This window comes from Streptomyces sp. NPDC046308 (assembly GCF_055588065.1).
This window is the reverse complement of record NZ_JBVJFB010000007.1, coordinates 260095-316671: the sequence shown is the minus strand read 5'-3', so window position 1 is coordinate 316671 and position 56577 is coordinate 260095. Positions and strand designations below refer to the sequence as shown.

The 56577-nt window shown below is 71.0% G+C and carries 51 protein-coding genes (1 of these 51 only partly in view); 35 read left to right on the top strand and 16 right to left on the bottom strand.

The window, feature by feature from the left end; all coding sequences use genetic code 11:
* From glpK to ACZ6JT_RS27430, 3 genes are all read right to left on the bottom strand, one after another.
* A protein-coding gene (gene glpK, locus ACZ6JT_RS27440; RefSeq protein ID WP_469213720.1) for a glycerol kinase GlpK crosses the window boundary here: on the bottom strand, positions 1-104 show its beginning. 1423 nt of this gene lie to the left of the window's left edge; the window shows 104 of its 1527 coding nt (coding positions 1-104); it begins with the start codon at positions 102-104; its stop codon lies off the left edge, out of view.
* Positions 105-181: 77 nt separating this feature from the next.
* Positions 182-964 carry an MIP/aquaporin family protein gene (locus ACZ6JT_RS27435; RefSeq protein ID WP_329103754.1) on the bottom strand — a complete coding sequence of 261 codons (783 nt, stop codon included), beginning with the start codon at positions 962-964 and terminating at the stop codon, positions 182-184.
* Positions 965-1291: 327 nt separating this feature from the next.
* Positions 1292-2059, bottom strand: a complete 768-nt coding sequence (locus ACZ6JT_RS27430) for an IclR family transcriptional regulator (RefSeq protein ID WP_469213718.1) — start codon at positions 2057-2059, stop codon at positions 1292-1294.
* A 276-nt stretch (positions 2060-2335) separates the two neighbouring features.
* Between ACZ6JT_RS27430 and metH the strand changes: the two genes are divergently transcribed.
* The 4 genes from metH (at position 2336) to ACZ6JT_RS27410 (ending at position 10537) form a co-directional block, all read left to right on the top strand.
* A complete protein-coding gene (metH, locus tag ACZ6JT_RS27425; protein ID WP_469213717.1) occupies positions 2336-5848 on the top strand; it encodes a methionine synthase in 3513 nt (1170 codons plus the stop codon).
* Positions 5849-5959: 111 nt separating this feature from the next.
* Positions 5960-6661 carry an HAD family hydrolase gene (locus tag ACZ6JT_RS27420; RefSeq protein WP_469213716.1) on the top strand — a complete coding sequence of 234 codons (702 nt, stop codon included), beginning with the start codon at positions 5960-5962 and terminating at the stop codon, positions 6659-6661.
* A gap of 617 nt (positions 6662-7278) precedes the next feature.
* Positions 7279-8883: an ABC transporter substrate-binding protein gene (locus ACZ6JT_RS27415; protein ID WP_469213714.1), complete on the top strand. Its 1605-nt coding sequence runs from the start codon at positions 7279-7281 to the stop codon at positions 8881-8883.
* A 70-nt stretch (positions 8884-8953) separates the two neighbouring features.
* The gene (locus tag ACZ6JT_RS27410) at positions 8954-10537 is read left to right on the top strand and encodes an ABC transporter substrate-binding protein (RefSeq protein ID WP_469213713.1); all 1584 of its coding nucleotides are present in this window, start codon (positions 8954-8956) and stop codon (positions 10535-10537) included.
* A gap of 74 nt (positions 10538-10611) precedes the next feature.
* Here the strand turns inward: ACZ6JT_RS27410 and ACZ6JT_RS27405 are convergent, their stop codons facing one another.
* Both ACZ6JT_RS27405 and ACZ6JT_RS27400 read right to left on the bottom strand, forming a co-directional pair.
* On the bottom strand, positions 10612-11283 hold the full coding sequence (locus tag ACZ6JT_RS27405; RefSeq protein WP_469213711.1) for a response regulator: 672 nt from the start codon (positions 11281-11283) through the stop codon (positions 10612-10614).
* 64 nt (positions 11284-11347) lie between these two features.
* A complete protein-coding gene (locus tag ACZ6JT_RS27400) occupies positions 11348-12241 on the bottom strand; it encodes a RecB family exonuclease (protein ID WP_469213709.1) in 894 nt (297 codons plus the stop codon).
* A 235-nt stretch (positions 12242-12476) separates the two neighbouring features.
* Here ACZ6JT_RS27400 and ACZ6JT_RS27395 point away from each other — a divergent pair, with 235 nt between their 5' ends.
* From ACZ6JT_RS27395 to ACZ6JT_RS27385, 3 genes are all read left to right on the top strand, one after another.
* Positions 12477-13610: a site-2 protease family protein gene (locus ACZ6JT_RS27395; protein ID WP_469213922.1), complete on the top strand. Its 1134-nt coding sequence runs from the start codon at positions 12477-12479 to the stop codon at positions 13608-13610.
* An 18-nt stretch (positions 13611-13628) separates the two neighbouring features.
* Positions 13629-14525 carry a tRNA (adenine-N1)-methyltransferase gene (locus ACZ6JT_RS27390; RefSeq protein WP_053785960.1) on the top strand — a complete coding sequence of 299 codons (897 nt, stop codon included), beginning with the start codon at positions 13629-13631 and terminating at the stop codon, positions 14523-14525.
* Positions 14526-14795: 270 nt separating this feature from the next.
* On the top strand, positions 14796-15338 hold the full coding sequence (locus ACZ6JT_RS27385) for a hypothetical protein (protein ID WP_469213920.1): 543 nt from the start codon (positions 14796-14798) through the stop codon (positions 15336-15338).
* A gap of 4 nt (positions 15339-15342) precedes the next feature.
* On the opposite strand, the gene ACZ6JT_RS27380 is transcribed toward ACZ6JT_RS27385, so the two are convergent.
* Positions 15343-15663: a ferredoxin gene (locus tag ACZ6JT_RS27380; protein ID WP_469213707.1), complete on the bottom strand. Its 321-nt coding sequence runs from the start codon at positions 15661-15663 to the stop codon at positions 15343-15345.
* A 264-nt stretch (positions 15664-15927) separates the two neighbouring features.
* Here ACZ6JT_RS27380 and arc point away from each other — a divergent pair, with 264 nt between their 5' ends.
* The 6 genes from arc (at position 15928) to prcA (ending at position 22109) form a co-directional block, all read left to right on the top strand.
* Positions 15928-17694 (top strand): proteasome ATPase, encoded by a 1767-nt coding sequence (arc, locus tag ACZ6JT_RS27375; protein WP_319730019.1) that lies wholly within the window; start codon positions 15928-15930, stop codon positions 17692-17694.
* Positions 17695-17968: 274 nt separating this feature from the next.
* Positions 17969-19480: a depupylase/deamidase Dop gene (gene dop, locus ACZ6JT_RS27370; RefSeq protein ID WP_469213704.1), complete on the top strand. Its 1512-nt coding sequence runs from the start codon at positions 17969-17971 to the stop codon at positions 19478-19480.
* Positions 19481-19652: 172 nt separating this feature from the next.
* A complete protein-coding gene (locus ACZ6JT_RS27365) occupies positions 19653-19865 on the top strand; it encodes a ubiquitin-like protein Pup (protein ID WP_030016348.1) in 213 nt (70 codons plus the stop codon).
* Between the two features lie 71 nt (positions 19866-19936).
* Positions 19937-20512, top strand: coding sequence for an endonuclease VII domain-containing protein (locus ACZ6JT_RS27360; protein ID WP_469213918.1), 576 nt, complete (start codon positions 19937-19939; stop codon positions 20510-20512).
* The gene (prcB, locus tag ACZ6JT_RS27355) at positions 20464-21303 is read left to right on the top strand and encodes a proteasome subunit beta (RefSeq protein ID WP_030233611.1); all 840 of its coding nucleotides are present in this window, start codon (positions 20464-20466) and stop codon (positions 21301-21303) included. Before ACZ6JT_RS27360 ends, prcB begins: the two co-directional genes overlap by 49 nt.
* A gap of 41 nt (positions 21304-21344) precedes the next feature.
* Positions 21345-22109, top strand: coding sequence for a proteasome subunit alpha (prcA, locus tag ACZ6JT_RS27350; RefSeq protein WP_469213700.1), 765 nt, complete (start codon positions 21345-21347; stop codon positions 22107-22109).
* A 72-nt stretch (positions 22110-22181) separates the two neighbouring features.
* On the opposite strand, the gene ACZ6JT_RS27345 is transcribed toward prcA, so the two are convergent.
* Positions 22182-23180, bottom strand: a complete 999-nt coding sequence (locus tag ACZ6JT_RS27345; protein WP_469213698.1) for a LacI family DNA-binding transcriptional regulator — start codon at positions 23178-23180, stop codon at positions 22182-22184.
* Between the two features lie 146 nt (positions 23181-23326).
* Between ACZ6JT_RS27345 and ACZ6JT_RS27340 the strand changes: the two genes are divergently transcribed.
* The 12 genes from ACZ6JT_RS27340 to ACZ6JT_RS27285 all read left to right on the top strand — a co-directional run bounded on the left by ACZ6JT_RS27340 (position 23327) and on the right by ACZ6JT_RS27285 (position 35386).
* On the top strand, positions 23327-24589 hold the full coding sequence (locus tag ACZ6JT_RS27340) for an MFS transporter (protein ID WP_469213696.1): 1263 nt from the start codon (positions 23327-23329) through the stop codon (positions 24587-24589).
* Positions 24590-24717: 128 nt separating this feature from the next.
* Complete coding sequence (gene pafA, locus ACZ6JT_RS27335) at positions 24718-26079, top strand: Pup--protein ligase (RefSeq protein WP_030016332.1); 1362 nt, start codon at positions 24718-24720, stop codon at positions 26077-26079.
* A gap of 115 nt (positions 26080-26194) precedes the next feature.
* Complete coding sequence (locus ACZ6JT_RS27330) at positions 26195-27136, top strand: FKBP-type peptidyl-prolyl cis-trans isomerase (RefSeq protein ID WP_469213694.1); 942 nt, start codon at positions 26195-26197, stop codon at positions 27134-27136.
* A 28-nt stretch (positions 27137-27164) separates the two neighbouring features.
* On the top strand, positions 27165-27557 hold the full coding sequence (locus ACZ6JT_RS27325; protein ID WP_469213692.1) for an FKBP-type peptidyl-prolyl cis-trans isomerase: 393 nt from the start codon (positions 27165-27167) through the stop codon (positions 27555-27557).
* 120 nt (positions 27558-27677) lie between these two features.
* A complete protein-coding gene (locus tag ACZ6JT_RS27320; RefSeq protein ID WP_469213690.1) occupies positions 27678-28634 on the top strand; it encodes a helix-turn-helix transcriptional regulator in 957 nt (318 codons plus the stop codon).
* Between the two features lie 111 nt (positions 28635-28745).
* Complete coding sequence (locus ACZ6JT_RS27315; protein WP_469213688.1) at positions 28746-29714, top strand: helix-turn-helix transcriptional regulator; 969 nt, start codon at positions 28746-28748, stop codon at positions 29712-29714.
* A 14-nt stretch (positions 29715-29728) separates the two neighbouring features.
* A complete protein-coding gene (locus ACZ6JT_RS27310; protein WP_469213686.1) occupies positions 29729-29956 on the top strand; it encodes a hypothetical protein in 228 nt (75 codons plus the stop codon).
* A gap of 26 nt (positions 29957-29982) precedes the next feature.
* Complete coding sequence (locus ACZ6JT_RS27305) at positions 29983-30183, top strand: hypothetical protein (RefSeq protein WP_469213684.1); 201 nt, start codon at positions 29983-29985, stop codon at positions 30181-30183.
* Between the two features lie 169 nt (positions 30184-30352).
* Complete coding sequence (gene tatA, locus ACZ6JT_RS27300) at positions 30353-30634, top strand: Sec-independent protein translocase subunit TatA (protein WP_469213682.1); 282 nt, start codon at positions 30353-30355, stop codon at positions 30632-30634.
* Positions 30635-30679: 45 nt separating this feature from the next.
* Positions 30680-31636: a twin-arginine translocase subunit TatC gene (gene tatC, locus ACZ6JT_RS27295; protein WP_469213680.1), complete on the top strand. Its 957-nt coding sequence runs from the start codon at positions 30680-30682 to the stop codon at positions 31634-31636.
* Positions 31637-31800: 164 nt separating this feature from the next.
* Positions 31801-34641, top strand: coding sequence for a DEAD/DEAH box helicase (locus tag ACZ6JT_RS27290; RefSeq protein ID WP_469213677.1), 2841 nt, complete (start codon positions 31801-31803; stop codon positions 34639-34641).
* 91 nt (positions 34642-34732) lie between these two features.
* Positions 34733-35386: a helix-turn-helix domain-containing protein gene (locus ACZ6JT_RS27285; protein WP_469213675.1), complete on the top strand. Its 654-nt coding sequence runs from the start codon at positions 34733-34735 to the stop codon at positions 35384-35386.
* Here ACZ6JT_RS27285 and ACZ6JT_RS27280 read toward each other — a convergent pair.
* From ACZ6JT_RS27280 to ACZ6JT_RS27265, 4 genes are all read right to left on the bottom strand, one after another.
* Complete coding sequence (locus tag ACZ6JT_RS27280; RefSeq protein ID WP_469213674.1) at positions 35383-36357, bottom strand: pseudouridine synthase; 975 nt, start codon at positions 36355-36357, stop codon at positions 35383-35385. The genes ACZ6JT_RS27285 and ACZ6JT_RS27280 overlap by 4 nt on opposite strands.
* 19 nt (positions 36358-36376) lie before the next feature.
* A complete protein-coding gene (locus ACZ6JT_RS27275) occupies positions 36377-37918 on the bottom strand; it encodes a serine hydrolase (RefSeq protein WP_469213672.1) in 1542 nt (513 codons plus the stop codon).
* A gap of 334 nt (positions 37919-38252) precedes the next feature.
* Complete coding sequence (locus ACZ6JT_RS27270; RefSeq protein WP_469213670.1) at positions 38253-39092, bottom strand: siderophore-interacting protein; 840 nt, start codon at positions 39090-39092, stop codon at positions 38253-38255.
* Positions 39093-39141: 49 nt separating this feature from the next.
* Entirely contained in the window at positions 39142-40047 is a 906-nt protein-coding gene (locus ACZ6JT_RS27265; RefSeq protein ID WP_469213917.1) for a 5'-3' exonuclease, read from the bottom strand.
* Between the two features lie 282 nt (positions 40048-40329).
* On the opposite strand from ACZ6JT_RS27265, the gene ACZ6JT_RS27260 reads away from it, so the two are divergent.
* Positions 40330-40878 (top strand): helix-turn-helix domain-containing protein, encoded by a 549-nt coding sequence (locus tag ACZ6JT_RS27260; protein ID WP_030706107.1) that lies wholly within the window; start codon positions 40330-40332, stop codon positions 40876-40878.
* A 4-nt stretch (positions 40879-40882) separates the two neighbouring features.
* Positions 40883-41599, top strand: coding sequence for a helical backbone metal receptor (locus tag ACZ6JT_RS27255; protein ID WP_469213668.1), 717 nt, complete (start codon positions 40883-40885; stop codon positions 41597-41599).
* 115 nt (positions 41600-41714) lie between these two features.
* On the opposite strand, the gene ACZ6JT_RS27250 is transcribed toward ACZ6JT_RS27255, so the two are convergent.
* A complete protein-coding gene (locus tag ACZ6JT_RS27250) occupies positions 41715-42833 on the bottom strand; it encodes a TDT family transporter (RefSeq protein ID WP_469213667.1) in 1119 nt (372 codons plus the stop codon).
* A 70-nt stretch (positions 42834-42903) separates the two neighbouring features.
* Here ACZ6JT_RS27250 and ACZ6JT_RS27245 point away from each other — a divergent pair, with 70 nt between their 5' ends.
* On the top strand, positions 42904-43827 hold the full coding sequence (locus tag ACZ6JT_RS27245) for a LysR family transcriptional regulator (protein WP_376619701.1): 924 nt from the start codon (positions 42904-42906) through the stop codon (positions 43825-43827).
* A 135-nt stretch (positions 43828-43962) separates the two neighbouring features.
* Here ACZ6JT_RS27245 and ACZ6JT_RS27240 read toward each other — a convergent pair whose 3' ends face one another.
* The 3 genes from ACZ6JT_RS27240 to ACZ6JT_RS27230 form a co-directional block, all read right to left on the bottom strand.
* On the bottom strand, positions 43963-44670 hold the full coding sequence (locus ACZ6JT_RS27240) for a gamma-glutamyl-gamma-aminobutyrate hydrolase family protein (RefSeq protein ID WP_469213665.1): 708 nt from the start codon (positions 44668-44670) through the stop codon (positions 43963-43965).
* 45 nt (positions 44671-44715) lie between these two features.
* A complete protein-coding gene (gene eat, locus ACZ6JT_RS27235) occupies positions 44716-46197 on the bottom strand; it encodes an ethanolamine permease (protein WP_469213663.1) in 1482 nt (493 codons plus the stop codon).
* A gap of 124 nt (positions 46198-46321) precedes the next feature.
* Positions 46322-47068 carry a FadR/GntR family transcriptional regulator gene (locus tag ACZ6JT_RS27230; protein WP_469213661.1) on the bottom strand — a complete coding sequence of 249 codons (747 nt, stop codon included), beginning with the start codon at positions 47066-47068 and terminating at the stop codon, positions 46322-46324.
* A gap of 77 nt (positions 47069-47145) precedes the next feature.
* On the opposite strand from ACZ6JT_RS27230, the gene ACZ6JT_RS27225 reads away from it, so the two are divergent.
* The 4 genes from ACZ6JT_RS27225 (at position 47146) to ACZ6JT_RS27210 (ending at position 52334) form a co-directional block, all read left to right on the top strand.
* Positions 47146-48510 carry a glutamine synthetase family protein gene (locus ACZ6JT_RS27225; RefSeq protein WP_365483730.1) on the top strand — a complete coding sequence of 455 codons (1365 nt, stop codon included), beginning with the start codon at positions 47146-47148 and terminating at the stop codon, positions 48508-48510.
* Positions 48511-48712: 202 nt separating this feature from the next.
* Positions 48713-50104: an aldehyde dehydrogenase family protein gene (locus ACZ6JT_RS27220; protein ID WP_469213659.1), complete on the top strand. Its 1392-nt coding sequence runs from the start codon at positions 48713-48715 to the stop codon at positions 50102-50104.
* Positions 50105-50109: 5 nt separating this feature from the next.
* Positions 50110-50904, top strand: coding sequence for a 3-oxoacyl-ACP reductase (locus ACZ6JT_RS27215; RefSeq protein ID WP_469213657.1), 795 nt, complete (start codon positions 50110-50112; stop codon positions 50902-50904).
* A gap of 89 nt (positions 50905-50993) precedes the next feature.
* On the top strand, positions 50994-52334 hold the full coding sequence (locus ACZ6JT_RS27210) for a haloacid dehalogenase-like hydrolase (RefSeq protein WP_469213655.1): 1341 nt from the start codon (positions 50994-50996) through the stop codon (positions 52332-52334).
* Here ACZ6JT_RS27210 and ACZ6JT_RS27205 read toward each other — a convergent pair.
* Positions 52331-53533, bottom strand: a complete 1203-nt coding sequence (locus ACZ6JT_RS27205; RefSeq protein ID WP_469213653.1) for an amino acid deaminase/aldolase — start codon at positions 53531-53533, stop codon at positions 52331-52333. The genes ACZ6JT_RS27210 and ACZ6JT_RS27205 overlap by 4 nt on opposite strands.
* Positions 53534-53676: 143 nt before the next feature.
* On the opposite strand from ACZ6JT_RS27205, the gene ACZ6JT_RS27200 reads away from it, so the two are divergent.
* Genes ACZ6JT_RS27200 through ACZ6JT_RS27190 form a run of 3 tightly spaced genes read left to right on the top strand, consistent with a single transcriptional unit; the run spans position 53677 to position 56462 of the window.
* A complete protein-coding gene (locus tag ACZ6JT_RS27200; protein WP_469213652.1) occupies positions 53677-54480 on the top strand; it encodes a hypothetical protein in 804 nt (267 codons plus the stop codon).
* Entirely contained in the window at positions 54477-55700 is a 1224-nt protein-coding gene (gene mycP / locus ACZ6JT_RS27195; RefSeq protein ID WP_469213649.1) for a type VII secretion-associated serine protease mycosin, read from the top strand. Before ACZ6JT_RS27200 ends, mycP begins: the two co-directional genes overlap by 4 nt.
* A 21-nt stretch (positions 55701-55721) precedes the next feature.
* Positions 55722-56462 (top strand): SseB family protein, encoded by a 741-nt coding sequence (locus ACZ6JT_RS27190; RefSeq protein ID WP_469213647.1) that lies wholly within the window; start codon positions 55722-55724, stop codon positions 56460-56462.
* The last annotated feature ends 115 nt before the right edge of the window (positions 56463-56577 follow it).

Below are 56577 nucleotides of genomic sequence, written 5' to 3'. Positions count from 1 at the left end.
TGGTCGACGGCGACGATGCGGCCGTCACGGTCGAAGACGATGCAGCGGGAGGAGGTGGTGCCCTGGTCGATCGCGGCGATGAAGGGGCCGGTGCTGCTGGTCATGTGGCTGCTCCTGGCAGGTCTGGTCAGTAGGCGGAATCAGGAGGGCGGTGCGGATCTTACGAACGCGGCCGTGCTGATCAGGCGAACGCGATGTTGTAAAGACCACCGGCGAGTGCGGCACCGACGAGCGGGCCGACCACCGGGATCCAGGAGTATCCCCAGTCGGAGCCGCCCTTGTTGGGCAGCGGGAGCAGGGCGTGCACGATGCGCGGACCGAGGTCGCGCACCGGGTTGATGGCGTAGCCGGTCGGGCCGCCGAGCGAGAGGCCGATGCCGACGACCACGAACGAGGTGATCAGGACGCCGATGACACCGAGGCCCTTGCCGCCGTCCTGGAGGCCCTGGGTCAGGATCGCCAGGACCAGGACGGCGGTGCCTATGATCTCGGTCGCGAGGTTCTGCACGACGTTACGGATCTCGGGGCCCGTGGAGAAGATGCCGAGCACGGGACCGGCCACGTCGTGCGGGTGCGGGTCCTCCGGGCCGAGCTTGGCGTCGCGGATGTGCTCCGGGTCCGCCAGGTGCACGCGGAACTGCCCGTAGTAGGTGATCCACATCAGGACCGCGCCCAGCATGGCGCCGAGCAGCTGGCCGGCGAAGTAGACGGGGGTGTCGCCCCACTCGCCGGTCTTGACCGCGAGGCCGACGGTGACCGCCGGGTTGAGGTGCGCACCCGAGAGCGGCGCGGAGACGTAGGCGGCGATCAGTACGGCGAATCCCCAGCCGAACGTGATGGCGAGCCAGCCCGCGTTGCGGGCCTTGGAGCTCTTGAGGGTCACTGCGGCGCAGACGCCACCGCCGAGCAGTGTGAGCAGGGCGGTACCGATGGTCTCGCCGATGAAGATGTCGGAGCTGGACACCCGCGACTCCTTACGTACGTCCAGGGGTGGGCGGACACCGGGTCCCTCCGGTGGTTCCGCGCACTCGGTGAGTGCTGCACCGGTCCTTGGCCTTGTCGCATCCTAGCGCGTATTGCCGGTAGCTGTTCGACAATGCCGACCGATGAACGGCAGTTTTCCGCCCAGGTGAAGAATGCGTCAAGGGCTGGCCAGGCCAAAGTGTCGGATCGTTACCACTAGGTGCGATCAACCAAATCCAGCCATTCGAAGGTCAGGATGTGGCGAAAAATGGGCAGAGTGCGGCCAGGGTCTGGCCGCATCGTGCTAAAGCATCGTGCTAAAGGGGGCTCAGAACCGGCCTGCGCCGAGATCGCGTGAAACCGCGCGCGCACAGTCCCGCACCGAGGCTACGAGGGCCGCACGGGGCTCCCCGGACTCCCCGCAGACCCGCTCCACGGCGCCCGCCACCGCCACGGCACCGACAGGCATCCGGCGCCGGTCGTGGATCGGAGCCGCCACCGAGGCAAGGCCCTCCCACGTCTCCTCGACGTCGGAGGCCCACCCCCGCGCCCGCGTCAGGCTCAGGACCTCTTCGAAACCGACGCCGTCCGTGACCGTCCGGGGGGTGAACGCCTCGCGCTCCGCCTCCGTCACCTGGGTGTGCGCCACCGGGTCGTACGCGGACAGCACCTTGCCCAGCGCGGTGGAGTGCAGCGGCTGCATGGCCCCCACCTCCAGCACCTGACGGCTGTCGTCGGGCCGGAAGACGTGGTGCATGATCAGCACCCCGCTCTGGTGCAGCACCCCCACGTACACGCTCTCGCCGCTGGCCCGGGCCAGGTCGTCCGTCCAGACCAGGGCGCGGGCGCGCAGCTCGTGCACGTCCAGGTAGCTGTTGCCCAGGCGCAGCAGCTCGGCGCCCAGCTGGTAGCGGCCGGAGGCCGGGTCCTGCTCCACGAAGCCCTCGGCCTGCAGCGTGCGCAGGATGCCGTGGGCCGTGCCCTTGGCCAGGCCCAGCGAAGAGGCCACGTCGGAGAGCCCCAGCCGGCGCTCTCCGCCCGCCAGGAGCCGCAGCATCGCAGCGGCTCGTTCGAGCGACTGGATGTTCCGTGCCATTGCGCAGCCTCCTGCTGACCTTGCTGTCCATACTGACCATCTTGATGCGGTTCGACAATGCTGAACAGTATCGGTCGATGCCGACCTTGCGCAGCGAGGGGCAACTGTTCGCCGTACCGTCGCCGGGACACCCTTGGCAACCCCCGCCACAGAATGCAGTCCGCCACGTGGGACACCCGCACCGGGGCAGGTGCCTCGCGGTTACGCTGACGACGTGCACCCTTGACACAGAGGGGGTGCAAAGCCGACAGCCGTCGCATTCCAGGGAGCACAACCATGGCTTCGTTGCCCAACCCGTCCGCTGACACCCAGACCCGGGCCGATGCCCTCCGAGAGGCGCTGGCGACCCGTGTGGTCGTCGCCGACGGGGCCATGGGGACGATGCTCCAGGCGCAGGACCCCACGATGGAGGACTTCCAGCAGCTGGAGGGCTGCAACGAGGTCTTGAACGTGACCCGTCCCGACATCGTGCGTTCGGTGCACGAGGCGTACTTCTCGGTGGGTGTGGACTGCGTCGAGACGAACACGTTCGGCACGAACTACGCGGCGCTGGCCGAGTACGACATCGCCGAGCGCAACTTCGAGCTGTCCGAGGCGGGTGCGCGGATCGCCCGCGAGGTCGCCGACACGTTCACGCAGTCGACGGGGCAGCAGCGCTGGGTGCTCGGCTCCATGGGCCCCGGCACCAAGCTGCCCACCCTGGGCCACATCGGCTACGGCCAGATCCGTGACGCCTACCAGATCAACGCCGAGGGCCTGCTCACCGGCGGCGCGGACGCGCTGCTGGTGGAGACGACGCAGGACCTCCTGCAGACGAAGTCCTCGATCATCGGTGCCCGGCGGGCGATGGAGGCCCTGGGTGTCACCGTTCCGCTGATCTGCTCGGTGACCGTGGAGACGACCGGCACGATGCTGCTGGGCTCGGAGATCGGCGCCGCGCTCACGGCGCTGGAGCCGCTGGGCATCGACATGATCGGCCTGAACTGCGCCACCGGTCCCGCCGAGATGAGCGAGCACCTGCGCTATCTGGCGCGCAACGCCCGCATCCCGCTGTCCTGCATGCCCAACGCCGGCCTGCCCGTCCTGACCAAGCAGGGCGCGCACTACCCGCTGACCGCCCCCGAGCTGGCGGACGCCCAGGAGACCTTCGTCCGCGAGTACGGCCTCTCGCTGGTGGGTGGCTGCTGTGGCACGACGCCGGAGCACCTGCGGCAGGTGGTGGAGCGGGTGCGTGGTACGGCGGTCGTGCCGCGCGACCCGCAGCCGGAGCCGGGCGCCGCCTCGCTGTATCAGACGGTGCCGTTCCGGCAGGACACCTCGTACATGGCGATCGGTGAGCGGACGAACGCCAACGGGTCGAAGAAGTTCCGTGAGGCGATGTTGGAGGGCCGCTGGGACGACTGTGTGGAGATGGCGCGGGACCAGATCCGTGAGGGCGCGCACATGCTCGACCTGTGCGTCGACTACGTCGGCCGGGACGGTGTCGCCGACATGGAGGAACTCGCGGGCCGTTTCGCGACCGCCTCCACGCTGCCGATCGTGCTGGACTCGACCGAGGTTCCCGTGATCCGGGCGGGTCTGGAGAAGCTGGGCGGGCGCGCCGTCATCAACTCGGTGAACTACGAGGACGGTGACGGGCCCGAGTCGCGGTTCGCGAAGGTCACCCGGCTGGCCCAGGAGCACGGTGCGGCTTTGATCGCGCTGACCATCGACGAGGAGGGCCAGGCCCGCACGGTCGAGCACAAGGTCGCCATCGCCGAACGCCTCATCGCGGACCTCACGGACAACTGGGGGATCCGCGAGTCGGACATCCTCATCGACACCCTCACGTTCACGATCTGCACGGGCCAGGAGGAGTCCCGGGGCGACGGCATCGCCACGATCGAGGCGATCCGCGAGCTCAAGCGCCGCCACCCGGACGTGCAGACCACCCTGGGCCTGTCCAACATCTCCTTCGGCCTCAACCCGGCCGCCCGCGTCCTGCTGAACTCCGTCTTCCTCGACGAGTGCGTCAAGGCCGGCCTGGACTCGGCGATCGTCCACGCGTCGAAGATCCTTCCGATCGCCCGGTTCGACGAGGAACAGGTCACCACCGCCCTCGACCTGATCTACGACCGGCGCGAGGGCGACTACGACCCGCTGCAGAAGCTGATGGCCCTCTTCGAGGGCGTCAACACCAAGTCGCTGAAGGCCGGCCGCGCCGAGGAGCTCCTGGCCCTGCCGTTGGACGAGCGACTGCAGCGCCGCATCATCGACGGGGAGAAGAACGGCCTGGAGGCCGACCTCGACGAGGCCCTGCAGACCCGGCCGGCGCTGGACATCGTCAACGACACCCTGCTGGAGGGCATGAAGGTCGTCGGTGAGCTGTTCGGCTCCGGGCAGATGCAGCTCCCCTTCGTCCTGCAGTCGGCCGAGGTGATGAAGACGGCGGTGGCCTATCTGGAGCCGCACATGGAGAAGACCGACGACGAGGGCAAGGGCACCATCGTCCTGGCCACCGTCCGCGGCGACGTCCACGACATCGGCAAGAACCTCGTCGACATCATCCTCACCAACAACGGCTACAACGTCGTCAACATCGGCATCAAGCAGCCGGTCTCCGCGATCCTGGAAGCCGCCCAGGAGCACAAGGCCGACGTCATCGGCATGTCCGGCCTCCTCGTGAAGTCGACCGTGATCATGAAGGAGAACCTGGAGGAGCTCAACCAGCGCAAGCTGGCCGCCGACTACCCGGTGATCCTCGGCGGCGCCGCCCTCACCCGCGCCTACGTCGAACAGGACCTCCACGAGATCTACGAGGGCGAGGTCCGCTACGCCCGCGACGCCTTCGAAGGCCTGCGCCTCATGGACGCCCTCATCGCCGTCAAGCGCGGCGTCCCCGGCGCGACCCTGCCCGAGCTCAAGCAGCGCCGCGTCGCCAAGCGCGACACGCCCGCCCTCCAGGTGGAGGAGCCCGAGGAGCCGGGCGGTCGCTCGGACGTGTCCGTCGACAACCCGGTGCCCACCCCGCCCTTCTGGGGCACCCGCGTGGTCAAGGGCATCCCGCTCAAGGACTACGCCTCCTGGCTGGACGAGGGAGCCCTCTTCAAGGGCCAGTGGGGCCTCAAGCAGGCCCGCGCGGGCGGAGCCACGTACGAGGAGCTCGTCGAGAGCGAGGGCCGTCCGCGCCTGCGCGGCCTGCTGGAGAAGCTGCACACCGAAAACCTGCTGGAGGCGGCCGTCGTCTACGGCTACTTCCCCTGCGTCTCCAAGGGCGACGACCTGATCATCCTCGACGACGACGGCAACGAGCGGACCCGCTTCACCTTCCCGCGCCAGCGCCGCGGCCGCCGGCTGTGCCTCGCCGACTTCTTCCGCCCGGAGGAGTCCGGCGAGACCGACGTCGTCGGCCTCCAGGTGGTCACCGTCGGCTCCAGGATCGGCGAGGCCACGGCCAAGCTCTTCGAGTCCGACTCCTACCGCGAGTACCTGGAGCTGCACGGTCTCTCCGTCCAGCTCGCCGAGGCCATGGCCGAGTACTGGCACGCCCGCGTCCGCGCCGAGCTCGGTTTCGGCGGCGAGGACCCGGCCCAGGTCGAGGACATGTTCGACCTCAAGTACCGCGGCGCCCGCTTCTCCCTCGGCTACGGAGCCTGCCCCGACCTGGAGGACCGCGCCAAGATCGCCGACCTCCTCCAGCCGGAGCGGATCGGCGTCCACCTCTCGGAGGAGTTCCAGCTCCACCCCGAGCAGTCCACGGACGCGATCGTGATCCACCACCCCGAAGCGAAGTATTTCAACGCACGCTGAGGTCGACCGACGTACACTTGTCGGTCCCATACAGGCCGGTCGCCTGTTCCCAGGGGAATGCCCCGCGGGAAGAGGTGACCGGCCTTCTCGTCCCTTCAGAGAGGTACGCGCATGACGAGCACCATTCCCGCCCCCGTCACCCGCACGGCCGACGGCTCGGCACTGCAGGCGGTGCTGCTCGACATGGACGGCACCCTGGTCGACACCGAGGGCTTCTGGTGGGAGATCGAGGCGGAGATCTTCCAGGAGCTCGGCCACCGGCTGGAGGACTCCTGGCGGGACGTGGTCGTCGGCGGTCCGATGAGCCGCAGCGCGACCTTCCTGATCGAGGCGACCGGCGCCGCCATCGGCCTCGCCGAGCTGAGCGTCCTGCTCAACGAACGTTTCGAGGCCCGCATCGCAGACCGGGTGCCGCTGATGCCCGGCGCCGAGCGGCTGCTCGCCGAGCTGGCCCGGCACAACGTGCCCACCGCCCTCGTCTCCGCCTCGCACCGCCGGGTCATCGACCGGGTCCTGCTCACCCTGGGCCGCGACCGCTTCACCATGACGGTCGCCGGGGACGAGGTCGCCCGTACCAAGCCGCACCCCGACCCGTACCTGCTCGCGGCGCGGACGCTGGGCGCCCACCCCTCGCGCTGCGCGGTCATCGAGGACACCCACACCGGGGTGGCGGCCGCCGAGGCCGCCGGCTGCCGGGTCGTGGCGATCCCCTCGGTGGGCGTGATCGAGCCGGCTCCGGGGCGTACGGTCGTGCGCTCGCTGGAGGAAGTGGACCTGGCGTTCCTGCGCTCCCTCATCGCGCCGATGAACTGAGCGGGTGGACTGTGGACTGAGCGGGTGGACTGAGCGGCTGAACGGAACGGCACCCGCCTCTCCCCGCGACACCCCCCCTTGTTACCCACGGCAACATCGGCACGCACGGCAGCGCGCCGATACGGACCGGCACGCCGTGAGCACGCTCCGTACCGAACGGAACGTCGGTGGGATCCAGGTCCAGCGGAAGGATCTTCCGTCACGGGCCCCGGAGGCTGAAATTCCATCCTCTCCCGGGCGGTTGCTCAGAGTGAGCTTGGTCACCCGTCAAACCCCTCATGCGCCTGTCCGAGGGCCCCTGCGCCTTCCCTTGTGTCCGGATTGATCAGTCCCTGACCGAATCTGCGCCCCCCTGCGCATGAACAGGCAGTTCGCTCCCATCACGGTGCGATTACACCCCAAGTCCGGCCAGTTCCAGCCATCCCGTCCCGGCCCACTAGTGTCAGCGCGGGCACTACGCCGCACCTCTGCCGTCCCGGACGCACACCCCTGTGCCGGGACCGCGTGGACCGATCGTCACTACACCGGCCCGATCGTTCCGCCCTGAACGGGCGACCGCCGCGAAGTGCCCTTTACGCCGCTTTGAGCAAGTGCCGGTTACAGGGAGTACTTCCAGCATGAACCGCAAGACCTTGGTGCTGACGGCCGCGGCCGGACTGCTCACCCCCGTGCTCGCCGCATGCGGCAGCGCGAGCGGCGGAGGAGCAGGATCCGGAGCGATCGTCGTCGGCACCACCGACCGGTTCGAGGCCGCAGACTTCGCTCCCGCCCCCTTCGACCCGGCCTACGCCTACGACGCCGGCGCCTGGAACGTCCTGCGCCAGACCGTCCAGACGCTGATGCACACCCCGCGCGGCGGCGGCCAGCCCGTCCCCGAAGCAGCCACCGCCTGCCGCTTCACCGACGCCGGCAACGAGGTCTACCGCTGCACCCTGCGCCCCGGGCTGAAGTTCGCCGACGGCGAGCCGCTCACCGCCAAGGACGTCAAGTTCTCCATCGACCGCGTCCTCGCCATCAAGGACGAGAACGGCCCGTCCTCGCTGCTCTCCACCCTCGACAACGTCGAGGTCAAGGGCGCCGACACCGTCGTCTTCCACCTGAAGACCCCGGACGCGACCTTCCCGTTCAAGCTCTCCACCCCCGCCGCCGGCATCGTCAGCGAGAAGAACTACGACGCCAAGAAGCTCCGCGAGGGCTTCGCCGTGGACGGCTCCGGCCCGTACACGATGAAGGCCGAGGTCAAGGGCAACCAGCTGGTCCGCGCCGTCTTCACCAAGAACCCGCACTACAAGGGCGACCTCAAGCTGCAGAACGACAAGGTCGAACTGCGCACGTTCGCCGACTCCCCGGCCATGGGCAAGGCACTCACCGACGGGAAGATCCACATGGTCTCCCGCACCCTCTCGCCCGCCCAGATCACCCAGTTCTCCGCGCAGCCGCCCAAGGGCGTCAAGCTCGTCCCGATGCCCGGCCTGGAGATCCGCTACATCGGCTTCAACACCGAGGCGCCCGTCGTCAAGGACAAGGCCGTACGCCAGGCGCTCGCCGCCGCCGTCGACCGCGGCGCACTGATCTCCAAGGTCTACGGCAAGTCCGCACAGCCGCTCTACTCGCTGGTCCCCACCACCGTGCCCGGCCACGTCAACTCCTTCTACAACAAGTACGGCGAGGCCAACACGGCCAAGGCCGCCGCGCTGCTGAAGGAAGCCGGGATCAAGACCCCGGTCAAGCTGACGCTGCACTACACCAACGACCACTACGGCGACGGCACGGCCGCCGAGTTCGAGGCCCTCAAGGCCCAGCTCAACTCCACCCAGCTCTTCGACATCACCGTCCAGGGCAGCGAGTGGGCCGACTTCCGCCCCGCACAGAAGAAGGGCGACCACGCCGCCTACGGGCTCGGCTGGTTCCCCGACTACGCGGACGCCGACAACTTCCTCGCCCCGTTCCTGGAGCAGGACAACTTCCTGGGCACGCCGTACGCCAACAACACGGTGCGCACCAGGCTCATCCCCGAATCGCGGCGCGCGGCCGACCGAGGCGTCGCCGTCCCCGCGATCACGGAGATGCAGGACATCGTCGCCGAGGACGTGCCCGTCCTGCCCCTGTGGCAGGGCAAGCAGTACGTCGCCGCACGCGACGGGATCACCGGAGTGGAGTGGTCGGTCAACGCCATCTCCGACCTCCAGCTGTGGGAGCTCGGCCGCGGCGTAAGCGGCTGAGCAAGGCAACGACCGGCAGCGGGTGTCGCGGGCCGGGCAACGAAACAGTTCGACTGTGAAGGACGTTCGCGTGAATCGACGTAACCAGTGGCTGGCGGCTCCGCTCGGCGCAGCCACCGCCGCCGCGCTGCTCAGCGGTTGCGGTTCGACCGATGGCTCCAATGCCGGCAGCGGCAAGGGCGTGGTCATGGGCATATCCGACAAGGTGAAGTCCACCGACCCGGCCTCCGGCTACGACCCGGGCTCCTGGCTGCTCTTCAACAACGTCTTCCAGTCGCTGCTGAGCTTCCCCAAGGGCGGTACCACCCCCGAGCCCGACGCCGCGCAGTCCTGCGCCTTCGAGGGCGGCGACAGCAAGCTCTACAAGTGCACCCTGCGCGAAGGCCTGAAGTTCAGCAACGGCCACAGCCTCACCGCGAAGGACGTCAAGTTCTCCTTCGAGCGCACGCTGAAGATCAACGACGAGAACGGCCCGGCCGTGATGCTCGCGTCGATCGCCGGCATCGACGCCCCCGACGACAAGACCGTCGTCTTCCGCCTCAAGACCCCCGACGCGACCTTCCCCAGCAAGATCGCCTCCGGTGCGGGCTCCATCGTCGACCACAGCGAGTACCCGGCGGACAAGCTGCGTACGGACAACAAGGCGATCGGCTCCGGCGTCTACAAGCTCGACTCGTTCAACGACAAGAGCGCCACCTTCTCCGTCAACGAGTCCTACACCGGCAAGGCCAAGGCCAAGAACACCGGCGTCACGCTGAAGTTCTTCAACGGCGACCAGAGCGGCCTCAAGAAGGTCCTCGAGAGCGGCGACGTCGACTTCGCGTTCCGCGGCCTCGCCGCCAAGGACATCGCCGCCCTCGCCTCGACCAAGACCGGCGACAACAAGGTCGACGTCGTCCAGGGCACCGGCGCCGAGGTCGAGCACATGGTCTTCAACGTCAACGACCCCGTCGCCGGCAAGCTGCCCGTCCGCAAGGCCATCGCCTACCTCGTGGACCGCGAGGCCCTCGTCCGCGACGTGTACGCGGGCACCGCCACCGCGCTCTACTCCATCGTCCCCACCGGCATCGCCGGACACACCACCCCGTTCTTCGACCGCTACGGCGGCACCCCGCAGCCCGAGAAGGCCAAGGCCGTCCTCAAGGCCGCCGGCATCAACGGCAAGGTCAAGATCACCCTGTACTCCACCCCGTCCCGCTACGGCCCCTCCACGGACCAGCAGTTCGAGGTCATCGCCAAGCAGCTCAACGAGAGCGGCCTGTTCGACGCCGACGTCAAGTCCGTCGAGTTCGAGCAGTACGAGAAGGACATCCAGGACGGCAAGTACGGCGTCTACGTGAAGGGCTGGGTCCCCGACTACCCGGACGCCGACAACTTCACGCAGCCGTTCTTCGGCCCGGACAACGTCCTGCGCAACAACTACGAGAACAAGGAGATCACCGGGACGATCATCCCGTCGACCTCCGCGAAGTCCGACCGCACCGCGGCCAACATCGACTACAACCGGCTCCAGGACATCGTCGCCGACGAGCTCCCGATCCTCCCGCTCTGGCAGGGCAAGCAGTACGCCGTCACCCGCCAGAACGTGAACGGCCTCCAGTGGTCCCTCGACGCCTCGACCGTCTTCCGCTTCTGGGAGATCAGCAAGGGCTGACCCTACCGGGCCACGCACAACGGGCCGGGAGCCGCACCAAGCGGCCGCCGGCCCGTTCCGCTACCCCCGGGCTCCTACTGGGCGCCGGGACGCACCAGACCGCTCTCGTACGCGTACACGGCCGCCTGCACCCGATCCCGCAGCCCCAGCTTCGTCAGAACGTGCCCCACATGCGTCTTGACCGTCGTCTCGCTCACGAACAGGTCCGCCGCGATCTCCGCGTTCGACAACCCCCGGGCCACCAGCTTCAGCACCTCGACCTCGCGCTCCGTCAGCGTCCCCAGCGTGTCCGGCACGCTCTCCTCACCCGACGGCAGATGCCCCGCGTACTTGTCCAGCAGCCGCCGCGTGATGCTCGGCGCGAGCATCGCCTCACCGCCCGCCACCACCCGGATCGCCTGCACCAACTCCACCGCCGGCGCGTCCTTCAGCAAGAACCCGCTCGCCCCCGCCCGCAGCGCCTCCACCACGTACTCGTCCAGATCGAACGTGGTCAGCACCAGCACCTTCGCCGGACCGTCCCGGCCCGGACCGGTGATCTGCCGGGTCGCCTCCACCCCGTCCATCCGCGGCATCCGGATGTCCATCAGCACCACGTCGGGCTGCAACGCCCGCACCTGGTCCAGCGCCTGCAGACCGTCCCCGGCCTCACCGACCACCGCCAGGTCCTCCTCCGCCTCCAGGATCATCCGGAAGCCGGTGCGCAGAAGTGGCTGGTCGTCGACCAGCAGGACGCGGATGGCCACGGGGTCTACCTCGTATTCGTCGGACGGCTACGGCGGGCCCGTCCATTCTGCCCTGATCCGACGATCATGATTGCGCCGGGCGCCCCGACCCCGGCCGGCCCACGATGACCAGCGGATACGGCGGGGGAGTCCCCCCGAACTCCGGACACACCGCCTGATGATCACACCAGCCGCACAGCTTCGTCGGCCGCGGCCGCCACTCACCCGACTCCGTCGCCTCCCGGATCGCCTCCCACAGCGCGAGCAGCTTGCGCTCCACGCGCTCCAGATCCGCCACCACCGGGTCGTACGTCAACACGTCACCACTGCCCAGATACACCAGCTGCAGCCGCCGCGGCACCACCTGCTTCAGCCGCCACACCACCAGCGCGTAGAACTTCATCTGGAAGAGCGCACCCTCGGCGTACTCCGGCCGCGGCGCCTTGCCCGTCTTGTAGTCGACGATCCGCACCTCACCCGTCGGAGCCACATCCACCCGGTCGATGATCCCCCGCAGCCGAAGCCCCGACTCCAGCTCCGTCTCCACGAAGAACTCCCGCTCCACCGGCTCCAGCCGCGTCGGGTCCTCCAACGTGAACCAGCGCTCGACCAGCGCCTCCGCCTCCGTCAGCCACCGCGCCAGCCCCGCCCCCTCATCACCCTCCGGGAACAGCTCCGTCAGCTCCGGCTTCGCCTCCAACAACCGGTCCCACTGCGCCGGGACCAGCGCCTTCGCCCGCGGAGCCGTCCGCTCCGGCGCCGGATGATCAAACAACCGCTCCAGCACCGCATGCACCAGCGTCCCGCGGGTAGCAGCAGCACTGGGCCTCTCCGGCAGCTTGTCGATCACCCGGAACCGGTACAGCAGGGGGCACTGCATGAAATCGCTCGCCCGCGAAGGGGAGAGCGAAGCGGGCGCCACGGCGCTCGGCGTCACGGCATCGGCTGGGCCTGGCACGGCACCGGGGCTCGTCGTCATGGACAAAACCCTACGACCCGCCACCGACAGCACGCGCATACCATCGACGCCGGACCCCCTCGCACTGCATGATCGGAGCATCACAGCCCGCTTACACCCTGCGGACCACACTGGAAACACCGATCCCCGGGCCCGCGTCCCGGGGAACCCCGAGGAACGAAGGACAGTCGTGCCAGACACCGACGAAACCGGCGAGCGCGCGGGCCGGCGCTCAGGACCGGGCGGCGGACTCCTCATGGGCCGCCCCTTCGGCGTACCCGTCTACGTCTCGCCCAGCTGGTTCCTCGTCGCCGCCCTCATCACCTGGGTCTTCGGCGACCAGCTCGACCGCATCCTGCCCGACCTCGGACCCGTCCGCTACCTCGTCTCCCTCTTCTTCGCCGTCGCCTTCTACGCCTCCGTCCTCGTCCACGAACTCGCGCACACCGTCGCCGCCCTCCGCTTCCAACTCCCCGTGCGCCGCATCCAGCTCCAGTTCTTCGGCGGAGTCTCCGAGATCGAGAAGGAATCCGAGACCCCCGGCCGCGAATTTGTCCTCGCCTTCGTCGGCCCCCTCCTCTCCCTCCTCCTCGCCGGCGCCTTCCACCTCGGCATGAAAGCCGTCGAACCCGCCAGCGTCCCCGGCGTCCTCCTCGCCGGCCTGATGATCTCCAACCTCCTCGTCGCCGCCTTCAACCTGCTCCCCGGCCTCCCCCTCGACGGCGGCCGCATGCTCCGCGCCGTCATCTGGGGCATCACCGGCAAACCCATGGCCGGCACCATCGCCGCCGCCTGGGTCGGCCGCGGCCTCGCCATCGCCGTCCTCCTCGGCCTGCCCCTGCTCACCCACACCGAACTCCTCGGCAACCGCACCCAGGAGATCGGCGGCATGAACACCGTCATGGACGCCCTGCTCGCCGCCATCCTCGCCGCCATCATCTGGACCGGAGCCGGCAACAGCCTGCGCTTGGCCCGCCTGCGCGCACACCTCCCCGAACTGCGCGCCCGCACCCTCACCCGGCGCGCCATCCCCGTCGAGAACGCCACCCCCCTCTCCGAAGCCCTCCGCCGCGCCAACGAAGCCGGCGCCCGCGCCCTCGTCGTCGTCGACGGCCACGGCGACCCCACCGCCATCGTCCGCGAGAGCGCCATCGCCTCCGTCCCCGAACACCGCCGCCCCTGGGTCGCCGTCAGCACCCTCGCCCAGGACCTCACCGACGGCATGAAGGTTTCCGCGGAACTCACCGGCGAAGAACTCCTCGACCACCTCCGCGCCACCCCCGCCACCGAGTACCTCGTCCTCGAGCCGGGCGGCACCATCTACGGCGTCCTCTCCACCCTCGACGTCGAAAAGGCCTTCGTGAAGGCCATGGCACGGCCCCAGTCCTGAAGCCAATACACTGGTCACATGTCCGAACCGACCGGTGCCGCCCGCCGACGCGGGCCCTTCGAGGTCGGGGACCAGGTTCAGCTCACCGACCCCAAGGGCCGCCACTACACGTTCACGCTCGAAGCCGGGAAGAATTTCCACACCCACAAGGGTTCCTTCCCCCACGACGAGCTGATCGGTGCCCCCGAGGGCAGTGTTGTCCGTACCACGGGCAACGTCGCCTACCTCGCGCTGCGTCCCCTGCTCCCCGACTATGTCCTGTCCATGCCCCGCGGCGCCGCCGTGGTCTACCCCAAGGACGCCGGCCAGATCCTGGCCTTCGCCGACATCTTCCCCGGCGCCCGCGTCGTGGAAGCAGGTGTCGGCTCCGGCTCCCTGAGCAGCTTCCTGCTGCGCGCCATCGGCGACCAGGGCATGCTCCACAGCTACGAGCGCCGCGCGGACTTCGCCGAGATCGCCACCGCCAACGTCGAGCGCTACTTCGGCGGCCCCCACCCCGCGTGGAAGCTGACCGTGGGCGACCTCCAGGACAACCTGGACGAGACCGACGTCGACCGCGTCATCCTCGACATGCTCGCCCCCTGGGAATGCCTGGACGCGGTCAAGAAGGCCCTCGTCCCCGGCGGCATCCTCTGCTGCTACGTGGCCACCACCACCCAGCTGTCCAAGACCGTCGAGTCCATCCGCGAGATCGGCTGCTTCGCCGAGCCGCAGCCCTGGGAATCGATGATCCGCAACTGGCACGTCGAAGGCCTCGCCGTCCGCCCGGACCACCGCATGATCGGCCACACCGGCTTCCTCGTCACCGCCCGCCGCCTCGCGGACGGCGTCGAGCCCCCCATGCGCCGCCGCCGCCCCGCCAAGGGCGCCTACGGCGAGGACTACGACGGCCCCGGCAGCGACCGCTCCGCGTAACCGCACCGCCTCGCCGCACCGCCGACCCAACACGAAGGCGCTGTGGCGCAGTTCCCCGGACCCACCGGGAACTGCGCCACAGCGCCTTTTCGTTGTCCGCGTGCCGACCCCGGTCCCACCCGGGAACCAACAGGACCGGACCCAGCCGTTCCACCTCCGTGTGAGGTATGGCACGATGCTGGCTCCCCGTCACCCTTCGCACAGGAGACACCCCGCGTGCTGCACAGCCCCGCCGAGCTGACGCCGACCCCGGACACCCTGGCGCACAGCATGGCCAGGCCCCTCCACTGGCTCGCCACGGCCACCGCCATGGCCGCCGTCATAGCCACAGCGGGACTCGTACAGCCGGCCACCGGCACCCCCGCCACGACGCCGGAACCCACCGCGAACGGCCCCCAGGCCACCGCTCCCGACGCCGCAGCCGTCACCTACCCCCTCGACTGCAACGGCGCCCCCCAGACCGTCACAGCCACCGCCCAGGGCGACCTCGACGGCGACCAGCGCCCCGAGACCGTCGCCGCCGTCCGCTGCGACGCCGGCTCCGGCACACCGCCCCACGCGATCTACGTCCTCACGCAGGACCACACCGAAGGCGCCCGCCCCCGCGTCGTCGCCACCCTCCTCGACACCGGAAAAAGACAGACCGCCACGGAACTCACCGTCCGCGACCGCGCCGTCACCGCCACCCTCCTCGGCTACTCCGCACCCGGCGTACCACGCTGCTGCCCCGACACCAAGCAGCTCGCCAAGTGGCGCTGGAGCGACGGAAAATTCCGCCAAGAGCTGACGGACTCAGCCGCCAGGAGTGTTTGAAACGTCACTCGGCGTCAGGGCCGAAGACTTCCACCCTGTCCGAAACGCGCCTTACGTGAATACAGTCCCCCGGGCATTCCTTCGCCGAGTCGACCACGTCCTGGAGCAGCGTCAGCGGAACCGGAGTGGTCGCCCCCACCTCCTGCAGCAGCTCGTCCTCAGGGCTCTTCACATACGCCAGACCATCGATGTCCAGCTCGAACACCTCCGGCGCGTACTGCGCACAGATGCCGTCCCCGGTGCAGAGGTCCTGATCGATCCAGACCTCAAGCGGCTCGCCGGCCTCACCGGCCGCGCCCGTCGGAGCCTCGTGCTGCACGGTCATATCTCCTGCCGTTCCCTGCGCTGAGTGATCCATCCCGGTCACAACCCGCAGCAAGTCGCGCGAGCCCTGACGGGTGTTGAACACTTCGACCTTACAACCGGCCGCTTCCCGAGTTTGATGGGTGGGTATTTCCTTGGCGTGAGGGAGTACGCAAGGGTGAAGATCGGACACACCTCTACCGTCTTTGTGATCTAGGGGTTTCAATCACCACCAGCCCAGGTAGGGTCAGGAAGCGTCCAGCTCCCCTTGGAGGAGGTGAGGACCGTGGCAGCCCACGACGACGACATCAACCGCGGCATCCGGCCCGGGCGAGGGTCTGAGGACCCCGCCGGCCAGGTTGCCTATCTCGAGCAGGAAATCGCCGTCCTGCGACGTAAGCTCGCCGACTCTCCGCGACACACGAGGATTCTCGAAGAGCGGATCGTCGAGCTGCAGACAAATCTTGCCGGCGTATCCGCACAGAACGAACGACTCGCGAATACCCTCCGTGAGGCCCGCGACCAGATCGTGGCCCTCAAGGAAGAAGTCGACCGGCTCGCCCAGCCGCCGGCCGGCTTCGGTGTCTTCCTGCAGGCCAACGAGGACGGCACCGTCGACATCTTCACCGGAGGCCGAAAGCTCCGCGTGAACGTCAGCCCCAGCGTCGACCCGGAAGACCTCCGGCGCGGCCAGGAGGTCATGCTCAACGAGGCCCTCAACGTGGTCGAGGCCATGGAATTCGAGCGGGCCGGGGACATCGTCACCCTCAAGGAGATCCTCGAGGACGGCGAGCGCGCCCTGGTCGTCGGGCACACCGACGAGGAAAGGGTGGTGAGGCTCGCCGAGCCGCTCCTGGACATCACCATCCGCCCCGGCGACGCCCTCCTGCTCGAACCCCGCTCCGGCTACGTCTACGAGGTCGTCCCCAAGAGCGAGGTCGAGGAACTCGTCCTCGAAGAGGTCCCCGACATCGACTACGACAAGATCGGCGGCCTGGGCGACCAGATCGAACTGATCCGCGACGCGGTCGAGCTCCCGTACCTCTACCCCGACCTGTTCAAGGAACACGAACTGCGGCCCCCGAAGGGCATCCTGCTCTACGGCCCGCCCGGCTGCGGCAAGACGCTCATCGCCAAGGCCGTCGCCAACTCCCTTGCCAAGAAGGTCGCCGAGGTCACCGGCCAGCCCGCCGGGAAGTCCTACTTCCTGAACATCAAGGGCCCCGAACTCCTCAACAAGTACGTCGGCGAGACCGAGCGGCACATCCGCCTCGTCTTCCAGCGTGCCCGGGAGAAGGCGAGCGAGGGCACCCCCGTCATCGTCTTCTTCGACGAGATGGAATCCCTCTTCCGCACCCGCGGATCCGGAGTCAGCTCGGACGTGGAGAACACCATCGTCCCCCAGCTGCTCGCCGAGATCGACGGCGTGGAAGGCCTGGAGAACGTCATCGTCATCGGCGCCTCCAACCGCGAGGACATGATCGACCCCGCCATCCTGCGCCCCGGCCGACTCGACGTGAAGATCAAGATCGAGCGCCCGGACGCCGAGGCCGCGAAGGACATCTTCGCGAAGTACCTCAAGGCCTCGCTGCCCCTGCACACGGACGACCTGTCCGAGCACCAGGGCTCCAAGGACGGCACCGTCCACAGCATGATCCAGACCGTCGTCGAGCAGATGTACGCCGAAACCGAGGAGAACCGCTTCCTCGAGGTCACGTACGCCAACGGCGACAAGGAAGTCCTCTACTTCAAGGACTTCAACTCCGGCGCCATGATCCAGAACATCGTGGACCGTGCGAAGAAGATGGCGATCAAGGCCTTCCTCGAGCACAACCAGAAGGGCCTCCGGGTCTCCCACCTCCTCCAGGCGTGCGTGGACGAGTTCAAGGAGAACGAGGACCTGCCCAACACCACCAACCCGGACGACTGGGCCCGAATCTCCGGAAAGAAGGGAGAGCGGATCGTATTCATCCGCACCCTCGTCACCGGAAAGCAAGGCGCGGACACCGGACGCTCCATCGACACGGTGGCGAACACCGGTCAGTACCTCTGAAGCGGAGCGGCTGCGGATGCCCTCCCCGGGCATCCGCAGCCGACTGCTTTACCCGACTGCTCACCCGACCGCTTTACCGGCCGCTTTTCAGCCGGTGAAAGGGCGGATTCAATGACGGAAATGATCTCCCCACGAGCGCGCAGTGGTTCTAGGCTCTTCCGTACCGCCGGACGCGCAGTGCGGGGACGGGCACCGCACAGGCACACGCACCGGAGCACCAGCGGTACTTGAGCGCCGCTCCCGAAGGGGAGCGCCGCCGGGCAAGGAGGGCCGCATGACCGTACGGCGAGTAATGGGGATCGAGACGGAGTACGGGATCTCCGTCCCCGGTCACCCGAACGCCAATGCCATGCTCACCTCGTCCCAGATCGTCAACGCCTACGCGGCGGCGATGCACCGGGCGCGACGCGCCCGCTGGGACTTCGAGGAGGAGAATCCGCTGCGGGACGCCCGCGGCTTCGACCTCGCCCGCGAGGCCGCCGACAACAGCCAGCTCACCGACGAGGACATCGGCCTCGCCAACGTCATCCTCACCAACGGCGCACGACTCTACGTCGACCACGCGCACCCCGAATACAGCTCGCCGGAGATCACCAACCCGCTCGACGCCGTCCTCTGGGACAAGGCCGGCGAACGGATCATGGCCGAGGCCGCCGTACGAGCGGCCCAGCTGCCCGGCGCCCAGCCCATCCACCTCTACAAGAACAACACCGACAACAAGGGTGCCTCCTACGGCACGCACGAGAACTACCTGATGAAGCGGGAGACCCCCTTCTCGGAGATCGTGCGCCACCTGACCCCCTTCTTCGTCTCCCGGCAGGTCGTCACCGGCGCCGGCCGCGTCGGCATCGGCCAGGACGGCCGCGAGCACGGCTTCCAGATCAGCCAGCGAGCGGACTACTTCGAGGTCGAGGTCGGCCTGGAGACCACCCTCAAGCGGCCCATCATCAACACCCGGGACGAGCCGCACTCCGACGCCGAGAAGTACCGCCGGCTCCACGTGATCATCGGCGACGCGAACCTCTCCGAGATCTCGACGTACCTGAAACTCGGCACGACCGCACTTGTCCTGTCCATGATCGAAGACGGGTTCATCAACGTCGACCTCGCCGTCGACCAGCCCGTACGCACCCTCCACCAGGTCTCCCACGACCCCGACCTCAAGCACCTCATCACGCTGCGCAGCGGCCGGACACTCACCGCGGTGCAACTGCAGATGGAGTACTTCGAGCTGGCCCGCAAGTACGTCGACGAGCGTTTCGGCTCCGACGCGGACGAGCAGACCAAGGACGTGCTGGTCCGCTGGGAGGACGTGCTGGGCCGGCTGGAGAGCGACCCGATGAGCCTGTCGGGAGAGCTGGACTGGATCGCCAAGCGGGAGATCCTGGAGGGGTACCGGCGCCGGGACGGCGTGGGCTGGGACGCGGCGCGGCTGCACCTGGTGGACCTCCAGTACTCGGACGTACGGCCCGAGAAGGGTCTGTACAACCGCCTGGTGGCCCGGGGCAAGATGAAGCGGCTGGTGGACGAGGCGGCCGTGGAACGGGCCCAGAGCAAGCCTCCGGAGGACACGAGGGCCTACTTCCGCGGGCGCTGCCTGGAGCAGTACGCGGACGACGTGGCCGCGGCCTCCTGGGACTCGGTGATCTTCGACCTTCCCGGCCGGGACTCGCTCCAGCGGGTCCCCACGCTGGAACCCCTGCGGGGGACCCGCAACCACGTCAAGGAGCTCCTGGACCGCTGCCGCACGGCGGAGGACCTGGTCCGGGTGCTTTCGGGGCAGTGAACGCGGCTGAAAGGCCTCCGGTCCGGGAATCATGAAGAGAACCGGACTGTGAAAGTACGGGGACGAATGTCGGACCCTCCCTATAGGGTCCGACGTAGGGTCTGATCTTGAGAGATCCCGAATCCCGGGGTCTCTCGACGTGAGCGTGCGAACCGAGCGGGGTGAGGTAGACATGGCGACCAAGGACACCGGCGGCGGACAGCAGAAGGCGACGCGCTCGACCGAGGAGGTCGAGGAGGCGGCGGTCGAGGAATCGACCGACCTCAAGGAGCGCCAGGAAAAGCTCTCCGACGACGTCGACTCCGTACTGGACGAAATCGATGATGTCTTGGAGGAGAACGCCGAGGATTTCGTGAGGTCGTTCGTGCAAAAGGGTGGCCAGTAGGCATCGCCAAGGCCATTTAGCCTTCGAATCGAAGGTTGGGGGCGGGGGTGGCCGAGGTGGCACCGGAGGGCATGAAGCGGTGCTCGCGTTGCAGGCGCGTTCAGTTATGCGAGGCCTTCGCGAGCAATCGCGCAATGCGGGACGGGCTGCAGGCGTATTGCCGTGAATGCCAGGCCGAGCATTACAAGCGGAAGCAAGAGGCGAAGGGTCGGACGGTGCGGGTGAAGGTCCCCGTGCCGTCCGGGCACAAGCGATGTCCGCAGTGTGGGGAGATCAAGCCTCACTCGCAGTGGGAGCGGAACAAGACGAGCTCGGACGGCTGGGCCAGCTACTGCAAAGAGTGCCGAGCTCAACGGAACCGGGCCTCGTACTTCAAGCGCCACTACGGCATCACCGAAGACGAGCGTGACGCCATGATCGAGGCCCAGGGCGGGACCTGCCTGCTCTGTCGGAATGCTCCGGCGGAACATGTGGATCACGATCATCAGACGGGTAAGGTCCGAGGCGTACTGTGCTTCAGCTGTAACGCAGCCCTGGGGCAGTTCAAGGATCGGCCGGACGTCATGAGGCGTGCAGCCGCTTACGTGGAAGGAAACCTGTGGAACCCAACACTCGTAGCACAGGGCGTCTACCGGCAGCCTTCCTGACGCCGGGGTCGTCGTCCTTCATGGACTTCCTGGGCGCGCACTCGCCCGAGATGCTGCCCGGCAACCGCAAGCTGCCGGAGGGTGTCGTCGAGGCGCCGCACGGGACGACCATCGTGGCCGCCACCTTCCCCGGCGGGGTGGTCCTCGCCGGTGACCGGCGGGCGACCATGGGGAACATGATCGCGCAGCGGGACATCGAGAAGGTGTTCCCGGCGGACGAGTACTCCGCGGTCGGCATCGCCGGTACGGCCGGCCTGGCCGTGGAGATGGTGAAGCTGTTCCAGCTGGAGCTGGAGCACTTCGAGAAGGTGGAGGGGACGACCCTCTCCCTGGAGGGCAAGGCCAACCGGCTGTCCACCATGATCCGGAGCAATCTGGGCATGGCGATGCAGGGGCTGGCCGTCGTGCCGCTGTTCGCGGGGTACGACGAGGCCAAGGAGAAGGGCCGGATCTTCTCCTACGACGTGACCGGCGGCCGCTCCGAGGAGCACGGCTACGCCGCCACCGGTTCCGGTTCGATCTTCGCCCGGGGCTCCATGAAGAAGCTCTTCCGTCCGGATCTGACGGAGGAGCAGGCCACCACGCTGGTCGTCCAGGCGCTGTACGACGCCGCCGACGACGACTCGGCGACGGGCGGGCCGGACCTGTACCGCCACATCTATCCGATCGTCACCGTCATCACCGACGAGGGATTCCGCAGGCTGACGGACGACGAGTCGCAGGAACTCGCCCGCACCGTCACCAACCGGCGGCTCGAGCAGCCCGACGGGCCGCGCGCGGCCCTGCTCTGACCTGTCCTCCTCGTCGCCCAGAAGAAAGGGACGGATAACCGGTGTCGACTCCGTTCTATGTGTCACCCCAGCAGGCCATGGCCGACCGGGCGGAATACGCCCGGAAGGGCATCGCCCGCGGTCGCAGCCTTGTCGTGCTGCAGTACGCCGACGGCATCGTGTTCGTCGGTGAGAACCCGTCCCGTGCGCTGCACAAGTTCAGCGAGATCTATGACCGGATCGGTTTCGCGGCCGCCGGCAAGTACAACGAGTACGAGAACCTGCGGATCGGTGGTGTGCGGTACGCGGATCTGCGCGGGTACACCTATGACCGTGACGATGTGACGGCCCGTGGGCTGGCGAACGTGTACGCGCAGACGCTCGGCACGATCTTCTCCAGTGCGGGTGAGAAGCCGTACGAGGTGGAGCTGGTGGTCGCCGAGGTCGGTGCGACCGCTGCGGGTGATCAGATCTATCGGCTTCCGCATGACGGTTCGATCGTGGACGAGCACGGTTCGGTCGCGGTCGGGGGCAATGCCGAGCAGATCAGTACGTTCCTGGATCAGCGTCATCAGGACGGGATGACCCTGTCGGAGGCGTTGAAGCTGGCGGTGCAGGCGCTGTCCAGTCAGGCGAACGGTGCGGACAAGACGATTCCGGCCGACCGGCTGGAGGTGGCGGTGCTGGACCGTACGCGGGCGCAGCAGCGCAAGTTCAAGCGGATCCGGGGCCGGCAGCTGTCGCGGTTGCTGGAGGCGGATGTGCCGGCGGCCGTGCAGGCGGATGCGGTGTCGAACGACGAGGCGCCGGAGGACGACGCCGAGTAGTCCGGTGATGTGAGGGCCCCGGTTCGCCGTTTTCGGCGGGCCGGGGCTTCGTCGTGTCCGGGTCGGGTCCGGTCAGGGGGTGGGGGCGGGGCCGGTGGAGTCGCGGACGACGAGGTGGACGGGGATGTCGGGGGCGGTCCAGGGGGTGCCTTCGAGGACGGCGAGGAGTGCGGTCATGCCTTGTTCGCCGACGCGTTCGGCGGGGAGGTGGATGGTGGTGAGTTCGGGTTCGACGGCGGTGGCGAGGGCGAGGTCGTCGAAGCCGGTGACGGAGAGGTCCTCGGGGATGCGCAGGCCGAGGCGGCGGGCGGCTTTGCAGGCGCCGGCGGCGAGGATGTCGTCGTCGCAGACGATGGCGGTGGGTCTGCCGTGGGGGGTGGCGAGGGCGGTCTCCGTGGCCGTACGGGCGCCGTCGACGGTGAGGGGGGACCGTACGGTGCGCAGTTCGTTGTCGGGGCCGAGGAGGGCGGCCAGGGCTGCGGCGCGGGTGTCGAAGGTCCAGGAGTCGACGGCGGAGGCGAGGTGGAGGTAGCGGCGGTGGCCGAGGGCGAGGAGGTGTCGGGTGATCTGGCGCATGCCGTCGGCCATGGCGAGGTTGACGTGGGCGGCGGCGGTGCCGGCGGTGGGGTCGCTGTCGAGCATGACGAGGGGGAGGGTGTTGCCGCCGATGGCGTCGAGGGCGTCGGCGGCCATGGAGGAGGCGATGACTCCGTCGAGGGCGGCGCGGGCGGAGGCGAAGGGGTCGCGGGCGGGGCCGGTGCCGTCGGGGGAGGGGTAGAGGACGACGCCGAAGCCGTGTTCGGCGGCGATGCGGGCGGCGCCGGTGTAGACGCGGGCGAAGAACTCGTTGGTGAGGGCGGGGACGACGAGGAGGGCGGTGCGGGTGGAGCCGAGGCGGAGGTTGCGGGCGGCGAGGTTGGGGCGGTAGCCGAGGCGGGTGGCGGTTTCGCGGACGAGGGTGGCGGTGCGTTCGGAGACGCGGCCGGGCCATTTGTCGCCGAGGACGAGGGAGACGGTGGCCTGGGAGACCCCGGCGGCGGTGGCCACGTCGCGGCTGGTGGGTCTCGTCACAGGGTGCTCCTGAAGTGCGAGGTCGTGGGTGGTGTGGGGGTGGTGGCGGGGTCTGTGGGGTGGACCCGTGGACTGCGGCCATGGTACGTATGACGCGACACGTTATACGTATTACCCCGGCAGGATCCGGGCGGAAGGGGGCGGACATGGCCGCGGGATACGCGGAGCTGCTGCGAACCCGGCACGCCGCGAGGCTGCTGGTGGGCACGCTCGTGGGGCGGTTGCCGAACGCGACCGCGCCGATCGCGATCGTGCTGTTCACGCGTGCCGAGGGCGGCAGCTACAGCCTCGCGGGGGCCCTCGCGGCCGCGTACGGGGTGGCCAACGCGGTGGGTCAGCCCCTGCTGGGTCGGGCGGTGGACCTGTTCGGGCAGCCGCGGGTGCAGCTGCCGGCGGCGGTGGTCTCGGCGCTGGGCGTGGTGTGGCTGGCGCTGGCGGGTACGGGGTCGGTGGCGGCCGCGTATGCCGCGGTGGTCGTCGCGGGGCTCTTCACCCCGCCGCTGGAGGGCGGGCTGCGGGCGCTGTGGCCGGGTGTCCTGGGGGGCCGTGAGGAGAAGGTGCACGCGGCGTACGCGATGGACGCGGTGGCCCAGGAGGTCATGTTCACGGTCGGTCCGCTGCTGGTGACGCTGTTCGTGACGCTGTGGTCGCCGGCCGGGGCACTGCTGGCGCTCAATGCGATCGGGGTGCTGGGTGCGCTGTCGGTGGTGGTGAGCGAGCCTTCGCGTACGTGGCGTTCGGCGCCGCGGGAGGCGCACTGGCTGGGTGCGTTGCGTTCGCGGGGACTGCTGGCGCTGCTGGGTGCCTTCTTCTTCGTGGGGATGGCGCTGGGTTCGATCACGGTGGCGGGTGTGGCGTACGCGGATGATCACGGGAACCAGGCGGTGTACGGGTGGCTGATGGCGGCGCTGGGGCTGGGTGCGCTGATCGGCGGGGTGACGTACGGGGCGCGGCAGTGGGCGGGTGCGCCGGAGCGGCGGCTGCGGATGCTGGTGGCGTTGCTGGCGCTGGGCTATCTGCCGCTGATGCTGACTCCGGGGCCGCTGGCGATGACGGGTCTGGCGGCGTTGTCGGGGGTGTTCCTGGCGCCGGCGCTGGCGTGTGCGTTCATCGTCGTGGACCGGCATGCTCCGGCGGGCACGGTGACGGAGGCGTTCTCGTGGCTGGTGACGTTCTTCGGTGTCGGTGCGGCGATCGGCACGGCGGCGGCGGGGCCGGCGGTGGAGCTGGGTGGTACGTCGGCGAGCTTCGGGGTGGCGGCGGTGGCGGGGGTCGCGGCGCTGTCGGTGCTGATGGTCACTCAGCGGGTGATGGCAACTGCGGGGCCGGGCCGGACGGTGGCGGGTTCGTCTGACGGGGTGTCGCAGGGTGCGCGTGAGGTGGCGTCGGGGGCCTCGTCGGAGGGGTGAGGCGGGGGCGCCACGCCCGCTCGGGTGGCCTGTTCGGCGGCGGTTCGGTGGGCTCGGTCGGGGGAACTGATCGAAACGGCGCTCCCGAACCCGGTTTCAGAAGAGGGCAGAAGGCGTAATGTTCAGTCATGGACCGCCGCATTTTCGGGCTGGAGAACGAGTACGGCGTCACGTGCACGTTCAGGGGACAGCGCCGACTGTCTCCTGACGAAGTGGCGCGCTACCTCTTCCGCCGTGTTGTGTCATGGGGCCGCAGCAGCAATGTCTTCCTGCGGAACGGCGCCCGTCTGTACCTCGATGTGGGTTCGCATCCGGAATATGCAACTCCCGAATGCGACAACGTGACCGAACTGGTCACCCACGACAAAGCAGGCGAGCGCATTCTCGAAGGACTGCTCGTCGACGCCGAGCGCCGCCTGCACGAGGAGGGAATCGCGGGCGACGTCTATCTCTTCAAGAACAACACCGACTCGGCGGGCAACTCGTACGGCTGCCACGAGAACTACCTGGTGGCCCGGCACGGGGAATTCTCCCGCCTGGCGGACATTCTCATTCCGTTCCTCGTCACGCGGCAGCTGATCTGCGGTGCGGGCAAGGTGCTGCAGACGCCCCGGGGTGCGGTCTACTGCGTGAGCCAGCGGGCCGAGCACATCTGGGAGGGTGTCAGTTCCGCCACGACCCGTTCGCGGCCGATCATCAACACCCGGGACGAGCCGCACGCGGACGCCGAGCGCTACCGCCGGCTGCACGTCATCGTGGGCGACTCGAACATGTCCGAGACGACCATGCTGCTCAAGGTCGGGGCCACCGATCTGGTGCTGCGCATGATCGAGGCGGGCACGGTGATGCGTGACCTGACCCTGGAGAACCCGATCCGGGCGATCCGCGAGGTGAGCCACGACATCACGGGTCAGCGCAAGGTGCGTCTGGCGAGCGGCCGGGAGGCCTCGGCGCTGGAGATCCAGCGGGAGTACTACGACAAGGCGGTGGACTTCGCGGAGCGCCGGGGCATCCGTACCGGTGTGGTGGACCAGGTGTTGGAGCTGTGGGGTCGCACGCTGGACGCGATCGACGCGGAGGACCTGGACCGGATCGGGACCGAGATCGACTGGGTCATGAAGTACCAGCTGATCGAGCGGTACCGGGCGAAGCACAACATGACCATGTCGAATCCGCGGGTGGCTCAGATAGACCTCGCGTATCACGACATCCACCGTCGGCGCGGGCTGTACTACCTGCTGGAGCGCAAGGGGCAGGCGGCGCGGATCTGCAACGACCTGAAGATCTTCGAGGGCAAGTCGGTGCCCCCGCAGACGACGAGGGCGCGGCTGCGCGGGGACTTCATCCGCCGGGCGCAGGAGCAGCGGCGGGACTTCACGGTGGACTGGGTGCACCTGAAGCTCAATGACCAGGCGCAGCGGACGGTGCTGTGCAAGGACCCGTTCCGGTCGGTGGACGACCGGGTGGAGAAGCTGATCGCCGGCATGTAGGTCCACAATGTGACATCGCACTTCTGGCCGGGGCCCCGTACGTCTCTCGTACGGGGCCCTGCGCACGGCTTAGAGTGGCGGGCGACCGCCTTGCCGTCTGAGATCTGAGGAACCCGTGCGCCGACTTGCCGGCCTGCTTGTCGTACCCCTTCTGCTGCTGTCGACGGCAGCGTGTGGCGACGACAGCGGCTCCGACTCCGCCCAGATGAAGAACGGGGCGCCCGCGATCACCAAGGGTGCCAAGTTCGGGGAGACGCCCACCCTGTCGAAGGGGACGGGCGCGCCGCCCAAGGAGCTGAAGGTGGTGACCATCAGCGAGGGCACCGGGCAGGTGCTGAAGAAGAACGACATCGCGCAGGTCAACTACCTCGGCCAGGTGTGGGACGGCAAGGAGCCGTTCGACCAGAGCTTCGGCCGGCCCGCGCCGTTCGACCTGACCATCGGGGCCGGCGCCGTCATCAAGGGCTGGGACCAGGGCCTGGAGGGCCAGAAGGTCGGCAGCCGTGTCGAGCTCGTGATCCCGCCGGACCTCGGTTACGGGGCGCAGGGCTCGCAGCCGAAGATCAAGCCGAACGCCACGCTGGTCTTCGTCGTGGACATCGTCAAGGGTGCCAGCGTCCCGGCCTCGGCCACGGGCAAGGAGGTCGCCCAGGACAACAAGGACCTGCCCAAGGTCGGCACGAACACGGACGGCCAGGAGGTCTCGGTGGCCGTCCCGAAGGACACCGCCGAGCCGGCCAAGCTGGTCTCGAACTACGTCCTGGAGGGCGACGGCGCGGTGGTCAAGGACACCGACTCCGTCGTGGTGAAGTTCAACGGCAAGACGTGGAAGGAAGACAAGACCTTCGAAAGCACGTACACCTCGGGTCAGACGGTCACGTGGCCGCTGAAGGAGCTCTCGGTCGCGGGTCTGAAGGACGGCCTGATCGGCAAGAAGGTCGGCAGCCGCATCCTGCTGGTCATCCCGCCGGACCAGGCGTTCGGCGACAAGGAGCAGGGCACCATCCCGGCCAAGTCGACGCTCGTTTTCAGCCTCGACATCCTCGCCGTGATGTAAGACTGTTCCGGTTGACCGTTTCGTACCTATGAGGAGCAGTTCCGTGAGCCAGAAGCTCGAGAAGCCCGAGATCGACTTCCCCGAGGGCGAGGCCCCGGCGGACCTCGTGATCGAGGACATCTGGGAGGGCGACGGCGCCGAGGCCAAGGCCGGTGCGATGGTCTCCGTCCACTACGTGGGTGTGGCCTTCTCCACCGGTGAGGAGTTCGACGCTTCGTGGAACCGCGGTTCCGCGCTGCAGTTCCCGCTCGGTGCCGGCCGCGTCATCGCGGGCTGGGACCAGGGCATCGCCGGCATGAAGGTCGGCGGCCGTCGCAAGCTGACGATCCCGGCGCACCTCGCCTACGGTGACCGTGGCGCGGGCGGTGCGATCGCCCCGGGCGAGACCCTGATCTTCGTCTGTGACCTGATGGCCGCCTGATCCACCGGCAGCCACTCCGAGGGCCCCCGCCGTGAGGCGGGGGCCCTCGCTTTTGTCCGGGACCGCCGGGGCGGTACGGTCAACGGTCACGAGTGTGTCGAGAACGGGGGAAGGGCGTCGATGGCGATTGCCAAGGCCGAGCGGCTGATGAATCTGGCGCTGTGTCTGCTGGGGACCCGCCGGCCGCTGAGCAAGCGCGAGTTGCGCGGCTCCATCGAGGCCTACATGGAGGCCGGCAACGACGAGTCCTTCAACCGCATGTTCGAGCGGGACAAGGACGATCTGCGCGAACTCGGTCTGGTCATCGAGACGGTGGAGAACCTGGACGGCGAAACCGGTTACCTGGCCCGCCGGGACAGCAACCGGCTGCCTCCCGTCTCGCTGGACGCCGAGGAGGCCGCCGCCCTGGGGCTGGCGGCCAAGGTCTGGCAGCAGGCCCGCCTGGCGGGAGCCGCCAGCGGGGCCCTGCAGAAGCTGCGCGCGGGCGGGATGCCCGAGGCGGGCGACCCGTACGAGGGCCAGCACAGTGCCATCGAGCCGCGCATCCCGGTCCACGAGGCGGCCTTCGAGCCGCTGATGCTGGCCTGCCGGGACCGCCGGCCGGTGGTCTTCGACTACCGCAAGTCCACCGCCGCCCGGCCCGAGACCCGGCAGGTGGAGCCGTGGGCGCTGGAGTGCTGGCGCGGCCACTGGTACCTGGCCGGCTACGACCGCGACCGCGGGGCGGAGCGCGTGTTCCGGCTGTCCCGGATCACCGGCAAGGTCAAGTCCCGGGCGGCCAGGTACACCGCCGAGGTCCCGGACGTGGTGACCGTACGGGAGACCGTGGCGAGCTGGGCCGGGGAGAGCGCGGACCGCTCCGCGCTGATCCGGCTGCGCGCCGGGGCGGGCTACCCGCTGCGGGCCAAGGCCACCGCGGTGTGCGAGGGCGCGGACGGCTGGGACGAGCTGGAGATCCCGTACGGGCACGGGCTGGACGCGTGGCTGGTGGAGTTCGGGCCCGACGTCGTCGTGGTCGGGCCCGCCGACCTGCGGGCCGACGTGGTGGACCGGCTGAGGGCCGTCGCCAAGGCCTGAACCGGCTCCGCCGCATTCGAGACCGCCGTATTCGAGACCGCCGCATTCCGGTTCGCCGCATTTCGCGACCGCCCCATTCGAAGTCGTGCCCTGAGGGGGAGACGTACCAGCATGGCTGCCAACGCCATCGACCAGACCCGCCGGATGCTGTCCCTGGTGACGTACCTGCGCGAGCGCCCCGGGGCGCACGTCGCCGACGTCGCCCGCGCCTTCGGGATCACCGAAGACGAGCTGATCTCGGACCTCGACGTGCTGCCCATGTGCGGGACCAGCTTCCGCGGCGGGGACCTGCTCGACATCGACACCGACGGGGAGCGCATCTGGTGGCGCAACCCCGACGCCTCGGGTGAGTCCACCGCCGAGCCGCTGCGGCTCGCCGCCGACGAGGCGACCGCGCTGCTGGTCGCCGCACGCGCGGTGGCGACCCTGCCCGGGCTGCGGGAGAGCGACCGGGACGCCCTGCTGCGGGCCACCGCCAAGCTGGAGGCGGCCGCGGGCGAGGCGGCCGGGGCCAGTGCCCGGCTGTCGGTGACCTTCGAATCGGAGGGCGGGGTCTTCGCCGACGTCGACCGGGCCATCGCGGAACGCCGGCGGCTGTGGCTGCGCTACTACTCGCCCGCGCGGGACGAGCTCACCGAACGCAAGGTCGACCCGATCCGGCTGTTCGCGGTGGGGCACACGTACATGGAGGGGTGGTGCCACCTCTCCGAGGCCCGGCGCACCTTCCGCCTCGACCGCGTGGCGGAGATCCGGCTGCTGGACGAGCGGGCCGAGCCCCCCGCCATCGAGCCGCGCGACCTGTCCGAGGGCCTGGTCCAGCCGGCCGCCGAGGACCCGGAGGTCGTCGTCGAGGTCGGCCCGGGCGGGCGCTGGGTCGCCGAGTACTACCCGCACGACAGCGCGGAGGAGCTGGCCGACGGAGGCCTGCGGATCACGCTGCGCAGTCCCGATCCGGCTTCGCTGCGACGGCTCGCGCTGCGGCTCGGGCGCGAGGGGCGGATCGTCGCCCCCACAGAGCTGGCGGAGAGCGCGCGGAGCGCCGCTCGAGAAGCACTCGCGGGGTACGGGGAACAGGTCTGAGGGGAGCGGGGTCGATGTCGCCAACGTCCGGGCCCGTCGCCTTCAAGGCCTCCTGCCCCGACTGCCGGGCCCGCTTCGAGCTGGACGCGGGAGCCCTGCGGCTGGCCATCGGCGGCAGCCGGCGGGCCACCTTCTACTCCTTCACGTGTCCTGAATGCGGCGTCTCCGTGCGAAAACCTGCTGGTGAGCGCATTGTGGAGCTGCTGACGGGCGGTGGCGTGAGCACCCTGCGCAGCATCTGAGGCGGGCGGTGGCCTAGGCTCGCCCCATGCTGTGGCCGATGTTCGCAATTGCCCTGGGCTTCCTCGGAGTCGCCGTGCTCGCCGTGCCGGCCGTACGGGTCTACGCGGAGGTGCGCAGACTCTCCGCGCAGGTCGCGCAGGCCAGCCGCCGGATCACCGATGCCTCGGTCGATCTGGAGCGGGCGGCCACGGACCTGGCCAGGGCGGGGCGCGGCGTGCGACCGTAGCGAACGCGTCGGGCGTGTGACGAGGGGATTGACAACCGGCCAGGACGCAAGACGGGGTACGCCGGGGGATTGCCGGGCGTTAACCCCCTGGGGTTACGATCCTCGGTAGAGAAAGTCCCAGGCGCCCCTGTCCGGTGCGCTGCGAACCTCGGAGAAAAGGAAGATTTCTATGGGCAACCTCAGGGGTTGGGAAATCCTCGTCATCGTCGGCGTGATCATCCTGCTGTTCGGCGCCAAGAAGCTTCCTGACATGGCCCGCTCCCTCGGCAAGTCTGCCCGCATCCTCAAGAGCGAGGCCAAGGCGATGAAGAAGGACGGCGAGGCCGAGGACGCGACCGCCGCGGACCAGTCCGCGCAGCAGCCCGTGGCCCCGCGCACCATCCAGGCCGCGCCGGGTGACGTCACCAGCTCCCGCCCGGTCAGCGAGCCGAACCGCGCCGCCCAGGGCTGACGCGCCGAACGCGCCAGCCATCTGCAACGAGACAAGGGACGTGGGTTGCTCAAGTCTGCCCGCAAGCAGGGGAAAGCGGACAAGGACGCCGAAGGGCGGATGCCTCTTGTCGAGCACCTGCGTGAGCTGCGAAACCGTCTGCTGAAGTCGGTCCTGGCGATCCTGGTGATCACCATCGTCTCGGCCTTCTTCTACCGGGACATCATCAACTTCCTGCTGAAGCCGATGCTGGATTCCGTCGGCTGCACGAACGGTGTGGTGACGCAGCGCAACGGCCGCCCCTGCGCCGACATGACCGTGAACGGTCTCATCTCGGCGTTCTCGATCGCCCTCAAGGTCTCGCTGACCGCCGGTGTGGTGCTGTCCGCGCCGGTGTGGCTGTACCAGCTGTGGGCGTTCGCCGCGCCGGGGCTGCACAGCCACGAGAAGAAGTACGCGCGGAGTTTCGTCGCGGTCGGCGCGCCGCTGTTCGGCGTGGGCGCGGTGCTCGCGTACAAGATCCTCCCGCAGACCGCGACGATCATGCTGGAGTTCACGCCGGACCACGCGCGCAACCTGCTGCCGGTCGACGACTACCTCGACCTGGTCACCCGCATGGTGATCGTGTTCGGCCTGGCCTTCGAGCTGCCGCTCCTGCTGATCCTCCTGAACTTCACCGGTGTGCTCACCGGCAAGCGGCTCGGCGGCTGGTGGCGGGGCATGGTCCTCGGCATCACGATCTTCGCCGCCTTCGCCACCCCCACGGGTGACCCGCCGACCATGCTCGCGCTGGCCCTGCCCATCGTGGCCCTGTACTTCCTGGCCCTCGGCATCTGTCTGCTCAACGACCGCAGGCGTCGGCGCAACGACCCCGACGCGGGTCTGAGCGACGACGAGGCCTCCGAGCTGGACCTGACCCCGGCGCCGATCGGCGCCCTGGAGTCGGTGCCCGCCCCCGCCGCGCTGCCCGGACAGGCCGACGGCGGACGCCAGCGGATCAACGGGTACGACGACGCGACCTGACAGGTGGATTCCGTGGGTGAGCTGTGAGGTCACCCCCTTCGTCGATCCCACGGCCGGACGCGGCCGGGGCGCGCACGCCTCGTAGTGCGGCCCCGGAGCGGTCCGCCTGCTCACTTAAATGATCGGGACTGTTGTCAGAGCCGACGGGTAGGCTCGACAGCAAGATGACCGAAGAACTCTCACCCGCCGAGCGGTACGCCGCTGCCCGGATCCGCGCCGCCGAAGAGGCCACTGCCCTGGCCCCCTTCCGCGAGATGTACGAATTCGATCTGGACCCGTACCAGATCGAGGCCTGCAAGGCACTGGAGGCCGGCAAGGGCGTCCTCGTCGCCGCCCCGACCGGCTCGGGCAAGACCATCGTCGGCGAGTTCGCCGTGCACCTGGCCCTCCAGCAGGGCCGCAAGTGCTTCTACACGACGCCGATCAAGGCGCTGTCGAACCAGAAGTACGCCGACCTCGTCAAGCGCTACGGCGCCGACAAGGTGGGCCTGCTGACGGGCGACAACAGCGTGAACTCCGAGGCGCCGGTGGTCGTGATGACCACCGAGGTGCTCCGCAACATGCTGTATGCGGGCTCCCAGTCGCTGCGCGGTCTCGGCCACGTCGTGATGGACGAGGTCCACTACCTCTCCGACCGGTTCCGCGGGGCCGTGTGGGAGGAAGTGATCATCCACCTCCCCGAGTCGGTGACCCTGGTGTCCCTCTCGGCCACCGTGTCGAACGCCGAGGAGTTCGGCGACTGGCTGGACACCGTCCGCGGGGACACCGAGGTGATCGTCTCCGAGGAGCGGCCCGTCCCGCTGTGGCAGCACGTCATGGCCGGCCGCAAGATCTACGACCTCTTCGAGGAGGAGTCCGACCACGGCGGCCGCGGCTCCGCCCGCCGGGAGGTCAACCCCGACCTGCTGCGCATGGCGCGCGAGGAGAACAGCCGCACCTACAACCCGAAGGACCGGCGGCGCGGCAAGATGGTCCGCGAAGCCGACCGCGAGCGCGAGCGGCGCTCCCGCGGCCGGATCTGGACCCCGTCCCGCCCCGAGGTCATCGCGCGCCTCGACGGCGACGGGCTGCTGCCCGCCATCAACTTCATCTTCAGCCGGGCCGGATGCGAGGCCGCGGTCCAGCAGTGCCTGTACGCGGGCCTGCGGCTCAACGACGAGTCCGCGCGGCTCAGGGTCCGCGAGATCGTCGAGGCGCGCACCGCCTCCATCCCCACCGAGGACCTGCACGTCCTCGGGTACTACGAGTGGCTCGAAGGCCTCGAGCGGGGCATCGCCGCGCACCACGCGGGCATGCTGCCCACCTTCAAGGAGGTCGTGGAGGAGCTGTTCGTCCGCGGTCTGGTGAAGGCCGTCTTCGCCACCGAGACCCTGGCGCTGGGCATCAACATGCCCGCGCGCACGGTGATCCTGGAGAAGCTGGTCAAGTGGAACGGCGAGCAGCACGCCGACATCACCCCCGGCGAGTACACGCAGCTGACCGGCCGGGCCGGGCGGCGCGGCATCGACGTCGAGGGCCACGCGGTGGTGCTGTGGCAGCGCGGCATGGACCCGGCGGGGCTCGCCGGCCTCGCGGGTACCCGTACGTATCCGCTGCGTTCCAGCTTCAAGCCCTCGTACAACATGGCCGTGAACCTGGTCAGTCAGTTCGGGCGGCACCGCTCGCGCGAGCTGCTGGAGACCTCCTTCGCGCAGTTCCAGGCCGACCGCTCGGTCGTCGGGATCTCCCGGCAGGTGCAGCGCAACGAGGAGGGCCTGGAGGGCTACCAGGAGGGCATGACCTGCCACCTGGGCGACTTCGAGGAGTACGCGCAGCTGCGCCGCGACCTGAAGGACCGCGAGACGGAGCTGGCCAAGCAGGGCGCCGCCCAGCGGCGGGTGCAGGCGGCCAGTTCGCTGGAGAAGCTCAAGCCGGGCGACATCATCCACGTGCCGACGGGCAAGTTCGCCGGGCTCGCGCTGGTGCTGGACCCGGGCGTGCCGGCCGGGCGGGTCCACGGGCACCGCGGGTACGAGTACGCGGAGGGCCCGCGCCCGCTGGTGCTCACCGCCGAGCGGCAGGTCAAGCGGCTCGCCGCGATCGACTTCCCGGTCCCGGTGGAGGCGCTGGACCGGATGCGGATCCCCAAGACCTTCAACGCGCGTTCGCCGCAGTCCCGTCGGGACCTGGCCTCGCAGCTGCGGAGCAAGGCCGGTCACATCACGCCGGAGCGGCGTGCGCGCGGCCGGGCCGCGGCGGCCGACGACCGCGAGATCGCCCGGCTGCGGTCCGCGCTGCGGGCGCACCCCTGCCACGGCTGCGACGAGCGTGAGGACCACGCCCGCTGGGCGGAGCGCTACCACCGGCTCAAGCGGGACACCCAGCAGCTGGAGCGGCGGATCGAGGGCCGGACGAACACCATCGCCCGCACCTTCGACCGGATCCACGCGCTGCTGACCGAGCTGGACTACCTGCGCGAGGACGAGGTCACCGTGCACGGCAAGCGGCTCGCCCGACTGTACGGGGAGCTCGACCTGCTGGCGTCCGAGTGCCTGCGCGCCAAGGTGTGGGAGGGCCTCAGCCCGGCCGAACTGGCGGCCTGCGTCTCGGCGCTGGTCTTCGAGGCGCGGCAGTCCGACGACGCGGTCGCGCCGAAGGTGCCGGGCGGTGCGGCGAAGGAGGCGCTGGGCGAGATGGTCCGCATCTGGGGCCGGCTCGACGCGCTGGAGGAGGAGCACCGCATCAACCAGGCGGAGGGCGTGGGGCAGCGCGAGCCGGACCTCGGCTTCGCCTGGGCCGCGTACCAGTGGGCCTCCGACAAGAGCCTGGACGAGGTGCTGCGCGAGGCGGAGATGCCCGCCGGTGACTTCGTGCGCTGGTGCAAGCAGGTCATCGACGTGCTCGGGCAGATCGCGGCGGCGGCCCCCTCGGCCTCCGGCGACAGCGGGAGCACGGTGGCGCGCAACGCCCGCAAGGCCGTGGACGCGCTGCTGCGGGGCGTAGTGGCCTACAGCTCGGTCGGCTAGCCGGTTTTGGGGCTTCCTCCGAGAACGGGGGCGGCCTGATCTGATCTCTTGCCATGATCGATTCGTCGTGCTCTGTGCGACGATCGGTCCCATGAGCGGGGGAACAGACGAGGGCCCGAGACGGGTCGGTCGGCCACGCGCCGACCGGCTGAGACCGGAGAGCGGCCGGCCGCCGCGCGAGGAACTCCTCTGCGCGGCGGCCGAGTTGTTCACCGCCCAGGGATACGCGGCGACCACCACGCGAGCGGTCGCCGGGCGAGCCGGAATGCGCCAGGCCACGATGTACCACTACTTCGGCGGCAAGGAGGAACTCCTCGCCGAACTGCTGGAGTCCACCGTCGCGCCCTCGCTGGTCCTGGCCCGCCGGCTGCTCGCCGAGGGCGGTCGGCCCGCCGCGCGCCGGCTGTGGGAGCTGTGCCGCTCCGACGTGCTCCTGCTGTGCGGGGGCCCGTACAACCTGGGGGCGCTCTACCTGCTGCCCGAGGTGGGCGGCGCGCGCTTCGCGCGGTTCCGCCGGATGCGCGCGGAACTCAAGGACGCCTACCGGGTGCTGCTCGACGGGACCTGCGCCGGAGCCGAACTGGCGGGGGACCGGGCGGGACTGACGCTCCGCAACGACCTGGTCTTCGGACTCATCGAGGGCGTCATGCTGATCCACCGGGCCGATCCGGCGCGGCCAGTGACGGCCTTCGCGGAGGCCACCGCCGACGCGGCGCTGCGGATCGCGGGAGTCCGTCTCCCCTAGGCCCTCTCGGGCCGGGGGCCGGCCTCCCAGGCCGCGCGGTCGTCCCAGGCCTGGAGGGTGCGGCCGCTCTCGAAGCGGTGGACGGCTCCGGTGACCGGATCGGTGAACTCCAGGACCCGGGCCAGCAGCTGCAGGGGCCGGCGGTAGTCGTCCGGGGCCGGATCGGTCACCTCCGGATACACCGGGTCCCCCAGGATCGGCAGGCCCAGGCCGTTCATGTGCACGCGCAGCTGATGGGTGCGTCCGGTGCGGGGGGTCAGCCGGTAGCGGCCCAGGTCCCCCCGGGTACCGGTCAGTTCGATCAGGCTCTCGGCGTTGGGCTCGGCGCCCGGCACCTCGGTGGCCGCGATCACCCCGCGCGCCTTCTCGATGCGGCTGCGGACCGTGCGCGGCAGGGCGAGCGCCGGGTCGTGGACCGCCAGGGCCTCGTACTCCTTGTGGACCTCGCGCCGCTGGAAGAGCAGCTGGTACGCACCGCGGTCCTCGGGCCGGACGCTGAACATCACCAGGCCGGCCGTCAGCCGGTCCAGGCGGTGCGCCGGGCTGAGCGCGGGCAGGTCCAGCTCCTCGCGCAGCCGCGCCAGGGCGGTCTCGGTGATGTGGCTGCCGCGCGGGGTGGTCGCCAGGAAGTGCGGCTTGTCCACCACCAGCAGGTGCGGGTCCCGGTGGACGACGCGGAGCGCGAAGGGCACCGGGGGCTCCGGCTCCATGTCCCGGTGGAACCACAGGTAGCCGCCCGGCTCGTACGGGTCCCGGGCGTGCAGCACCCGCCCGCCGGGGCCGAGCACCCGGCCGGCCGCCAGCAGGCGCGCGATGGAACCGGCGCCGCGGGTGCCGGCGTAGCGGTCGGCGAGGTAGCCGCCGAGGTCCGGCCAGATTCCGTCGGGGTCGGGCGGCAGCCGCAGCCGGACCGGGTCGATGCCGGCCCGCTGGGGGAGGGGCGAGGGGGGTGGCTGGGCTCTGCTTCTCATCGGGGGACAGGCTATGCGGCTACCGCTGGGTGAAGGTGCCCAGGTGCTCGGCGTCGAGGTACTCGACGCGGAGGGTGCCGTCGGCGAAGAACACCCCGGTGCGGCCGACCGCGTTCTCGCCCGTGGTCACGAAGCTGAAGGTGTCTGCGTCGTAGTGGGTGAGCGGGAAGCGCAGCGGCTTCGGGCCCAGGGCCAGGGTGAGCGCGCCGTCGTCGTCCGCGGTCACGGTCGCCTTGCCGTAGTAGGGGTTGTCGTAGGTGCCGGTGTACGCGGCGCTGTCCCGGGCCGGCTTCGCGCCGGTGGGCGGGTGGGCGTAGTCGGTGGTCGGCGCGCCCGGGGGTGCGAGGGCCGCGGCGTAGGCGGAGGCGGCCAGCGGGAGCCAGTCGGTGGAGACCTTGCCGTCCTCGGCGTAGTCGAAGAAGTCCAGGGCGATGGCATCGGGCAGGCCGACCGGGGCGCCGTTGGTCAGGACCACGATGCCGAGCTTTTCCAGGGGGAGCATGGTGACGTTGGTGTTGGCTCCGAGTTCGAAGCCGCCGGAGTGGCTCAGGCGCAGGCGGCCGGCGCTGTCGTAGCTGACGTTCCAGCCGAGCCCGTAGAAGCTGGTGGTGCCTACGGCGTTGGTCGGCTGGGACACGATCTCGGGCAGGTGGGTGCGGGCGAGGGTGTCGGCGGGGACGATCCGCTTTCCGTCGAGGGTGCCGCCGGCCAGTTGCAGCCGCAGCCAGCGGGCCATGTCGGTGGCGGTGGAGCTGATTCCGCCGGCCGGGGACTGGGCGTCGGGATCGCGGACGAAGCGGGGGCTCCAGGTGCCGTCGGCGTTCTTGACGTGGGTGGAGGCGTGGTCGGGGGCGTTGATGAAGTCGGAGAACTCGGTGCTCGTACGGGTCATGCCGGCGGGCTTGAAGAGGGTGTCGGCGCTCAGCTTCTGCCAGCTGCTGCCCTTGGCGCGGGCGACGGCCTCGGCGGCCGCGGTGAGCCCGAAGTTGGTGTAGGCGTAGCTCGCGCGGAACGGCGAAAGGGGTTCGAGGCGCAGGTGGTCGAGGATGTACGCCTGGTCGTAGCCGAGGTCTTCGAGGAGGTCGCCGGCGTGGTCGGGCAGGCCGCTGCGGTGGGAGAACAGGTCGGCGGTGGTGACGTGGTCGGTGACCCAGGGGTCCTTCAGGGAGAACCCGGGGAGGGTGGTGCGGCGGTCCCACTCGGCGGGGTCGGTGAGGGCGGCGGCCACGATCGTGGAAGAGACGGGCTTGGACACCGAGGCGAGCTGGAAGACGGTGTCGGGGCCGACCTTGGCGCTCTCGCCGGTCCTGCGCACCCCGTAGCCCTTGATGTGGACGACCTTGTCGTCGTGGACGACGGCCACGGACACCCCGGGGACGCCGGTGCGGCGCATCATGTCCGCGACGGTCTGGTCGAGGCGGGCGACGGCCTTGTCGACTGCGTCGTCGCTGATCAGGGGGCGCGGTGGGGGCGGGGGGCTGGGGGCGGCCGCGGCCGCGGCCGCCGTCGCGGTGAGGAGGGTTGCGGCGGTGGCTGCCGCCAGTGCGCGGAGCGTACGCATGACGCCATTGTCCTGCCGGACGGGGGGTCGCGCGCGGGGTGGCTCCCGCCGGGTGGCTCCCGCCGGGGGTGCGGGTGCGTGCGCGTGTGCGGCGTCGCTGCCGGGGCTCCGCCCCAGACCCCGCGCCTCAAACGCCGACGGGGCTGGAATGGTGCGGCGCCGTCGCCGGGGGGCCCGCCCCGGACCCGGCGGGGCTGGAGTGGTGCGGCGCCGCTGCCGGGGCTGCGCCCCCGACCTCGCGGCTCAGACGTCGGCGGGGCTGGAGTGGTGCGGGGCCGCTGCCGGGGGTCCGCCCCGGACCCCGAGGCTCAAACGCTGGATTTGCCCCCGAGGGTCAGGCCGCTGTGGCGTGGTCCTGTTCGGCTTCGATCGTGGCGTTCCAGTCGCGCTTGATCGCGCGCCAGCCCTCGTCCGTTTCGCCCAGGCGCCAGTAGCCCGAGATCGAGAGGCGTTCGCGCGGGATGCCGCGTTCGAGGCGGAGGTGGCGGCGGAGGTCCTTGACGAAGCCGGCCTCGCCGTGGACGAAGGCGTGGACGTCCGTGGAGGGGAACTCCAGGGCGGTGACCGCCTCCACCAGGGCCTCGCCGATCGGGCGGCCGGCGCGGTGGAGCCAGACCGGGACGACGCCGTCCGGGGTGGCGACCTTCAGCTCGTCCTCCGGGCCGTCGATCTCCACGAAGGCGTGCACGCGTGCGCCCTCCGGCATCCGCTCCATCGCCGCTGCGATTGCCGGCAGCGCGCTTTCGTCGCCGACCAGGAGGTGCCAGGCGGCCTTCGGGTCCGGGGCGTAGGCGCCGCCGGGGCCGAGGAAGTGCACGCGCTCGCCCGGCTGCACCCGCGCCGCCCAGGGGCCGGCCACGCCCTCGTCGCCGTGGACGACGAAGTCGAGGGCCAGCTCCAGGTGCGTCGGGTCCCAGCTCCGCACGGTGTACGCGCGCTGGCGCGGCCACTGCGCCCGCGGGAAGTGCGCGCGGATCTCCTCCAGGTCCCAGGGCTCGGGATAGACGACGCCCGCCGGGGGGAAAAGGATCTTGACGTAGTGGTCGGTGTATTCGCCCGCGCCGAATTCCGCCAGGCCCTCACCGCCCAGCACGAGCCGCACCATGTGCGGCGAAAGCCGCTCGGTGCGTACGACGACGGCGGTGCCGACGGTGCGGGCGCGTCCTTCAGCCACGGTGTCTCCCCTGACTCCCCTGAAACTTAGCCTTACCTAAGTTAGCACCTCAGCGGCGCAGTGCGCCGCTCAGGCGGGAGACTGCTCCACCCAGACCCCACCGATGGGCTAGTGCCTCCAGCAGTTCCGGCTGCGCGGGGGCCGCCGGAAGGGCCGGATCGAACGCCGGCAGCGGCACGTCCGAGGCCACCTTGACCACCTTCGGGGCCACCGCCAGATACGGCCGGGACTCGTCCAGCCGCTTGCGCTGAGTGGGGGTCAGCTTCGACTTCGGGTCGTCGACCGCCGCGATGATCCCGGCCAGGCTGCCGTACGCGTCGAGGAGCTTGGCGGCGGTCTTCTCGCCGATGCCGGGGACGCCCGGCAGGCCGTCGCTCGGGTCCCCGCGCAGCAGCGCCAGATCGGCGTAGCCGGGGCCGTCGACCCCGTACTTCTCGCGCAGCCAGGCCTCGTCGGTCACCTGGAGGGTGCCGACGCCCTTCAGGGGGTACAGGACCCGGCGCTGCCGGGCGTCGTCCACCAGCTGGTAGAGGTCGCGGTCGCCGGTGACGATGTCCACCGCGCCGTCGGCGCGGGCCGTCAGCGTGCCGATCACGTCGTCCGCCTCGTATCCGGCGACGCCCACCCGGGCGATGCCGAAGGCGTCCAGCGCCGTCTCGATGATGGGGACCTGGGGGGCGAGCGTGTCCGGGGTCTCCTCGACGTCGGGTCCGCTCTCGGTCTCCTCGGCGACCCGGTGGGCCTTGTAGGAGGGGATCAGTTCCACCCGCCAGTGCGGCCGCCAGTCGGCGTCCATGCACGCCACCAGATCGTCCGGCCGGTGGTCCTGCACGAGCCGGCCGATGAAGTCGAGCAGCCCGCGCACCGCGTTGACCGGGGTGCCGTCGGGGGCCCGCACGGAGTCCGGCACGCCGAAGTAGGCGCGGTAGTAGAGGGAGGCGGTGTCCAGGAGCATCAGGCGTCGTGTCGTCACGGACACGATGATGCCGCAAGCCCCGGCACGGACCGTGAGCGGTCGGGTACGGGAAGAGCCGTGCACGCGAAACCGGGGGCGGTTGCTGCGTAAGGTGCTTACAGCACACCGATGTGCGACGGACATGGGGAGGGCAGCCCCGACATGAACGACAGGGACGGCACCGACGGTACGGATGGTACGGACGGTACGGACGGCCTGCGCGACAAGCTGACCGACAGGGACGAGAAGAGCAAGGACAAGGACGGCAAGGAGCCGCTGCGCGTGGGAGTCGCCGTGCGCAAGCGGCGCCGCGCGCTGCACCTCACGCTGGCCGCCGTGTCGGCGCGCAGCGGCCTGTCGGTGCCCTTCCTGAGCCAGATAGAGAACGAGCGGGCCCGGCCCAGCATGCGGTCCCTGGAGCGGGTCGCGGACGCGCTGGAGACCACGGCCGTCGAGCTGCTGGCCGCCTCCGACACCGCGCGCACCGTGGACCTCGTACGGGCCGGCGACGAGTCGGGGCTGGGCCCGGTCCACGGCGTGCGGCCCCTCGTGCGCGGGCACCACCAGCTGCACGCGCTGGAGTTCACCGGGGACCAGGACGCCGGCCGCGAGTACCAGCACCGCAACGACGAGCTGATGTACGTGGTCGAGGGCGCGTGCCAGGTGGAGGCGGAGGGGCGGGCGTACCGGTTGGAGAGCGGGGACGCGCTGTTCCTGTCCGGGGGCGTGCGCCACCGCTGGCGGGCCGTCACCGAGGACACCCGGCTCCTGGTGGTGGCGGTGGGCGAGCACATCCACGCCACCTCCGAGCCGCCCTCGCCCGAGCATTGAGCCGGTGCGCGTCGTCTCGCTGGTGCCCTCGCTGACGGAGGCGGTGGCGGTGAGCGCCCCCGGCCTGCTCGTCGGGGTCACGGACTGGTGCACGCACCCCGCCGACCTCGGGGACGCGGTGCGGATCGGGGGGACGAAGAACCCCGACGTACGGAGGATCGCGGAACTGCGCCCCGACCTGGTCATCGCCAACGAGGAGGAGAACCGGGCCCCGGACCTCGCGGCCCTGCGGGAGGCCGGGCTGAAGGTGCTCGTCACCGAGGTGAGGGACCTCCCGCAGGCGCTGCGGGAGCTGGATCGGGTGCTGGTGGGGGCGCTGGGGCTGACGAGGCCGGGGTGGCTGGCGGACGCGGAGCGTGCGTGGGCCCGGGCGGAGCCGGTCGGAGCTCTTACCGCTTTCGTGCCGATCTGGCGGAGGCCGTGGATGGTGCTGGGCCGGGACACCTTCGCGGGGGACCTGCTGGTGCGGCTGGGCGTCCGCAACGCGTACGCCGGGCACCCGGAGCGGTATCCGCGGGTCCCGGTGGAGGAGCTCGCGGCGGCCGGCTGCGATCTGGTGGTGCTCCCGGACGAGCCCTACCGCTTCACGGCTGCGGACGGCCCGGAGGCCTTCCCGGGCCTGCCCGCCGCCCTGCTCAGCGGCCGTCACCTCACCTGGTACGGGCCCTCGCTGGCCGAGGCCCCGGCCGTACTGGCCGAGGCCCTGCGGGCGGCCCGCTGAGGGGGTTTCGTCCCCTGCGGGGACGCGTACCGGGTTTGCCCCGGTCACGGGAGTGGCGCTGCTCGCGGCCGCCTGAGCCGCGCCCGCTCTCCGTGGGGTACGCGCCCCAGGTCGGTCAGGCGGCGAGCAGGCGGCCGGTGAACAGGCCGCGCAGGGTGTGGGCCGCGGTCGCCAGCCAGGCGGTCACCAGGGCGAGGAAGAGCGCGGTGGCGAGCCAGGCGAAGGCGGTCAGGCCCGTGTGGTGGGCCAGGCCGGTGGCGCCGGTGACGCAGGTGCCGACGGGGAAGGTCAGGGCCCACCACGTCATGGCGAAGCCCATGCCGCGCCGGGCGGCGCGGACCAGCATGGCTGCGGCGAGGGCCAGCCACAGCAGCGCGAATCCCATCACGGGGACCCCGTAGACGACGGCGAAGGCGCTGAGCGCTCCGGCGTAGGGGGCGCCGATCGACTGGTGGGCGACGTCGGCGAGCTGGTTCACGGCGGTGGTGGACTGGCCGAGGGGGCCGAGGACCAGGAAGAGGGTGGGGGTCAGGGCCAGGGGGAGGGGCCCGCCGACGACCAGCCGGCCGAAGATCAGGGGGAGCATCAGCAGGGTGGCGAGCAGGCTGATGCCGAACATGGCGTAGCAGGCGAGCAGCAGGGCCTCGCGGGGCTGGCCGGCGGGCAGGTGGGGGACCAGCAGGGGGCCGACGGCCGCGGAGACCATGGGGGCGACCAGGGGCAGCAGCCAGACGGGGGTGGCCTGGCGGGGCTCGACCTTGTGGCGCACCACCATCAGGTAGGGCACGACCACGGCCATGACCAGGCCGATCACGGTGCCGGCGGTGAAGAGGACGGCGTCCACGGCGGCGGCCGCGCCGGTCCCGATGAGGTCCTTGCCGACGATGAGGGCGCCGCCGCCGACGGACAGCAGCGCCATCGACAGACAGCCGTAGAAGGGGGCGACGGCGGGGTCGAGGAGGTGGGCGCGGGCCTGGTCGCGGTGGTGGATCCAGTGGCCGGCGCGGGCGGTGAGCAGGACGGCGAGGACGGCGGCGGACAGCGCCCAGAGGAGCTGGCAGGCCAGGCGCTGGCCGGGCAGCTGGTACGGGAGCGTCGCGCCCGCGTTGGCGATGATCGCCGTGCCCATGACGGAGGCGTACCAGTTGGGGCCGAGGTGCCGCAGTGCGGGGGCCTTGTGGGCCCGGACTGCGGGGGTGGTGTGGGTGCGGGGTCGCACGAGGGTGGTGGCCATGGACCCAGCGTCGCGCCGGGGCGGGCGGCACGGCAGAGGTCATCTCCCTATGAGGCCATAAACTGATGTTATGGGTAATGAGGAGTGGGTTCCGCTGGCGCACCGGGTGCCGGACCTGGGCGCGCTGGAACTGCTGCTCGCGGTCGCGCGGGTCGGCAGCCTGAGCGGCGCCGCCCGGCGGCTGGGCATCACGCAGCCGGCGGCGAGCAGCCGGATCCGGGCGATGGAGACGCGGCTGGGCGTGGCCCTGGTGGACCGTTCGCCGCGGGGGTCGACGCTGACGGCCGAGGGCGCGCTGGTCACGGACTGGGCCCGGCGCGTGGTGGAGGCGGCGGAGGCGTTCGACGCCGGCGCGCAGGCCCTGCGGGGCCGGCGGGACTCGCGGCTGCGGGTGGCCGCCAGCATGACCATCGCCGAGTACCTGCTGCCCGGGTGGCTGATCGCGCTGCGCGGGGAACGGCCCGACACGGCGGTGTCCCTGCACGCCGGGAACTCGGCGGTCGTCGCCGAACGCGTCCTCACGCACGAGGCCGACCTCGGCTTCGTCGAGGGACTGACGGTGCCGGAGGGACTGGACTCCGCGGTGATCGCCCAGGACCGGCTGGTGGTGGCGGTGGCGCCGGGGCACGCGTGGGCGCGGCGATCGCGGGGGGTCGAGGCGGCGGAGCTGGCCGCGATGCCGCTGATCCTGCGGGAACGCGGATCGGGGACGCGGCAGGTACTGGACGCCGCGCTGGCCGGGAGCGGGGGGCTGGCCGCGCCGCTGCTGGAACTCGCCTCGACCACCGCGGTGAAGGCGGCGGCGCTGAGCGGTGCGGGGCCGTGCGTGCTGTCGGAGCTGGCGGTGGGGGACGAGTTGGCGGGGCGGCGGCTGGTGGAGGTGCCGGTGTCGGGGGCCGCGCTCGGGCGGGCCCTGCGGGCGGTCTGGCCGGCCGGCTCGCGCCCCGCCGGACCGGCCCGCGACCTGCTGTCGCTGACCCGCCGTCTGTCCTAGCCGGGGGCCTGCCGGCTGCCGCGCCGCACGCCGGGGCGCCGCCCCGTACCCCGCGCCTCAAACGCCGGCGGGGCTGGGTGGTGCGGCGGGGCTGGGTGGTGCGGCGGGGCCGGGGTGTGCGGCGGGGCCGACGGGCTAGGCGACGGGTACGGCGAGTCGGGCGGTGGCCGCTTCGATCAGGGAGGACATCACCCGGGTGTCCTTGTCCCGTTCCGGGTGCCACTGGACGCCCAGGATCCAGCGGTCGGGGTCGGGGACCTCGATCGCCTCCACCGTGCCGTCCAGCGCGTGGGCCGAGACGACCAGGCCGCGGCCCAGGCGGTCCACGGCCTGGTGGTGGTAGGTCGGGACCTGCGCCTCCTCCGGGACCAGCTCCGCGTACCGGGTGCCCGCAACCGGGCGGACCGGGTGCCAGGACGTGCCGCCCGGTGCGTCGACGTGGCCGTCGATGTGCTGGATCAGCGTGCCGCCGAGCGCCACGTTCAGCGCCTGCATGCCCCGGCAGATGCCGAGCACGGGCGTGTCGGAGTCGAGCGCCGCCGCGATCAGGGCCAGTTCCCAGTGGTCGCGGACCGTCGCGGGGGCACCCGTACGGGGGTCGCGCGCGGCGCCGTAGTGGACCGGGTCCACGTCCGGACCGCCCGCGACCACCAGGCCGTCCACCCGGCTCAGCACCTCCGCCGCCGACCCGGGCTCGTCCGGCGGGAGCAGCACGGCCGCGCCGCCCGCCGCCTGGACGAGTTCGTAGTACCCGGTCGGTACGAGGGACGTCGAGAGGTCCCACACCCCGTAGCGGGTGGATTCCTCGACGTAGGTGGTGATGCCGATGAGCGGCCTGGGCACGTTCGTTACCTCCAGCAGGGGACGGGGCAGGGCAGGGACAGGGTTTCAGTCACGGCTCAGTTCCGCCTCGGCTTCCGCCAGAGCCGCGAACTCCTCCTCGGGCGCCGAGGCCACGAGGTGGTGCCGACTGTAGATCGCGAAGTAGGCGAGGGCGACGGCGTACACGGCCAGCGCGATGAATGCCGCGTCCTTGTCCACCAGGAAGGTGGCGACCAGGGCCGAGAGGGCGAGTACGAAGGCCACCGACGAGGTCAGGATCCCGCCCGGGGTGCGGTACGGGCGCTCCAGGTCCGGCTCCCGGCGGCGCAGCACGATGTGGGAGAGGGCCATCAGGGCGTAGGAGATGGTCGCGCCGAACACCGCGATGTTCAGCATGCGCGCGCCGTTGCCGGTGGCGGCTGCCAGGGCGAAGCCGATGGCGCCGGGGATGACGAGGCCGAGGTACGGGGCCTTGCGCTTCGAGGTGAGCGAGAGGAAGCGGGGCAGGTAGCCGGCCCGCGAGAGGGCGAAGAGCTGGCGCGAGCCCGCGTAGATGAGGGAGAAGAAGGAGGCCACCAGGCCGGCGAGGCCCGCGTAGTTCACGAAGCGGCTGAGCGCGGTCGGGCCGTCGTCGCCCTCCAGCGCGACGACCAGCGGGTTGCCGGCCGCCTTGACGGCGTCGGCGCCCTGGGCACCGGTCGCGGCGAAGAAGGTGATCAGCGCCAGCAAGGCGAGGATGCCCATGGAGATGGCGAGCGCCTTCGGCATGGAGCGGACCGGGTCCTTCGCCTCCTCCGCCGCCAGCGGTACGCCTTCCACGCCGAGGAAGAACCACATCCCGAAGGGGAAGGCGGCCCAGATGCCGAGGACGCCCAGCGGCAGCCAGGAGTTCGAGCCGAAGGCGCTCGTGTCCACCGGGATGTCGTTGAGGCCGTCGGCGCTGAATTCCGTGAAGGCGCCCACGGCGAAGATGAGCAGCGCGGCGACGGCGATGGCGGTCACGACGAGGCTGAAGCGGAGGGCCTCGCCCACGCCCCAGAGGTGGACGCCGATGAAGACCACGAAGCAGCCGAGGTAGACCGGCCAGCTGGAGGTGAGGCCGAAGAGGCCGAGGGATTCGACGTAGTCGCCGATGAAGATGACGATCGCGGCCGGGGCCAGGATGTACTCGATGAGGATGGCGGTTCCGGTGAGGAAGCCGCCCCAGGGGCCCAGGGCGCGGCGGGCGAAACCGTATCCGCCGCCCGCGGTCGGCAGGATCGTGGACAGTTCCGCGAGGGAGAAGACCAGGCAGGCGTACATCGCGCCCATGAGGACGGTGGCGATGGCGAGGCCGCCGAAGCCGCCCTTGTCCAGGCCGACATTCCAGCCGGAGAAGTCGCCGGAGACGACGTAGGCGACGCCGAGACCGGTCAGGAGCAGCCACCCGGCGCTGCCGCGGCGCAGCGTGCGGCGCTCCAGGTAGTCGTCCGCGCCCGGGTCGCCGCCGTCGGCGGACTTGGGGGGTGCGGGTACGGCTGTCAGCCGTGCCTCGATGTCGTCGGCCATCGTGTGCTCCTGCCTCAGGGCAATGGTTGTGGGGCGTACCTTTGCTCTTGTGGAGTGGAGAGCGCAAGACCTCTGCGTTAAACAGAAGTTACGAAAGCCTCCCGGACCCCCGTTCCGGATCCGCTCAGGCCAGGAAGCCCCGCAGCAGCGCCGCCGTGCCGCAACAGTGCTCGCGCATCGTCTCGCGCGCCCCGGCCGCGTCCCGCGCCAGCACCGACTCCACCAGTGCGGTGTGCTGCTGCTGGGAGTGCTCCAGGTTGCGCACGAGCAGCGGGATGCAGTCCAGCAGGTCGTTGACGGTGGCGCGGACGGCCGCGTACTGGGCCGTGAGGGTGGCGGATCCGGCGAGCTCGCACAGGGTCAGGTGGAAGAGCGTGTCCTGGCGGCGGTAGCCGGCGAGCGGGGCGTCGTGCGTGGCCGCCAGCGCGGCGAGCAGCCGTTCGGCGCCCTCCTCGGTCAGCCCCTGGGAGGCGCACAGACCGGCCGCCCCCACCTCCAGCACCTCGCGGAAGCGCAGCGCGTCCTCGATGTCCACCCCCGCGACGCGCCGGCGCAGCTCCTCCTCCGCGCCGCCCGCCGGGGTGTCGGGGCGGGGCAGCACGAACGTTCCGCCGTACCGCCCGCGCCGGGCCTCCACCAGGCCCTGGTCCTGCAGTACCTTCAGCACCTCGCGCAGGGTGACCCGGCTGATGCCCATGCGTTCCGCCAGTTCGCGCTCGGGCGGCAGCCGTTCGCCGCCCGGCACCAGGCCCAGCCGGACCACCTGGAGGATCTGCTCCAGTGCCTCCTCGAACCCGTTGCCCGCCCGCACCTGCCGCAGTACGGGATTCAGCCGCGCGATCGCGTCGCCTTCACTCGCCGTATCGGTCATCTCGGCTCCGCCCCTTCCCAAGCAATGGTTCTATTCAATACCTTAGGCGCACTCGGCTCACCGAAGGAGAGATTCCCGTGGTAGACCGCACGCCGCCGCTCGCGACCGAGGAGCTTCGCGCCCTCGTCGCCAGCGGCGAGATCGACACAGTGGTCCTGGCCTTCCCCGACATGCAGGGGCGGCTCCAGGGCAAGCGGTTCGCCGCACAGTTCTTCCTCGACGAGGTCCTCGAGCACGGCACCGAGGGCTGCAACTACCTTCTCGCCGTCGACACGGACATGAACACCGTCGACGGGTACGAGATGTCCTCCTGGGACCGGGGCTACGGCGACTTCGCCATGCACCCCGACCTCGCCACCCTGCGCCGCATCCCCTGGAACCCCGGCAGCGCCTTCCTCATCGCCGACCTCGCCTGGAACGACGGCTCGCCCGTCGTCGCCGCGCCCCGGCAGATCCTGCGCCGCCAGCTGGAACGCCTCGCCGAGCACGGGTTCACCGCGATGGTCGGCACCGAGCTGGAGTTCATGGTCTTCCAGGACACCTACGAGCAGGCCTGGAACGCGGGCTACCGCGGTCTGACCCCCGCCAACCAGTACAACATCGACTACTCCGTCCTCGGAACCGGCCGCATCGAACCCCTGCTGCGCCGCATCCGCAACGAGATGCAGGCCGCGGGCCTGATCGTCGAGTCGGCCAAGGGGGAGTGCAACCTCGGCCAGCACGAGATCGCCTTCCGCTACGACGAGGCGCTGACCACCTGCGACCAGCACTCCGTCTACAAGACCGGGGCGAAGGAGATCGCCTCCCAGGAAGGCGTCTCGCTGACCTTCATGGCGAAGTTCGACGAGCGCGAGGGCAACTCCTGTCACATCCACCTCTCGCTCGCTGATGCCGACGGACGCAACGCGATGGCCGGGGACGGACCAGGCGGAATGTCACCGGTGATGCGGCACTTCCTGGCCGGCCAGCTGGCCGCGCTGCGCGACTTCTCCCTTCTCTACGCCCCCAACATCAACTCGTACAAGCGTTTCCGGCCCGGATCCTTCGCGCCGACCGCCGTCGCCTGGGGCGTGGACAACCGGACCTGCGCGCTCCGAGTGGTCGGCCACGGCCGCTCCATGCGCTTCGAGAACCGCCTCCCCGGCGGCGACGTCAACCCCTACCTCGCCGTCTCCGGCCTCGTCGCGGCCGGGCTCTACGGCATCGAGAACCGGCTGGAGCTGCCCGAGGCCTGCGGCGGCAACGCCTACACCGCCGAATACGCCCACGTGCCGGCCACCCTGCGCGAGGCCGCCGAGCTCTGGGAGAACAGCGAGATCGCCAAGGCCGCCTTCGGCCCCGAAGTCGTCGCCCACTACCGGAACATGGCCCGCGTGGAACTCGACGCGTACGACTCCGCGGTGACCGACTGGGAGCTGCGCCGCTCCTTCGAACGCCTCTAGGGGGTGTTGCGAAAGTCCCGCACGGTGCCCACGGCGCCCGGCACGCACTCTCGCCGCACCGGCCGAAGTCCCGAGTACGCCCAGTACGAGGGCCTTCATCCGGCACGCCGAGAGCACGCACCGGACACCGCGGGCACCGCACAGGACCTTCGCAACACCCCCTAGTCCGCCCGGCACCGCACCGTCGAACCACCGAAAGTCTGTGAGGCAACACGTGTCCGATGAGCTGGCCCCACTCAATCTGCGAGTGCTGAATCCGGCCACCGAGGAAACCGTCGCCATCGTCCCGGCCGCCACACGGGACGATGTCGACGCCGCCGTCGCCCGGGCCGCCGCGGCCCAGCGCGCGTGGGCGGCCGCCGCCCCCGCCGACCGGGCCCGGCTGCTGCGCCGCTTCGCCGCGGTCGTCGACGGCCACATCGAGGAACTGGCACGACTGGAGGTCCGCGAAGCCGGCCACACCATCGGCAACGCCCGCTGGGAAGCCGGCAACGTACGCGACCTCCTCGACTTCGCCGCCGGGGGAGTCGAGCGGCTCTCCGGCCGCCAGATCCCCGTCGCCGGCGGCATCGACGTCACCTTCCTCGAACCCCTCGGCGTCATCGGCGTGATCGCCCCCTGGAACTTCCCCATGCCGATCGCCGCCTGGGGCCTGGCCCCGGCCCTCGCCGCCGGCAACGCCGTCATCCTCAAGCCCGCCGAGACCACCCCGCTGACCGCGCTGCGCCTCGCCGAACTCGCCCTCGAAGCCGGGATCCCCGAGCACCTCTTCCAGGTGCTCCCCGGTCACGGGGCGGTCGCCGGCGACGCGCTCGTCGAACACCCCGGAGTGGCCAAGATCGTCTTCACCGGCTCCACCCGTGTCGGCAAGCAGATCATGGCCAAGTGCGCCGACCGGGTGAAGCGCGTCACCCTCGAACTCGGCGGCAAGAGCCCCAACATCGTCTTCGCCGACGCGGACCTGGAGGCCGCCGCGGCCGCCGCGCCGATGTCCTTCCTCGACAACACCGGCCAGGACTGCTGCGCCCGCACCCGCATCCTCGTACAGCGCTCCGTCCACGACCGCTTCCTGGAGCTCGTCGCCCCCGGCATCGCCGCCGTGGCCGTCGGCGACCCGCTCGACGAGAAGACGCAGATGGGCCCGCTGATCTCGCGGACCCAGCTGGACCGCGTACGGTCCTTCGTCACCGACGACCTCACCGCGATCCGCGGCACCGCACCCGAGGGCCCCGGCTTCTGGTACCCGCCGACCCTCGTCACGGACGTCGCCCCCACCGCTCCCGTGGCCGCCGAGGAGGTCTTCGGACCGGTCGCCGTCATCCTGCCCTTCGAGGACGAGGAGGACGCCGTACGCCTGGCCAACGCGACCGAGTACGGGCTCTCCGGCTCCCTCTGGACCCGCGACATCGGCCGCGCCCTGCGCGTCTCGCGCGCCGTCGCCGCCGGGAACCTGTCCGTCAACTCCCACAGCAGCGTCCGCTACTGGACCCCCTTCGGCGGCTACAAGCAGTCCGGCCTCGGCCGCGAGCTCGGCCCCGACGCCCTCACCGCTTTCACCGAGACCAAGAACGTCTTCATCAGCACGGAGGCCTGAAGAACATGACCAGCCAGAGCCCTGAAGAGATCGTCTGCCGCCGCCTGGTCGGCCGTACCGCCGTCATCACCGGAGCCGGCAGCGGCATCGGCCTCGCCACCGCCCGGCGCCTCGCGTCCGAGGGCGCCAACATCGTCTGCGGCGACATCGACGAGACGGCCGGCAAGGCCGCCGCCGAGGAGGTCGGCGGGACCTACGTGAAGGTCGACGTCACCGACAAGGAGCAGGTGGACGCCCTCTTCAAGACGGCCTTCGACACCTACGGCTCCGTCGACATCGCCTTCAACAACGCGGGCATCTCGCCCCCGGACGACGACTCCATCCTCACCACCGAGCTCGACGCCTGGCGGCGCGTCCAGGACGTCAACCTCACCTCCGTCTACCTGTGCTGCAAGGCGGCCCTGCCCTACATGCAGCGCCAGGGCCGCGGCTCGATCATCAACACCGCCTCCTTCGTCGCGATCATGGGCGCCGCGACCTCCCAGATCTCCTACACTGCCTCCAAGGGCGGCGTCCTGGCCATGTCCCGCGAGCTCGGCGTGCAGTTCGCCCGCGAGGGCATCCGCGTCAACGCCCTGTGCCCCGGGCCGGTCAACACCCCGCTGCTCCAGGAGCTGTTCGCCAAGGACCCCGAGCGCGCCGCCCGCCGCCTCGTGCACATCCCGCTGGGCCGCTTCGCCGAGCCCACCGAGATCGCCGCCGCCGTGGCCTTCCTCGCCAGCGACGACTCCTCCTTCATCAACGCCACCGACTTCCTCGTCGACGGCGGGATCTCCGGCGCGTACGTCACCCCGCTGTAGACCACCCCGCCGCAGACCACACCCCCGTTCCCGCCGGCCGGGCGCCCCGCGGCGCCCGGCCGCCGCGTGCCCGAACCCCGAGGAGCAGCATGCGCAGCAACAGAACCGCCACCCTCGCCCTCATCGCGGCCGCCGGCTCCGGACTCCTGCTGGCCCCGCCCGCCGAGGCGGACCCGAGCCACTGCCACCGGGCGACGGTGGGCCCCGGCTGGTACGGCGAGAACCAGGCCCGGCTCCAGGAGCTCATCGACCAGTACGGAAGCTGCAACCCGTACCGGCCCACCCGAGCCAAGCCCGTCGCCGTCTTCGACTGGGACAACACCGTCGTCAAGAACGACGTCGGCGACGCCACCATGTTCTGGCTGCTGCGCAACGGGAAGATCCGCCGCCCCGCCGACTGGGCCGCCACCAGCCGTTTCCTCACCCCGGCCGCGGCCACCGCCCTCGCCGGCGCCTGCGACTCCCTCGCCCGCCCCGGCGCCCCGCTGCCCACCGGGACCCCCGGCGGAGCCGGCTGCGCGGACGAGATCAACGCCGTCTACGGCAGCGCCGCGACCCGCGCCGGCGCCGTCGCCTTCGCCGGCTGGGACCGCCGCACCACCGAACCCTCGTACGCCTGGCTGCCCCAGCTCATGCAGGGGTGGACCGCCCGCGAGATCCGCGGCTTCGCCGCCGCCGCCCGCGCCGAGAACCTCGCCGCGCCCGTCGGCGCCGTCCAGCAGGTCGGCAGCGGTACCGCCACCGGCTGGGTCCGCTACTACGACCAGCAGAAGGACCTGGTCAAGGGCCTCCAGAAGGCCGGCTTCGACGTCTGGATCAGCTCCGCCTCGCCCCAGCCCGTCGTCGAGGTGTGGGCCGGGGGCGTCGGCATCAAGGCCGACCACGTCATCGGCATCCGCAACACCACCACCCACGGCGGGCGGTTCACCTCCCACCTGCAGGGCTGCGGATCCGTCCCGGACGGCGCCGACACGATGATCACCTACATCGACGGCAAGCGCTGCTGGATCAACAAGGAGGTCTTCGGGGTGCGCGGCGCGGCCGCCGAGAAGGTCCAGCCCGCCGCCCGCCGCCAGGTCTTCGCCGCCGGCGACTCCGACACCGACGTCTCCTTCCTGCGCGACGCCACCGCCCTGCGGCTCGTCGTGAACCGCAACAAGAACGAGCTGATGTGCCGGGCCTACGACAACAGCGACGGCCGCTGGATCGTCAACCCCATGTTCATCGAGCCCAAGAAGCAGAAGACCGGCCCCTACCCGTGCGCGACGACGGGCTACGTCGACCACGACGGCACCAGGGGACCGGTCCTGCGCGGTGACACGAGCGTCATCCCCGACCAGACGGACTCGGTGTTCCAGGACCCGGCCCGCCAGGACGGGACCCACGAGGACGGGACCCGCCAGGACGGGACCCACCAGGACGGGATCTAGAGGAACGTGCGGCCCTCGCCGCGGTAGGTCGGGGCGGTGGCCGTCACCCGGTCGCCCTCCACCAGGTGCAGCGTGTCGAAGCGCTCGCACAGCTCGCCCGCCTTCGCGTGCCGGAACCAGACCCGGTCGCCGATCAGCAGGTCGTCGGCCGGGCCGCCCAGCAGCGGGGTCTGCACCTCGCCGGCCCCCTCCCGGGGGTCGTAGCGCAGGCCCTGCGGCAGGTACGGAACCGGCAGGCGGTCCGCGCCGGCCGCGCCCGAGGCGGGGTACCCGCCCCCGAGCACCGTCACCACGCCCACACCGGGCCTGCGCACCACCGGCTGCGCGAACAGCGCCGCCGGGCGCCCGCTGAAGGAGGTGTAGTTGTCGAACAGCCGCGGCACGTACAGCCCCGACCCGGCGGCCACCTCCGTCACCGCGTCCTCGGCGACCGTGTGCTGCACACTGCCGGTCCCGCCGCCGTTGACGAACTCCAGGTCCGGTACGACGGCCCGCACGGCCCGCACCACCTCGGCCCGCCGCGCCGCGAGCTCCCTGCGGGCCGCGCCCTGCATCAGCCGGATGACCCGCGAGCGCACCGGCCGGCCGGCCAGCGCGTCCCCGACCCCGGCGACGTGGCCCTCGTACGCCATCAGGCCCACCACCCGGAACCCCGGCCGGGCGCAGACCGTACGGGCCAGCGCGGCCAGCTGCCCCGGCTCCCGCAGCGGGGACCGGCGGGCCCCGACCCGGACCCGGCCGCCGAACAGCTGCAGGGCGGTGTCCAGTTCCAGACAGACGCGGATCTCCTCGGCGCCCCCGTCACGGGCCCCGTCGATCAGCTCCAGCTGCGCGGGGTCGTCGATCGTCACCGTCACGGCGCCGGCCAGCTTGGCGTCGTTCGCCAGCTCGGCGAAGCCGGCCCGGTCGGCGGAGGGATACGCGAGGAGCACGTCCTCGAACCCGGACCGGGCCAGCCACAGCGACTCGGCCAGCGTGTACGACATGATCCCGGCGAACCCGGGCCGGGCCAGCACGCGTTCGAGCAGCGCGCGGCACCGGACCGACTTGCTCGCGACCCGGACCGGCTTCCCGCCGGCCCGGCGCACGAGGTCGTCGGCATTGGCGTCGAAGGCGTCGAGGTCCACGATGGCCAGCGGCGCGTCCAGGTGCGCGGTCGCCCGGTCGTACCGGGCGCGGTCGGCGGCGGGGGAGTTCATGGGCGGCAGCTTGCCAGAGGTCTCTACCGGTGGGTAGGGGTCGGCGGCCGGCGGACCCGGGGACACCGGCCCCGCGGAGCCCCGCCGGGGACCCCGTAGAGTACGGGCAGGCAGCCGTACGGAACGGGGGGCGGAGCCGCCGGATGACCACGACGACACCGCGGACCACGATCCCGGGCGAGCCTGATCCCTGGTCCCCGCCGCCCCAGCCCGCGCACGCCCCGCCGCGCCGCCACCCCGGACGCGTCCTCGCCGCCGCGCTCTGCCTCCTCCTCGGGGGCGGCCTCGTCGGCGGAGCCGCCGTCACCACCTGGGTCGAACACCGCGCCGCGAACCGCCCGTTGCCCGCCGACGCCGCCTACCGCAAGGCCGAGTCGCTGTGGCGCACCGCGCCCGTGGACAGCCTCTTCCCACCCGTCCTGGCCGGCCCCGCGGCGGGCCCCGGCGGCTCCGACCGGACCTGGACGCGTATCGCGCTCGCACCCGACGCCGACTGCGCGGCCGCCCTCGCCGCCGACTGGCAGGGCCTGTTGGCCGCCACCGGCTGCACCCGCGTGCTCCGCGCCACCTACACCGACGCCACCCGCAGCTCCCTGATCACCGTCGGCCTGGTGTTCACTCCCGCCGACGCCCCCGGGATGACCGCCCTGGGCGGCCGGATCACCGCCCCGGCCGCGTACGGGTTCGCCGACGGCCAGCGCGCCGCCTGGTCCGCGTCCGTACGCGACGAGGCGCCCGTCGTGGTCTACGCCGTCTCCGCCTTCGCCGACGGCCGCCCGCTGGACGCGCCCCGCCCCGCCGAGGACCTGATGAAGAAGGACGCCACCGGAGCCGCCGCCCAGGCGGGCCTCGGGCACGAGGCCAAGGCGGTCGCCGCGCGCATCGGGGACGGCGTGGCGCAGCTCGCCGCACCGCCCGTCACGCCCGCCCCGAAGGCCGGCCGATGAGCCCGCGACGGGCGCTCGGGCGGGCCGCCGCAGCCCTGACCGCCGCCGCCCTCCTCACGGCCGCCACCGCGTTCCCGGCCGCCGCCGACACCATCCGCGACCGCCAGTGGGGCCTGCTCGCGCTCCGCGCCGAGGAGGCCTGGGGCACCACCCGGGGCGACGGCGTGACCGTCGCCGTCCTCGACACCGGGGTCGACGACTCCCACCCCGACCTCGCGGGCCAGGTCCTCGAAGGCACCGACCTCATCGGCATGGGCGCCGGCCGCGGCGACCGGGCGTGGGCCCGTCACGGCACCGCCATGGCGAGCATCATCGCCGGACACGGCCACGGACCCAGCCGCGGCCAGGGCGTCCTCGGGATCGCCCCGCAGGCGCGGATCCTGCCGGTCCGGGTGATCCTCGAAGAGGGCGACCCGGGCCGGGGCAAGGTCCGCGACAGCAAGGGCGGGGCCCTCGCGGACGGCATCCGCTGGGCCGCCGACCACGGCGCCGACGTGATCAACCTGTCCCTCGGCGACGACAGCGACTCCGCCCACCACGAGGCGGGCGAGGACGAGGCCGTCCAGTACGCGCTCGCCAGGGGCGTGGTCGTCGTCGCCTCCGCCGGCAACGGCGGCGAGACGGGCGACCGCGTCTCCTACCCGGCCGCGTACCCGGGGGTGATCGCCGTCACCGCCGTCGACCGCCGCGGCAAGAAGGCCAAGTTCTCCACCCGCAACTGGTACGCCACCGTCAGCGCCCCCGGCGTCGACGTGGTCATCGCCGACCCCGACCGCTCGTACTACGAGGGCTGGGGGACCAGCGCCGCCGCTGCCTTCGTCTCCGGCGCCGCGGCCCTGATCAAGGCCGAGCACCCGGACCTGTCCCCGGCCCAGATCAAGAAGCTGCTGGAGGACACCGCCTCCGACTCCCCGGCCGGGGGCCGCGACGACGCCCGCGGCCACGGCACGGTGGACCCCGTCGCCGCCCTCCAGGCCGCGGAGTCGATGCAGGCGGACGCCGCGGTGCCCGCCCCCGCCGCGGCCGGGAGCAGGTACTTCGGCCCCGGCCCCGAGCCGGTCCGCCCGCCCGAGCGGAGCGCCCGGCTCGGCGCCCCCGCGGCCGCGGTCGCCGGAGCGGTGCTGCTCGTACTGGCCGCCGTACTGGGCCGGCGCCCGCGGCGGGGCGCCCGGAGCCGCGACCGCGGGCCCCTCACGGCACCTTCGGACCCGGCACAGTAGGGTCGGGTAACTGTGGCGAACATGGCGAACAAGAACATTCCCGACCCGGGCTTCTCCGACGACGACGGCTCGGCCGATCCCCGGCTGACCGCGGCCCTGGCCGCCTGGTCCGAGGACCGGGCCAAGGAGCCCGAGGTGCTGGCCGCCCTCAAGGGGGCCCGGCTGCTGGTCCCCGTCGTGGCCGTCCTCGGCGAGGTGGAGACCGACCCGGAGACGGGTCTCCAGCGCGAGAAGACCAGCGACATGGCCGTCCCGACGCTCCGGGCCGGCGACCGGCGGGCCCTGCCCGCCTTCACCTCGACCGCCTCCCTCGCGCTCTGGGACCCGGCCGCCCGCCCGGTGGCGGTCCCGCTGCACCAGGCGCTGGCCGCCGCCGCGCACGAGAAGGCCGACACCGTGGTCCTGGACCTGGCCGGGCCCGTCGCCTACCAGCTGACCGGCCCGGCGCTGCTCGCCCTCGCCGAAGGCCGTACGGACGCCGACCCGCTGGCCGACCCCGCCGTACGGGAGGCAGTACGGGACGCCGTGTCCGCGGAGCCGGCCGTGCTCCGCGCCCACCTCGGCCCGGGCGGCGCCGACGCCGACGGCACCCTCGCGATCGTGCTGGCCGACGGGGCTCAGGCCCCGGTGGCGGCCCGCCGCGTCGCGGAGGCCCTGGCGGCGGACACCACCCTGCGGGCCCGGCTGGTGCGCGGGCTGGACCTGGCGCTGCTGCCGCCGGACGCGCCGCTCCCGCCCGGCGAGGCGCTGTTCACCCGCTGAGCGGACACGAGCCGAGAAGGAAAGAGGAGAGGGGGGGGGGGGGGGGGGGGGGGGGGGGGGGGTCCCCACCCCCTCCTCTTTTTTTTCTCTGTTTCACCCTGGAGGGTCGGGGGGA

What these genes read in the sequence shown, in the direction of transcription:
- ACZ6JT_RS27430 (WP_469213718.1), bottom strand. Translation starts at nt 2,059, where the DNA reads ATGGCACGGAACATCCAGTCGCTCGAACGAGCCGCTGCGATGCTGCGG.
- metH (WP_469213717.1), top strand. Translation starts at nt 2,336, where the DNA reads ATGGCTTCGTTGCCCAACCCGTCCGCTGACACCCAGACCCGGGCCGAT.
- ACZ6JT_RS27420 (WP_469213716.1), top strand. Translation starts at nt 5,960, where the DNA reads ATGACGAGCACCATTCCCGCCCCCGTCACCCGCACGGCCGACGGCTCG.
- ACZ6JT_RS27415 (WP_469213714.1), top strand. Translation starts at nt 7,279, where the DNA reads ATGAACCGCAAGACCTTGGTGCTGACGGCCGCGGCCGGACTGCTCACC.
- ACZ6JT_RS27400 (WP_469213709.1), bottom strand. Translation starts at nt 12,241, where the DNA reads ATGACGACGAGCCCCGGTGCCGTGCCAGGCCCAGCCGATGCCGTGACG.
- ACZ6JT_RS27395 (WP_469213922.1), top strand. Translation starts at nt 12,477, where the DNA reads ATGGGCCGCCCCTTCGGCGTACCCGTCTACGTCTCGCCCAGCTGGTTC.
- ACZ6JT_RS27390 (WP_053785960.1), top strand. Translation starts at nt 13,629, where the DNA reads ATGTCCGAACCGACCGGTGCCGCCCGCCGACGCGGGCCCTTCGAGGTC.
- ACZ6JT_RS27385 (WP_469213920.1), top strand. Translation starts at nt 14,796, where the DNA reads ATGGCCAGGCCCCTCCACTGGCTCGCCACGGCCACCGCCATGGCCGCC.
- ACZ6JT_RS27380 (WP_469213707.1), bottom strand. Translation starts at nt 15,663, where the DNA reads ATGACCGTGCAGCACGAGGCTCCGACGGGCGCGGCCGGTGAGGCCGGC.
- dop (WP_469213704.1), top strand. Translation starts at nt 17,969, where the DNA reads ATGACCGTACGGCGAGTAATGGGGATCGAGACGGAGTACGGGATCTCC.
- ACZ6JT_RS27365 (WP_030016348.1), top strand. Translation starts at nt 19,653, where the DNA reads ATGGCGACCAAGGACACCGGCGGCGGACAGCAGAAGGCGACGCGCTCG.
- ACZ6JT_RS27360 (WP_469213918.1), top strand. Translation starts at nt 19,937, where the DNA reads ATGAAGCGGTGCTCGCGTTGCAGGCGCGTTCAGTTATGCGAGGCCTTC.
- ACZ6JT_RS27340 (WP_469213696.1), top strand. Translation starts at nt 23,327, where the DNA reads ATGGCCGCGGGATACGCGGAGCTGCTGCGAACCCGGCACGCCGCGAGG.
- pafA (WP_030016332.1), top strand. Translation starts at nt 24,718, where the DNA reads ATGGACCGCCGCATTTTCGGGCTGGAGAACGAGTACGGCGTCACGTGC.
- ACZ6JT_RS27325 (WP_469213692.1), top strand. Translation starts at nt 27,165, where the DNA reads ATGAGGAGCAGTTCCGTGAGCCAGAAGCTCGAGAAGCCCGAGATCGAC.
- ACZ6JT_RS27320 (WP_469213690.1), top strand. Translation starts at nt 27,678, where the DNA reads ATGGCGATTGCCAAGGCCGAGCGGCTGATGAATCTGGCGCTGTGTCTG.
- ACZ6JT_RS27315 (WP_469213688.1), top strand. Translation starts at nt 28,746, where the DNA reads ATGGCTGCCAACGCCATCGACCAGACCCGCCGGATGCTGTCCCTGGTG.
- ACZ6JT_RS27310 (WP_469213686.1), top strand. Translation starts at nt 29,729, where the DNA reads ATGTCGCCAACGTCCGGGCCCGTCGCCTTCAAGGCCTCCTGCCCCGAC.
- ACZ6JT_RS27305 (WP_469213684.1), top strand. Translation starts at nt 29,983, where the DNA reads ATGCTGTGGCCGATGTTCGCAATTGCCCTGGGCTTCCTCGGAGTCGCC.
- tatA (WP_469213682.1), top strand. Translation starts at nt 30,353, where the DNA reads ATGGGCAACCTCAGGGGTTGGGAAATCCTCGTCATCGTCGGCGTGATC.
- ACZ6JT_RS27290 (WP_469213677.1), top strand. Translation starts at nt 31,801, where the DNA reads ATGACCGAAGAACTCTCACCCGCCGAGCGGTACGCCGCTGCCCGGATC.
- ACZ6JT_RS27285 (WP_469213675.1), top strand. Translation starts at nt 34,733, where the DNA reads ATGAGCGGGGGAACAGACGAGGGCCCGAGACGGGTCGGTCGGCCACGC.
- ACZ6JT_RS27280 (WP_469213674.1), bottom strand. Translation starts at nt 36,357, where the DNA reads ATGAGAAGCAGAGCCCAGCCACCCCCCTCGCCCCTCCCCCAGCGGGCC.
- ACZ6JT_RS27275 (WP_469213672.1), bottom strand. Translation starts at nt 37,918, where the DNA reads ATGCGTACGCTCCGCGCACTGGCGGCAGCCACCGCCGCAACCCTCCTC.
- ACZ6JT_RS27265 (WP_469213917.1), bottom strand. Translation starts at nt 40,047, where the DNA reads ATGCTCCTGGACACCGCCTCCCTCTACTACCGCGCCTACTTCGGCGTG.
- ACZ6JT_RS27250 (WP_469213667.1), bottom strand. Translation starts at nt 42,833, where the DNA reads ATGGCCACCACCCTCGTGCGACCCCGCACCCACACCACCCCCGCAGTC.
- ACZ6JT_RS27245 (WP_376619701.1), top strand. Translation starts at nt 42,904, where the DNA reads ATGGGTAATGAGGAGTGGGTTCCGCTGGCGCACCGGGTGCCGGACCTG.
- eat (WP_469213663.1), bottom strand. Translation starts at nt 46,197, where the DNA reads ATGGCCGACGACATCGAGGCACGGCTGACAGCCGTACCCGCACCCCCC.
- ACZ6JT_RS27230 (WP_469213661.1), bottom strand. Translation starts at nt 47,068, where the DNA reads ATGACCGATACGGCGAGTGAAGGCGACGCGATCGCGCGGCTGAATCCC.
- ACZ6JT_RS27215 (WP_469213657.1), top strand. Translation starts at nt 50,110, where the DNA reads ATGACCAGCCAGAGCCCTGAAGAGATCGTCTGCCGCCGCCTGGTCGGC.
- ACZ6JT_RS27210 (WP_469213655.1), top strand. Translation starts at nt 50,994, where the DNA reads ATGCGCAGCAACAGAACCGCCACCCTCGCCCTCATCGCGGCCGCCGGC.
- ACZ6JT_RS27205 (WP_469213653.1), bottom strand. Translation starts at nt 53,533, where the DNA reads ATGAACTCCCCCGCCGCCGACCGCGCCCGGTACGACCGGGCGACCGCG.
- ACZ6JT_RS27200 (WP_469213652.1), top strand. Translation starts at nt 53,677, where the DNA reads ATGACCACGACGACACCGCGGACCACGATCCCGGGCGAGCCTGATCCC.
- mycP (WP_469213649.1), top strand. Translation starts at nt 54,477, where the DNA reads ATGAGCCCGCGACGGGCGCTCGGGCGGGCCGCCGCAGCCCTGACCGCC.
- ACZ6JT_RS27190 (WP_469213647.1), top strand. Translation starts at nt 55,722, where the DNA reads ATGGCGAACAAGAACATTCCCGACCCGGGCTTCTCCGACGACGACGGC.